The organism is Bacillus sp. ISL-77 (genome assembly GCF_018613105.1).
In genome coordinates this window covers 1-46,420 of record NZ_JAGGQY010000008.1, presented here as the reverse complement: position 1 = coordinate 46,420, position 46,420 = coordinate 1, and the positions used below count along the sequence as shown (strand labels likewise).

Annotated in this window: 47 protein-coding genes and 1 other RNA gene; 15 read left to right on the top strand and 33 right to left on the bottom strand. The window is 37.4% G+C overall.

Annotation, left to right across the window (positions count from 1 at the left end; all coding sequences use genetic code 11):
- Positions 1-527: 527 nt before the first annotated feature.
- The 3 genes from J7E77_RS02605 to J7E77_RS02595 are packed head-to-tail and all read left to right on the top strand — an operon-like array spanning position 528 to position 2,839.
- Positions 528-677: a cytochrome c oxidase subunit 2A gene (locus J7E77_RS02605; protein ID WP_168244867.1), complete on the top strand. Its 150-nt coding sequence runs from the start codon at positions 528-530 to the stop codon at positions 675-677.
- Between the two features lie 21 nt (positions 678-698).
- Entirely contained in the window at positions 699-1,175 is a 477-nt protein-coding gene (locus J7E77_RS02600) for a cytochrome c oxidase subunit II (protein WP_214712127.1), read from the top strand.
- Entirely contained in the window at positions 1,175-2,839 is a 1,665-nt protein-coding gene (locus tag J7E77_RS02595; RefSeq protein WP_214712125.1) for a b(o/a)3-type cytochrome-c oxidase subunit 1, read from the top strand. Before J7E77_RS02600 ends, J7E77_RS02595 begins: the two co-directional genes overlap by 1 nt.
- Before the next feature lie 92 nt (positions 2,840-2,931).
- Here the strand turns inward: J7E77_RS02595 and J7E77_RS02590 are convergent, their stop codons facing one another.
- The gene (locus J7E77_RS02590) at positions 2,932-4,410 is read right to left on the bottom strand and encodes a carboxypeptidase M32 (RefSeq protein WP_214712131.1); all 1,479 of its coding nucleotides are present in this window, start codon (positions 4,408-4,410) and stop codon (positions 2,932-2,934) included.
- A 467-nt stretch (positions 4,411-4,877) separates the two neighbouring features.
- Between J7E77_RS02590 and J7E77_RS02585 the strand changes: the two genes are divergently transcribed.
- On the top strand, positions 4,878-5,030 hold the full coding sequence (locus tag J7E77_RS02585) for a hypothetical protein (protein ID WP_214712123.1): 153 nt from the start codon (positions 4,878-4,880) through the stop codon (positions 5,028-5,030).
- 18 nt (positions 5,031-5,048) lie between these two features.
- Here J7E77_RS02585 and J7E77_RS02580 read toward each other — a convergent pair whose 3' ends face one another.
- Positions 5,049-7,412, bottom strand: coding sequence for a nitric-oxide reductase large subunit (locus J7E77_RS02580; RefSeq protein ID WP_214712122.1), 2,364 nt, complete (start codon positions 7,410-7,412; stop codon positions 5,049-5,051).
- Positions 7,413-7,637: 225 nt separating this feature from the next.
- On the opposite strand from J7E77_RS02580, the gene J7E77_RS02575 reads away from it, so the two are divergent.
- The 5 genes from J7E77_RS02575 to J7E77_RS02555 are packed head-to-tail and all read left to right on the top strand — an operon-like array spanning position 7,638 to position 10,410.
- On the top strand, positions 7,638-8,330 hold the full coding sequence (locus J7E77_RS02575) for a Crp/Fnr family transcriptional regulator (protein ID WP_098931685.1): 693 nt from the start codon (positions 7,638-7,640) through the stop codon (positions 8,328-8,330).
- Positions 8,331-8,376: 46 nt separating this feature from the next.
- Entirely contained in the window at positions 8,377-8,610 is a 234-nt protein-coding gene (locus J7E77_RS02570) for a DUF2249 domain-containing protein (RefSeq protein WP_066257048.1), read from the top strand.
- A gap of 21 nt (positions 8,611-8,631) precedes the next feature.
- Positions 8,632-8,838 carry a DUF2249 domain-containing protein gene (locus J7E77_RS02565; RefSeq protein ID WP_214712120.1) on the top strand — a complete coding sequence of 69 codons (207 nt, stop codon included), beginning with the start codon at positions 8,632-8,634 and terminating at the stop codon, positions 8,836-8,838.
- A 14-nt stretch (positions 8,839-8,852) separates the two neighbouring features.
- Complete coding sequence (locus tag J7E77_RS02560; RefSeq protein WP_214712119.1) at positions 8,853-10,097, top strand: hypothetical protein; 1,245 nt, start codon at positions 8,853-8,855, stop codon at positions 10,095-10,097.
- A gap of 13 nt (positions 10,098-10,110) precedes the next feature.
- A complete protein-coding gene (locus J7E77_RS02555) occupies positions 10,111-10,410 on the top strand; it encodes a metal-sulfur cluster assembly factor (protein ID WP_214712130.1) in 300 nt (99 codons plus the stop codon).
- A gap of 59 nt (positions 10,411-10,469) precedes the next feature.
- Here J7E77_RS02555 and J7E77_RS02550 read toward each other — a convergent pair whose 3' ends face one another.
- The 8 genes from J7E77_RS02550 to J7E77_RS02515 all read right to left on the bottom strand — a co-directional run bounded on the left by J7E77_RS02550 (position 10,470) and on the right by J7E77_RS02515 (position 19,873).
- On the bottom strand, positions 10,470-12,392 hold the full coding sequence (locus J7E77_RS02550; RefSeq protein WP_214712118.1) for an ATP-dependent DNA helicase: 1,923 nt from the start codon (positions 12,390-12,392) through the stop codon (positions 10,470-10,472).
- A gap of 60 nt (positions 12,393-12,452) precedes the next feature.
- Positions 12,453-13,607, bottom strand: coding sequence for a THUMP domain-containing class I SAM-dependent RNA methyltransferase (locus J7E77_RS02545; protein ID WP_214712117.1), 1,155 nt, complete (start codon positions 13,605-13,607; stop codon positions 12,453-12,455).
- Between the two features lie 172 nt (positions 13,608-13,779).
- Positions 13,780-14,185: RNase P RNA component class B (gene rnpB / locus J7E77_RS02540), an RNA gene on the bottom strand.
- A 79-nt stretch (positions 14,186-14,264) separates the two neighbouring features.
- A complete protein-coding gene (gpsB, locus tag J7E77_RS02535) occupies positions 14,265-14,567 on the bottom strand; it encodes a cell division regulator GpsB (protein ID WP_066257064.1) in 303 nt (100 codons plus the stop codon).
- 146 nt (positions 14,568-14,713) lie between these two features.
- On the bottom strand, positions 14,714-15,271 hold the full coding sequence (locus J7E77_RS02530) for an SLOG family protein (protein ID WP_214712116.1): 558 nt from the start codon (positions 15,269-15,271) through the stop codon (positions 14,714-14,716).
- Between the two features lie 130 nt (positions 15,272-15,401).
- Positions 15,402-15,875 carry a CotD family spore coat protein gene (locus J7E77_RS02525; RefSeq protein WP_214712114.1) on the bottom strand — a complete coding sequence of 158 codons (474 nt, stop codon included), beginning with the start codon at positions 15,873-15,875 and terminating at the stop codon, positions 15,402-15,404.
- Positions 15,876-16,322: 447 nt separating this feature from the next.
- The gene (locus J7E77_RS02520; RefSeq protein WP_214712112.1) at positions 16,323-17,579 is read right to left on the bottom strand and encodes a ribonuclease H-like domain-containing protein; all 1,257 of its coding nucleotides are present in this window, start codon (positions 17,577-17,579) and stop codon (positions 16,323-16,325) included.
- A 17-nt stretch (positions 17,580-17,596) separates the two neighbouring features.
- Positions 17,597-19,873 carry a DEAD/DEAH box helicase gene (locus tag J7E77_RS02515; RefSeq protein ID WP_168244882.1) on the bottom strand — a complete coding sequence of 759 codons (2,277 nt, stop codon included), beginning with the start codon at positions 19,871-19,873 and terminating at the stop codon, positions 17,597-17,599.
- Between the two features lie 211 nt (positions 19,874-20,084).
- On the opposite strand from J7E77_RS02515, the gene J7E77_RS02510 reads away from it, so the two are divergent.
- Positions 20,085-20,783: a Crp/Fnr family transcriptional regulator gene (locus J7E77_RS02510; RefSeq protein ID WP_168244883.1), complete on the top strand. Its 699-nt coding sequence runs from the start codon at positions 20,085-20,087 to the stop codon at positions 20,781-20,783.
- A 44-nt stretch (positions 20,784-20,827) separates the two neighbouring features.
- Here J7E77_RS02510 and hcp read toward each other — a convergent pair whose 3' ends face one another.
- Positions 20,828-22,126: a hydroxylamine reductase gene (gene hcp / locus J7E77_RS02505; RefSeq protein WP_214712111.1), complete on the bottom strand. Its 1,299-nt coding sequence runs from the start codon at positions 22,124-22,126 to the stop codon at positions 20,828-20,830.
- Positions 22,127-22,317: 191 nt separating this feature from the next.
- On the opposite strand from hcp, the gene J7E77_RS02500 reads away from it, so the two are divergent.
- The gene (locus J7E77_RS02500; protein WP_088088761.1) at positions 22,318-22,800 is read left to right on the top strand and encodes an Hsp20/alpha crystallin family protein; all 483 of its coding nucleotides are present in this window, start codon (positions 22,318-22,320) and stop codon (positions 22,798-22,800) included.
- Between the two features lie 199 nt (positions 22,801-22,999).
- On the opposite strand, the gene J7E77_RS02495 is transcribed toward J7E77_RS02500, so the two are convergent.
- On the bottom strand, positions 23,000-23,563 hold the full coding sequence (locus J7E77_RS02495; protein ID WP_214712109.1) for a YppG family protein: 564 nt from the start codon (positions 23,561-23,563) through the stop codon (positions 23,000-23,002).
- Positions 23,564-23,754: 191 nt separating this feature from the next.
- On the opposite strand from J7E77_RS02495, the gene yppF reads away from it, so the two are divergent.
- A complete protein-coding gene (yppF, locus tag J7E77_RS02490; protein ID WP_098931669.1) occupies positions 23,755-23,964 on the top strand; it encodes a YppF family protein in 210 nt (69 codons plus the stop codon).
- Between the two features lie 33 nt (positions 23,965-23,997).
- On the opposite strand, the gene J7E77_RS02485 is transcribed toward yppF, so the two are convergent.
- The 3 genes from J7E77_RS02485 to J7E77_RS02475 all read right to left on the bottom strand — a co-directional run bounded on the left by J7E77_RS02485 (position 23,998) and on the right by J7E77_RS02475 (position 26,044).
- Positions 23,998-24,354, bottom strand: a complete 357-nt coding sequence (locus tag J7E77_RS02485) for a DUF1798 family protein (protein ID WP_168244887.1) — start codon at positions 24,352-24,354, stop codon at positions 23,998-24,000.
- A gap of 85 nt (positions 24,355-24,439) precedes the next feature.
- Positions 24,440-24,715 carry a hypothetical protein gene (locus tag J7E77_RS02480; RefSeq protein WP_214712108.1) on the bottom strand — a complete coding sequence of 92 codons (276 nt, stop codon included), beginning with the start codon at positions 24,713-24,715 and terminating at the stop codon, positions 24,440-24,442.
- Positions 24,716-25,066: 351 nt separating this feature from the next.
- Positions 25,067-26,044, bottom strand: a complete 978-nt coding sequence (locus J7E77_RS02475; protein ID WP_214712106.1) for a DUF2515 domain-containing protein — start codon at positions 26,042-26,044, stop codon at positions 25,067-25,069.
- A 196-nt stretch (positions 26,045-26,240) separates the two neighbouring features.
- Here J7E77_RS02475 and recU point away from each other — a divergent pair, with 196 nt between their 5' ends.
- Positions 26,241-26,849, top strand: coding sequence for a Holliday junction resolvase RecU (recU, locus tag J7E77_RS02470; RefSeq protein WP_214712104.1), 609 nt, complete (start codon positions 26,241-26,243; stop codon positions 26,847-26,849).
- A gap of 29 nt (positions 26,850-26,878) precedes the next feature.
- Positions 26,879-29,563, top strand: a complete 2,685-nt coding sequence (locus J7E77_RS02465; RefSeq protein ID WP_214712102.1) for a transglycosylase domain-containing protein — start codon at positions 26,879-26,881, stop codon at positions 29,561-29,563.
- Between the two features lie 24 nt (positions 29,564-29,587).
- Here J7E77_RS02465 and J7E77_RS02460 read toward each other — a convergent pair whose 3' ends face one another.
- From J7E77_RS02460 to J7E77_RS02375, 18 genes are all read right to left on the bottom strand, one after another.
- Positions 29,588-29,950 carry a YpoC family protein gene (locus J7E77_RS02460; RefSeq protein ID WP_214712100.1) on the bottom strand — a complete coding sequence of 121 codons (363 nt, stop codon included), beginning with the start codon at positions 29,948-29,950 and terminating at the stop codon, positions 29,588-29,590.
- Positions 29,943-30,605, bottom strand: a complete 663-nt coding sequence (gene nth / locus J7E77_RS02455) for an endonuclease III (RefSeq protein WP_168244893.1) — start codon at positions 30,603-30,605, stop codon at positions 29,943-29,945. The genes J7E77_RS02460 and nth overlap by 8 nt, the downstream gene beginning before the upstream one ends.
- Before the next feature lie 61 nt (positions 30,606-30,666).
- Positions 30,667-31,368, bottom strand: a complete 702-nt coding sequence (locus tag J7E77_RS02450) for a DnaD domain-containing protein (protein ID WP_214712099.1) — start codon at positions 31,366-31,368, stop codon at positions 30,667-30,669.
- Positions 31,369-31,484: 116 nt separating this feature from the next.
- Positions 31,485-32,681: a pyridoxal phosphate-dependent aminotransferase gene (locus tag J7E77_RS02445; RefSeq protein WP_214712129.1), complete on the bottom strand. Its 1,197-nt coding sequence runs from the start codon at positions 32,679-32,681 to the stop codon at positions 31,485-31,487.
- A gap of 33 nt (positions 32,682-32,714) precedes the next feature.
- Positions 32,715-33,188, bottom strand: a complete 474-nt coding sequence (locus tag J7E77_RS02440; RefSeq protein ID WP_214712098.1) for a cell wall elongation regulator TseB-like domain-containing protein — start codon at positions 33,186-33,188, stop codon at positions 32,715-32,717.
- A 14-nt stretch (positions 33,189-33,202) separates the two neighbouring features.
- Entirely contained in the window at positions 33,203-33,373 is a 171-nt protein-coding gene (locus J7E77_RS02435; protein ID WP_088088772.1) for a YpmA family protein, read from the bottom strand.
- Between the two features lie 117 nt (positions 33,374-33,490).
- A complete protein-coding gene (locus tag J7E77_RS02430; RefSeq protein WP_214712097.1) occupies positions 33,491-34,345 on the bottom strand; it encodes a ComEC/Rec2 family competence protein in 855 nt (284 codons plus the stop codon).
- Positions 34,346-34,423: 78 nt separating this feature from the next.
- Positions 34,424-37,225: an ATP-dependent DNA helicase DinG gene (dinG, locus tag J7E77_RS02425; RefSeq protein ID WP_214712096.1), complete on the bottom strand. Its 2,802-nt coding sequence runs from the start codon at positions 37,223-37,225 to the stop codon at positions 34,424-34,426.
- 166 nt (positions 37,226-37,391) lie between these two features.
- Complete coding sequence (gene panD, locus J7E77_RS02420) at positions 37,392-37,775, bottom strand: aspartate 1-decarboxylase (RefSeq protein WP_214712095.1); 384 nt, start codon at positions 37,773-37,775, stop codon at positions 37,392-37,394.
- Positions 37,776-37,804: 29 nt separating this feature from the next.
- Positions 37,805-38,653 (bottom strand): pantoate--beta-alanine ligase, encoded by an 849-nt coding sequence (gene panC, locus J7E77_RS02415; protein WP_214712093.1) that lies wholly within the window; start codon positions 38,651-38,653, stop codon positions 37,805-37,807.
- Positions 38,650-39,486 (bottom strand): 3-methyl-2-oxobutanoate hydroxymethyltransferase, encoded by an 837-nt coding sequence (gene panB / locus J7E77_RS02410; protein WP_214712091.1) that lies wholly within the window; start codon positions 39,484-39,486, stop codon positions 38,650-38,652. Before panB ends, panC begins: the two co-directional genes overlap by 4 nt.
- A 241-nt stretch (positions 39,487-39,727) precedes the next feature.
- Complete coding sequence (locus J7E77_RS02405) at positions 39,728-40,705, bottom strand: biotin--[acetyl-CoA-carboxylase] ligase (RefSeq protein WP_214712089.1); 978 nt, start codon at positions 40,703-40,705, stop codon at positions 39,728-39,730.
- Positions 40,690-41,889 (bottom strand): CCA tRNA nucleotidyltransferase, encoded by a 1,200-nt coding sequence (locus J7E77_RS02400; RefSeq protein ID WP_214712087.1) that lies wholly within the window; start codon positions 41,887-41,889, stop codon positions 40,690-40,692. The genes J7E77_RS02405 and J7E77_RS02400 overlap by 16 nt, the downstream gene beginning before the upstream one ends.
- A 10-nt stretch (positions 41,890-41,899) precedes the next feature.
- Positions 41,900-43,027 carry an N-acetyl-alpha-D-glucosaminyl L-malate synthase BshA gene (gene bshA / locus J7E77_RS02395; RefSeq protein WP_214712085.1) on the bottom strand — a complete coding sequence of 376 codons (1,128 nt, stop codon included), beginning with the start codon at positions 43,025-43,027 and terminating at the stop codon, positions 41,900-41,902.
- Between the two features lie 2 nt (positions 43,028-43,029).
- Entirely contained in the window at positions 43,030-43,740 is a 711-nt protein-coding gene (bshB1, locus tag J7E77_RS02390) for a bacillithiol biosynthesis deacetylase BshB1 (protein WP_214712083.1), read from the bottom strand.
- A complete protein-coding gene (gene mgsA / locus J7E77_RS02385; protein WP_168244905.1) occupies positions 43,733-44,149 on the bottom strand; it encodes a methylglyoxal synthase in 417 nt (138 codons plus the stop codon). Before mgsA ends, bshB1 begins: the two co-directional genes overlap by 8 nt.
- 11 nt (positions 44,150-44,160) lie before the next feature.
- Positions 44,161-44,964: a 4-hydroxy-tetrahydrodipicolinate reductase gene (gene dapB, locus J7E77_RS02380; RefSeq protein ID WP_214712082.1), complete on the bottom strand. Its 804-nt coding sequence runs from the start codon at positions 44,962-44,964 to the stop codon at positions 44,161-44,163.
- Positions 44,965-44,969: 5 nt separating this feature from the next.
- The gene (locus J7E77_RS02375; protein WP_098931636.1) at positions 44,970-45,314 is read right to left on the bottom strand and encodes a nucleotide pyrophosphohydrolase; all 345 of its coding nucleotides are present in this window, start codon (positions 45,312-45,314) and stop codon (positions 44,970-44,972) included.
- Between the two features lie 196 nt (positions 45,315-45,510).
- On the opposite strand from J7E77_RS02375, the gene J7E77_RS02370 reads away from it, so the two are divergent.
- Positions 45,511-46,383, top strand: a complete 873-nt coding sequence (locus J7E77_RS02370) for a YitT family protein (protein WP_214712080.1) — start codon at positions 45,511-45,513, stop codon at positions 46,381-46,383.
- Positions 46,384-46,420 lie beyond the last annotated feature (37 nt).

The following is a 46,420-nucleotide window of genomic DNA, read 5'->3' as shown; positions in this document are numbered from 1 at the left end:
GGATTTGTCGACAGTCTGAAGCAAGTAAATTGCTTATAAAATGTTTTTGCGACTTATTTTTTATCGGGTTGTTTTTGAACTTCAATTTTAATTTTATTTTTCACTAATGTTCCGCAGATTTTACAGATTTCTACCTGGTCATACAAAAGGCGGCAACGATCACAATAATATTTTTCCACAAAAACACACTCTTTTCTGAAGGAAAATATGAATTTCTTAATATCATATTTATAGGTATCCAAAGTGTGACATTCATTCCAAAAAGTTGTTTATATTCATGTATGGAGGATTATTCAATTACTTTTATCACAAGTAAAGTGTGATAGTTCACATTTTAGTCACAAATACCCCCTGATGATTGTGATATAAATCACTGTTACATCAATTTTATAATATTAACATAGTAGATATCTAAGGAATGAACATTTTGTGAACTGCTAATTTTGATATTTTTTCTTCACAATTGTTTTGTATTATGAAAGAGAACTAATCATTTATTTTAACTACTCTGAAGGGAGTGCAGGGGGATGGCGAAGGCGGAACTTAAAACAAACCAAAAAACAGAAATAGAAGACAGCTCTTCTCTTAAAGGGACATTAGCGTCCGTTTTCTTTTTGGGAGCTTTTATTGTTGTCACTTGGGTAAGTGTCTATTACCTATTTGTTGAACGCTTTTAATAATTGAAGGGGGAAAGAATTATGCATATGCATAAGTTCGAGAAGATTTGGCTAACTTTCGGAATTAGTGCACTGGTAGTATTTTTGACAGTTGTGGGTGTAAGCGCATTCTATCTTGGTAACAAGCCGCCAAGTTGTTTAACTACGATTAATGTGGATAAGGTCGATCAAACAAAACCATTTGATAAACCAGGATTACATAAGGTTGAAGGTAAAGATTGGGACTATGAATTAGTATATGTAGCTGCAGCTTTCTCCTATAATCCAGTGAAAGTAGAGTTACCGGTTGGGGCAAAGGTAAAAGTTATTGCTACAACCAAAGATGTTGTCCACGGGTTTGAAGTAGCTGGAACAAATATTAACATGATGCTTGAACCTGGTTATGTCAGCGAATATACAACCACGTTTGATAAAGCTGGTGAATATTTAATTGTTTGTAATGAATATTGTGGTGCTGGTCACCATTTAATGAGTTCGATGATTGAGGTGGTAAAATAATGGCTAACTCGACAGCAGCAAAAGTAAAAGTTGATCCTCGTGATGCAAAGCTTTCAATGGCCCACTTTTTTGTTGCCTTCTCTGCACTTGCACTTGGTGGTTTAATGGGGCTATTACAAACCCTTGTCCGTTCCGGTAAATGGGAACTTCCATGGGGTATTGATTACTACCAAATCTTAACCGTCCATGGTGTTTTAATGGGATTGGTTTTAACGACATTTTTTATTATGGGATTTCAGTATGCTGCCGTAAGCAGAACCACTGGCGGTCATTCAAATGCTGCTCGCCGCACTGGCTGGATCGGTTTTTGGATCATGTTAGTCGGTACCTTAATGGCAGCTACCATGGTTTTACTTAAGGAAGCATCCGTACTTTACACTTTTTATGCACCACTTAAAGCCCATTGGATATTTTACTTAGGCTTAACCTTCGTCGTTATAGGAAGCTGGATTGATGGTGCCTCACAAATCATGACCTATGCAAAATGGAGGAAGAATCATCCTGGACAGCCAAGTCCGTTATTAAGCTTTATGGCTGTTATAAATACAGTCATGTGGATTATCGCTACTCTTGGAGTTGCAGCAGCCGTATTATTCCAATTACTTCCTTGGTCGCTTGGATTAGTTGATACTGTTGATGTGTTAGTAAGTCGGACTTTATTCTGGTATTTTGGGCATCCACTTGTTTATTTCTGGTTATTGCCTGCATATATGTGTTGGTATGCGATTATCCCGAAAATTATTGGTGGGAAAATTTTCTCTGATTCATTAGCACGTTTGTCATTTATTTTGTTCCTGCTATTCTCGATTCCGGTTGGTTTTCACCATCAATTAACAGAGCCAGGTATTGACCCTGCCTGGAAGTTCTTACAGGTTATCTTAACATTCATGGTTATTATTCCATCGTTAATGACTGCCTTCTCTCTTTTTGCAACCTTCGAGAGATATGGTCGCTCAAAAGGAGCAAAAGGCCTGTTTGGCTGGTTTAAGGTTCTGCCATGGGGAGATGCTCGTTTCACAGTTCCATTTATTGGTATGGCATCATTTATTCCTGCTGGAGCTGGTGGTATTATCAATGCATCCAACCAAATGGACCAGGTAGTTCATAATACTATTTGGGTGACAGGTCACTTCCATTTAACTGCTGCAACATCGGTTGTATTAACGTTCTTTGGGATCTCCTATTGGTTGGTACCACATTTAACTGGACGTAAATTGACAAAAGCAATGAATAAATTAGGAATAATCCAAGCATGGGTTTGGTTTATTGGAATGGCATTCATGTCAGGTGCAATGCACTTCCAAGGTCTCCTTGGCGGTCCAAGACGTTCCGCTTTCTCAACCTACGGCGGGGCAAAGCAAGCAGCAGAATGGATTCCTTATCAAATCGCTCAAGCAGTCGGTGGGACCATTTTATTCCTAGGAATTATTCTGGTTATTATCATATTTATCAATCTTGCCTTCTTTGCTCCAAAAGGGGAAGAGGAATTCCCTGTTGCTGTTGCAGAAAATCTTGAAGAAAAAGCACCAATGGTATTTGAAAACTGGAAATTGTGGCTTGGAATTGCAGCAGCCCTTATTCTTTTTGCTTACACGATTCCGTTTATCGATATTATTCAAAATGCCCCTCCAGGTTCAAAAGGATTTCAGACTTGGAGTAAATAGTAATAAGAAAAGTCCATACGCCGCTGGGCGCTGAAAAAGGCTTCAATCTCATCGATTGAAGCCTTTTTTGTTTCATTGTTACATTGCTTTAATCACAATGAGCCTTTTTCATTTAACAAATAAATCTTTCTATATTTCTCATAAAGATAATAAATTAAATATTTAGGATTTAGGCCTTCTCCTGTAACATCCTGTAAGATTTCAAGCGGTTTTTTCATTTTTCCATATTGGTGGATATTTTCGGTCAGCCATTCTTTTATCGGCAGAATGGTACCGTCTTCGACTAATTGATCAAAATTTGGAAGATCATCCATCATTTTATGCTTAAATTGTGCTGCATACATGTAGCCTAAGGCATAAGATGGGAAATAACCAAAGCTGCCTCCTGCCCAATGGACATCTTGAAGAACTCCCTGTGCATCATTTTCAGGACGAATTCCTAAGTATTCTTCGTACTTGTCATTCCAAATAGTCGGTAAATCCTTCACATCGATCTCATCATTGAATAAGCCTTTTTCAATTTCATAGCGGATTATAACATGGAGCGGGTATGTTAATTCATCTGCTTCAATTCTAATGAATGACGGTTTAGATTCGTTTATAGCCCGATAGAATTCTTCAATTTCTACTTGGTTAAATTGACCATTTGCATATTCTTTTAGAAGATCGTAGTTATTTTTCCAAAATGGTAAACTTCGTCCAAGGATGTTCTCATAAAAAAGAGACTGAGATTCGTGAATTCCAGTTGATGTTCCTGAACAAAGAGGAGTCCCAATCAAGTCTTTAGAAACATTCTGTTCATATAAAGCATGACCGCCTTCATGAATCGTACCAAAAACTGCTGTCCGAAAGTCGTTTTCATCATATTTGGTGGTAACGCGGACATCGCCAGGATTTAACCCAATTGCAAAAGGATGAACGGTTTCATCCATTCTTCCTGCTTGAAAGTTATAACCTATTTTGTCAAGGATCTTCAAACTAAATTCACGTTGTTTTTCCTTTGGAAATTTTTCAAATAGAAAATCCGTTTTTGGTTTATGTGGAGATTTTGAAATTTGTTTAACCAAAGGAACTATTTTATCTCTTAATTCACCAAATACTTGATCTAAAACGTTCATTGTGATGCCAGGTTCGTACATATCTAATAACACATCATATTTATTATCTTCATGACCCCAATAAGTGATAAACTTTTTTGTCATCGCGACAAGCTTTTCTAAGTAAGGACTAAATAAGGCAAAATTTGAATTTCCCTTCGCTTCCTCCCACACACTCTCTGCCTTTGACTGGAGAATCACAAATTCCTTGTATTCTTCAGCTGGGATTTTTTTATTTCTTTCATATTCTTTTTTACATTCTTCGAGGATTTTGCGTGTCTTTTCTGACAGTGATTGTTTTGATAAATTAGCTATGTATGCTGCCATCTCTTCAGAAGTAGACATTTTAAATACTTCGGACGATAACATCCCAATTACCTCGGACCGTTGTTCCACCCCTTGCTTCGGGGCCCCAGTTCTTAGATCCCAATAAACTAATCCAAGTGCTTCGTTGTAGGCAGACATCTTTTTCATATAATCTAGAAATTCTTTTTCTAATAGTTCATATTTCAATGCAATCCCCCCCTTTTATTTCCCATTAAATTTTAACACATTATTCTGAAAAGTATGCAAAATACTGTTCACAAGTGAATAAAAAAACAACAGAATGAATTTCTGTTGTAAAATAAATTTATAGGGAAAAGAGGATGTTAGATGGAAAATAACTAAATAAAGCACTACGAAATGGTTAAACAACTGGGATTGTTAAGAAGTCACTTTTTTCAACGATTACTTCTTAGCAATGGCTACTCTCCATGTTTCAGGACCTTCCTCAAGGTACTCCCAAGATCTGGTACATTAATGACTTTTGCGTAAGTTTGCATTATTATCACTCCCATTAGTTTGTTAACTTCTTTTTTATTATAAGGAAACTTGGTCTAAAACTTAGTGAGTGGTATCACACCAATAAGATGATTTTGTTAATACAGGGGGTATGACCAATGAAGGAACTAATTGGAAATTGTAAGTGCTGCAGTAAAGAAATTTATTGCTTAGATGGCTTTTTTAACGGTATCCATACCGAGGAGAAAGAGATTTATTGTTTTGAATGCCACGAAATATTGATTTTGAACAAAGAAAATCCGCAAAGCTGACCTTTGCGGATTTTTCTATTAATCCTCGTCAATTGAAAGATCTTTAACAGGAAGTTTTTCTCCTTCTTTGTGGGTTGGCTTCCGTAAATTAAAGATTGCTTTAATACAGAATAACAATAATACTACCACACCGATTAAGAAAATGGTGTCAGGCACCGCACGCCATGTTAATAATGTTTCAACAATATCCTTTTGTAGGAATGATGCTGAACGAGAAGCAGCATAACCATGATTAAAGGCTTCTTTGATTTGGATGAAACCAACAGGAAGCAAGGATAGGAAAACCATTCCTGCAAGTCCAACGTTTAACATGATACAGCTAAATTTAATCCACTTATCATTCCATGCCTCTGGTTTTACAATGTTTCTCAATGAGTAAAGTAATACTGCACATGCAAACATTCCGTACACACCCATCATGGATCCATGACCGTGAGCAGGTGTTAAGAATTGTCCGTGTTCAAAATAGCTGACTGCTGGTAAGTTAATTAAGAATCCAAGCACACCTGCGCCAACTAAGTTCCAAATAGCAAAAGAGATTAAGAACCAGAACGTTCCTTTGTAAGGAAAATCTACCCCACCCTCACGCATCATCTTATATTGCTCATATGCTTCAAGGATCAACAATGTTAACGGAATTACTTCTAATGCTGAGAATACTGCTCCAAGAGCCAGCCAAACTTCTGCTGAACCATTATAGTAGTAGTGGTGACCAATTCCAATTACCCCACTGCCTAAGAGCAGGATCAATTGGAAATAAAGTTGTCTTACTGTAGATTTTTTCGTTACAAGACCGAGTTGAACCAATAAGAAACCAATAACAACAACCGCAAAAACCTCAAAAATACCTTCTACCCATAAGTGAATAATCCACCAGCGCCAGTAATCTGCAAATGTGAAGCTTGTACCTGGGTTGATAAACAAGGCAAAGATATAGAATGCTGGCACCGCGATTGCTGAGTAGAATAATAGGTGAATTAGTCCGCCTTTATCATTCTCTCTCTTCAGACCAGCCCTGACACCTCTATAAACGATAAACAGCCAAATTAGCATACCTACAATCAAAATAAGCTGCCAGATACGTCCAAGCTCAATGTACTCCCAGCCAGTATGACCAAATAAGAACCAGTTGTTTCCTAAGTAGCCATTTGCACCTAGCCATTCTCCGACCATACTTCCGACAACAAGGACAACCAGTGCCCAGAATAAAATATCTACTAATAAACCTTGTTTCTTAGGCTCATAACCTCCAACTAGCGGCGCTACATATATTCCCATTCCAAGCCATGCCGTTGCGATCCAGAAGATAGCAAGCTGTAGGTGGTAACCTTTTGTAATATTAAATGGAAGAATATCGTGAATCCACTTCATACCAAAGAAACTATCAGGTTCGATATAATAGTGAGCTAGTAACGCCCCAAACATACACTGGACAAAGAATAATGCTGCCACAATGACGAAGTATTTTCCTGTTTTCACCTGAGAGCTCGTCACCGGCACTTTCCGTAAATCAATTCGTGGGAAATTACCTTCTTTATAGGCTTCCTGCATACCAAATTGATAACGGTAGAAAACAAATAGGATAACTCCAACCATTAATACAAATAATGTTATGCTAGCACCGCTCCACCAAATAGCAGAAAAGGATAATTGGTTTCCTGCGTCTTCATAGTAAGGCCAATTATTAGTATACGTGATTTTATCTCCTTCACGGACTGTACTTGAAAGCCATGCAGTCCAGAAAAAGAAATCAGATATTTGGGTGATTTGATCCCCTTTTGCAACATAAGCTCGATCGTCTTTAGGCATGTCCCCTTCTTTAATAAGGTTTGCCTTTAACCCCCAACCGTCGCCTTTAGTAAATATCTTTTTATAGTACTCTCTTACTTTTTCAAGTCCAAACGCTTGAGCATTTGTTAGTTTCATTGTATCGCTATTGCTATCATAACGATTTTTACGCATTTCTTTTATTACTTTATTTTTTATAACAGATTTTTGATCTTCATTTAATGAAGCATAATCTTTACCGAATTCATCATTTGCTTTAAAATCTTGCATTCCTTCAGTATAGAGCTTTAAAGCTTCCGCTGTATAATCGGGACCCATATAAGAACCGTGACCTAAAATGGTACCATAATCCATTAAACCGTACTTTTGAAAAACGGCCTGTCCCCCCATAATTGTATCTTTTGTAAATAAAACGTCACCCTTTTCATTGGTAACCTCTACAGGTCTTGGTGCCTGCTCCTTAAAGATCCAATAGCCACCTACTAGTAATACCGTGAAGCTCAGTAAAATGGTTATAACTAATATTGATTTAAGCATTGCATTTTTATTTGTCTTCACCACTTTTTTTGTTGGTGTTCCCCGTTGTATTTCCATTCCAAATTCACCCTTTCATATTTTGTCACAAATCGTATTGTAACTTTCACAAGACCGTCACACAGTGAAGCAACTCATCGTACTCCTGTGATATTTCCCACAACACAGATCCGACTGAGAATTATTTTCATGAAAACGAGTTATCTATGACGGAGGTCACATAATTACAGTGAAAACACTGCTACAATTTAGTCAAACAGAATTACTAATACGAAGGTGATGTTAATGAAGCAAGAGGACATAGTAAAAAGATTATCTGAGGTCCCAATCTTCAAAGAATTATCGGCAGAAGAATTAGAACCCATCGTGAAGATTGCACAAACTCGTTTTTATAAACATAAGATGTATATTTTTATGCAGGACGATCCACTTGACCGAGTTTTCTTTATTCATAGTGGAAAAATAAAGATCTGCAAAACAGACCAATCAGGGAAAGAACAACTAATATCCGTGCTTGAACCTGGTGAAATGTTTCCACATGCAGGATTTTTCAGAAAAGGAAATTTCCCAGCTCATGCGGAAGTGATGGAAGATACAAATCTGATTGTTATTCCCATAGATAAGTTTGAAGAAATACTTATTTCCTATCCAGAGCTTTGCATCAAGTTATTCAAAGTATTAGGAGAAAAAATAGTAGATTTGCAGGGAAGATTAGAAGCACAAGTTCTCCATAACACTTTTGAACAAATAATTTTACTACTTATTAGGCTCTGTAAATCAAATGGCGAGATGGTTGGCGAGCGCTATAAGCTAACAACGCAGTTCACCAATCGCGAATTAGCCAATATGATTGGCACTTCAAGAGAAACTGTCAGTAGGACGATCAATCATGTGAAAAAGAAAGACTATGTTGCCTTGGATGAGGATGGTTTTTACCTAATTGACAGGGAAGCACTTCAGCGGGAATTATTCTATTAATTTAGCAGGCTTTGATTTATAAAATATAAGAGGAGTTGTAACTACGATGGAACAACGAATTATCGAACTTGATGTACGCGAGGATTTAAAGAATAAAATTGAACCCTTTCAAAAAATAATGGAGGCGATTAAGGAAGTAAAGGATAATGATATATTTATCCTTCATGCCCCCTTTAAACCAGTACCACTATTCGCGGTTTTAAAAGCAAAAGGCTTTACTCATGAAGAAGAAGAAATTGAGAGTAAACATTGGAAAGTAACTTTCACAAAGAAAGCTTAATGGAAGAAGGGGTTAATAAACATGATTTTGGATAATCGAGGTTTAGAACCGCCACAGCCAATGATGAGAACCTTAGCCGCCTTGGAACCCCTTGGGGAAAATGAGGTTTTAACAATAATTAATGACCGCAGGCCGATGTTCCTTTATGAGCAATTAGAAGAATTAGGCTATCAGCAGCGTACAGAACAACAAAATGACGGAAGTTTTAAAATTGAAATCTTCCGGTAAGAGGGTGAAATGTCATGCTTCCTCAAAATATGGGAAGTGAAACGAATATTAAGCTTCCATTTTCATTTATCTTGTTTAGTTTAATTGCCTTGGTGTTATCGCAAATTCTTCTTTTAGTAAATGGTCAATTGATGGCGGATGGGAGCTTTAGAATCCCAGTAATTTGGTCTTCAGTTCATTTATTAATTCTAGGCTGGGCATTAATGGCAGCAATGGGAGCGATGTATCAGCTTGTACCTGTTGCATTCCTAACTAAAATATGGAATGAAAGATTTGGTTTTATACAATTTTTTCTTACTGCGATCGGTATAAAATCATTTTCAACGATGTTATATTGGTCACCTCAAAATGCAATGATTCCTGGTGTTCTTACTTTACTCGGCATCTTAATGTTTTTATTCCAAATGTTTATGACACTAAAAAAACAAGCAAAACCAACTATTCTTACAGCTTTCGTCGGTTCGTCCCTTGTTTGTTTATTTATTACGATTTCTTTAGGGATTACATTGATTTATTGCTTAAAAACAGGATTTGCCGGTGAATATTATCAATCGATTTTTAAAGCCCATTTATTAATGGGAGTTACTGGTTGGTTTACATTGTTAATTTTTGGATTTTCATATAAGATGGTGCCAATGTTTTCTCTATCTCATGGTTTTCCGATGATTCAAGCTAAATATGTTTATGTTTTTTACCTTTCTGGTCTTGTCGTATCGCTGGTTTCCTTCTTTACTAATAACAATACCCTTTTGAAAATTGGTTTCTTGCTGCTTTTAATAGGATTTTCCATTTTCAGCTGGCATATTAGAATAATCATCAAAAAAAGATTGAAGAAAACATTAGATAAACCTTTTACGTTTGCACTAGTGGCTATTGGATTTGGAAATGTAATTCATTTTGCAGCTTTTATTATGCTTTGGAATCATGATGTTAACACTTTTACTGGCCCACTTATCTATGCCTATTTATTACTTTGGATTGTCTTAAGTATTGTTAGTTATTTATATAAAATAGTTCCATTCCTTTGGTGGACTTACAAATACAGTAAGGAAATCGGGAAAAATAAGGTCCCTTCATTAAAAGAGATGATGAATGAAAAAATGGTTATGCCGTTATTTTCTTTATTTATCGTCGCTATACTGATAGTTTTCTGCGCTCTAGCTTTTCATATTGCTATTCTCTTTAATGTTGGACAGTCCGTACTTTCGATTGTTTTTATTATCATTGCAATTAATATCCTAAGCGTTTTAAAAAAATAGTGAGGTGTTTATGATGAATATAAAAGAAAAGATCCTAACTGAGTTAAAGAGTGTTTACGACCCTGAATTAAATATAAATGTCGTTGACCTAGGCTTAATTTATAATGTAGAGGTAACAGAAACCGCTGATGTTACTATTACCATGACGTTAACAACACCCGGCTGCCCACTCCATGACAGCATAACCAGCGGGGTACGTTATTGTGTGGAAGGAATGGAAGAAACTAAAAAAGTTGAAGTAAATCTTGTCTGGGAGCCAGCCTGGTCACCAGAAAACATGACAGCTGAAGGCCTACGATTATTAGGTAGATAAAACACAAAGCGGAAGAACCCTCAATAGGTCCTTCCGCTTTTGTTTATTCTTCATGATTATCAATCTTTAGCCTCTGTTGGCAATACTTCTTTAATTTTCTGTAAGACAATTGTGTCGATATCTTCATCAATTAAAATATGAACCGTTCCTTGATCCTTTTCACTCCTGATCAAGCGGCCAACGCCTTGACGTAAGCGGAGAAGCATATACGGCAAGTCAACTTCCGTAAATGGGTTATCTACACCGGCCTTTTTTGCGGTAAAGACAGGATCATTAGGTGGAAAAGGAAGTGAAAATATCAAGACATTTTCAAGTGATCTTCCCGGAATATCAAGACCTTCCCATAGATGAAGTGAACAAAGTATCGCATGTTCTTCATTCTGAAATTTAGAAACAAGTGTGCTTATTTCTTCATCGCCTTCAAAATAAACTGGATACGGGACTGCTCCTGATAGCTTTTTCTTTAGTTGAGCCAATTCCTCTTTATTATTTAATAGAACTAATGCACGTCCCTCTGATTTGCGAATTCCCTCTAAAATATATTCTAATTTCCCTTCAATATCAGCATCTTTAAATTTTGGAAGGTAAAGCTCCATCCTATCATCATAATCAAAAGGAGATGTCACTGAAAAAGATAAGTAGTCATCAACCCCAATACTAGAAGCAATATAGTCGAACGACTTTTGATTTGCTAGCGTCGCAGATGAGAAAATAAACGGCTTTTTCTGAGTGAAAACTTCTTCCCGCATTACTTCCTCGACCATTTTGGGCATAATAACCAGTGTGCGTTCTCCCCCTTTTTCCTCGAACCAAGTGATTCCGTTTAATTCCTGAAGAAAAAGTGATAACGAATAGGTGATTTGCTCCAAATATTCCTCGACAATTTTCAGATCGTACTCATTAATGACATATAACTCACTTTCAAACACTAATTCCTCCTCTAATTCTTGAAGGGTTGAAAGTAACTTTCTGCATGTTTTTAATACTAATGGATGCTTCGTAATCATTTGTTTTTCAGAACCTTGTGAAAGTGAGGAGAATTGTGAAATCGCATCAAAAAATGCCTCGTTATCTAATAAAGCCTCATCAATCGTATACAAGGTCTTCTCACGTACTTCATTTTCCATTAACCTCGTGAGCAGGGTTTCTAATGTATAATCAGTAAACCGGTAGCTCAATGCTTTTTGCGCTGCATATTCAAGCAGGTGTCCTTCATCAAAAACAACGGAAGAATGCTCAGGTAAAAGCGGAAGCTGCCCTTCTCGCTTTCTTGATTCCTTTGTCCAGATATGCTCCATATAAAAATCATGGGAACAGATAATTAAATCCTCTGAATGTCGATAATAATCACGGTGCAAAGTCAGCCCACAGCGATGACGCTTTTCACAAGAAAAACAATCTTGGACAGCATCCCAATTAAGTTCACTCCATTTTTCATCTGATAAAGCTGGATAATCTCTTCTGTCACCATATCTTTCAAATGTTTGCATGGAGCCAACAGAATGAACAAAATCAGGCAGTTTTTCATAAATATCTGAAATTTCATCTGAAAAATCAGTATTCCTGGTCAGATCTAGCTTTTTTAAACACAGGTATTGATCTCGCGATTTTGCCAAGCGGACATCGATATCTAGTCCAAGAATTTTCTCCAGCTTTGCGATATCTCCCTCTTTTTTAACCAACTGCTCAATTAAAGTCTCATCCGCACAAGCAATAACAGCCGGACGATTAGTATAACGTGCATACATAATCGCATAAAGCAAATATACAATGGTTTTCCCTGTTCCAACCCCTGCTTCTGCAAACATTACTTTTTTATCCTTGTAGGCATTTTCAAGTTGAAAAGCCATAAATATCTGTTCATCTCTCAGTTCGAATCCGGCTTCAGGCAAAATATCATAAAATAAGTCACCAATCCATTCACCTAATTTATCATAAAAGGATTCAGTTTTTGCAATCTCAAATGGCATGCGTTTTTGCATAGTACCCTCCCCAAAAAACTTTCATGTGTTACCACAAACATAAGTATATTAATCGATTGATTATTCTAGATTCAATTCATTTTGACGAGGAGGTTTCTTTCCCCAATATTGATAAAGGTCAGTACGAATAAAGCCATTAAATAGCTTTCTCTTCCTAGTCGCTGACTTTCCATAAAATTGTTCGAACTGTTCATTAGAAGTCAGGATATAAATTGACCATGTATCAAGCGCATTGAATGCTTCACCCATTTCTTTATACATGTGTTCGACCGCTTTTTTATCCCCTAGTCTTTCACCATAAGGTGGATTTCCGACTATGACACCGTACTGTTTATTGGTAGAAATATCTTTAACCTGCATTTGCTTGAAATGAATTAAGTCAGCGAATCCAGCTTCAAAGGCGTTTTCTTGGGCAATTTTCACCATTCTATGGTCAATATCAGTGCCTAATATGTCTAATGGTTGATCATAATTTGCAAGGTCCTCTGCTTCATTTCTAGCGTCCTCCCAAACCTTTGCAGAAAACCAATTCCAACGCTCAGAAACAAATTCTCTGTTAAAACCTGGAGCGATATTTTGCCCTATCATTGCCGCTTCAATGGGAATTGTCCCCGAGCCGCAGAAAGGATCCATAAAAGGACGGTCTGCCTTCCAATTGGTGAGTAAGACAAGTGCAGCAGCAAGTGTTTCCTTTAGGGGTGCCTCCCCCTGATCGAGACGATAGCCGCGTTTATGAAGCCCTTGACCACTAGTGTCAATGGTGATCGTAGCAACATCTTTTAATAGTGCCACTTCGATGCGAAAATAAGCACCGGTTTCCTCAAACCAGGTACTTCGTTTATAATGTTGTTTCATTCGTTCTACCACTGCTTTTTTAACAATTGCCTGGCAATCAGAAACACTAAAGAGCTTTGACTTTACAGATTTACCTATCACAGGAAATTCCGCGTCTTCAGGTAAGAATTTTTCCCACGGGAGTGCCTTGGTTTTCTCGAATAATTCATCAAAGGTATATGCCTTAAATTCTCCGACCTTGATCTTAATTCTGTCCGCTGTTCGGAGCCATAAATTACTGCGGGCTATCGCATATTCATCACCAGTGTAGGTAACTTTGCCATTTTCAACTTCACAGTCATATCCTAATGATCGTACTTCTTTGGCAACTAAAGCTTCAAGTCCCATTGCCGCTGTAGCTATTAATTGATAATTTCCCATTTTTTCACCCTTAATTCATTTGTATGTATGTTTATGTTTAATAAAAATAATCTTAATTCGCTTTCATTATTGACAAAAAGTCGACAACGAATGCAATATGTCTAGTAATAATAAAAAGCTCTCCTTATCAGGAGAGCCATTTAATATCCAGCATACTTTCCCATTAATAACGTTCTGTAAGCCATGTTCTGTACCAGTGTACTACAAACGACACGGGTGTGTCTCGTACTTAGGTGGTAATCATCTATCTACAGGCTCAGATTTGAACCTGTCCTTCTCCTTGTTCAATTCCTCAGAGAAAGTGCCCCTACCATTATTTGGGTTTCTCGCTCGTGGGGTTTACCCGTTCCACCCTTTCCATTTCTGGAAAGGCTACGTCACTGTGGCACTTTTATAGGTATTCATACCATATCCCCAAAAGGACTTAGGTATTTTCCCGGCCGTCAACTGGATGCTAGCCCCAGCTGCCCTAGCTTATGAATTCACTAGGCACGAACACTACGAGCATCTCAGCTCGTGCGAGCATGGACTTTCCTCTGCAAGAATGCAAATGCTTCTTACAGCGATTACCCGAACGTTATTAATGAATACAATTTATTATATGTATTTCACGCTGGTAATTCAATGGTTATTATTAGGAAATTTTAATACATTCTGTTAATCGTAGAGCTTGTTACCAAAAACATGTTTTTCAAGATTGGATAATCGCTTCAAGATATCAAAATTTGTTGTACCTGCAGGTTGTGCCGCCGGCTGTCTTTTTGAAGTTTCTTCAAGCTGTTTCCGAAGTCGAAGATTTTCCTGTTGAAGATCTTCAACCTCCTGATGAAATGTTCCATAATCTTTAATGATTAAATCCAAAAACTTATCAACATCTTCTTGTTTATAGCCTCGTACACCAGTCTTAAACTCTTTTTCTAAAATATCCTTAGCTGTTAATTTCACTTTATCTGACAGCATTCTATTCACCTCAGTATTCGCCAATCACTACCTATTATTTTTTCAAAAATATGTAGTTTTGTCAATTTTCATTTGTTTTGCTAAATTTTTGATTTGATAAATCATTTCAATATATGAATTTGTACTTAAAAAAATGACTAATAAGGTTAAAAGTCAGCGAGTTTCATTTGTTCTTCCTCGACAATCATCTGCAAATCATAAAATGTAATCAGCTCAATCGGATATAGATGTTTTTTTTGGTACTCAAGAGCCATTTCATATAGATATTTTGGGCTCCCATCCCTTTCCTGATCGTAAAGGAGGAGGAGTCCCTCACTTTTTTCTACAAAAAATTGATTTTTCAGCCTAAATTGCCATGGCTTTTCATATCCCTTTTTTGTAACAGAATCAATGAAATCAGCTTGTGCAAGGACTGACTCATACCATTCCTGATTATTTTCCTTCCAAGACGCTTGCTGATCTAAAAAAGGCGTTATTACTGCTAGTTTTAGATCTGGAAATTCCAATTGTAGTTCAAATACAACCTCAGCAGCCCACAGTTCCACACCTAATTGTCCACTTATCAGCACCCACTCTAATCCTTCGTCTATCATTGGAATAAGTGATTTTTTAATAGCAGCCTTGAGAAATAATACCGATGGATGGTCATTTTTAAAAATTCCTAATTCATAGGGTTTATAACCTGAAATGGCCAGAACTTTCATAATGAATGTTCTCCTCACCAAGAATTTTTTTTAAAATGGACAAACATTTGAATGAAACAAGCATATCATATTAGTAAATAAAAATTAAAAAACAAGGGCTAAAAAGCCCCTGCAAAAGACATTACTTCAGTTAACGTCTAGGACCCATGAATGGTCCTGGTGCAAAGCCTGGGCCCCCTGGTCCAAAACCTGGGCCCCCTGGTCCAAAGCCTGGGCCTCCTGGTCCAAAGCCTGGGCCCCCTGGTCCAAAGCCTGGGCCTCCTGGTCCAAAGCCTGGGCCTCCTGGTCCAAAGCCTGGGCCTCCTGGTCCAAAGCCTGGACCACCCATTCCTGGCATAGCATTTGGTAAAGCATTTGCAGCAGGCATAGCTGCTGGCATTGCAGCAGGTGCACATGGGTTACAGCAGTTAATTTGCTGATTGCATACCTCTTCAGCGCAAGAAGCAGTTTGCGGACAGTAATGTTTATGTTGATACAAATGGTGATTTACCGTGGTTGTGTGGACAGGGTGAATATGGGGAACCACTGTCGTTGAAAACGTATGGTTCACAATTTGTTTAGTCGGATGAATGACTGGCGGCATAAAATTAGTTCCAAGATACATATAATAGTCTCCCTTCAATTATTTGTTTACATTACAGCCTATGTTGAAGGGATTACTCTTGTACTAATGAAAATACCTATTTTTTTGGTTTAATACGTTCATTGCTATGTTTTCAATATTTATATATGTTCAGATATGCCTAGTTTTGCTCAAAAAAGGGCTGCCCACCCTAGACATATGTTTCATCTATAAAAAAGAATAAAAGCTATCTTTTAAACTCGTAAAAATAACTGCAGTCAAACAAACGACAATAAAAAATAAGAATAAAATCGCTTTATACATGTTACCAGCTCCAAATTTTTTGTTAGTCGTTTTTTTCTCAATCTAATTTCAAATTTTACCTCTTTCAACTATGATAAACAATATGGAAATGCTGGTTTTTTAAATTAATTTTCACTGATTTTGTGGCAATTAGATGAACTTTACAAAAAACAATAGTCAGACAGGTTATTTTGCATTTTTTCGCTCTAACCGGCTTAAACGAAATTTAAGTTTTTCTAAGCTTTTTTGATCTGTAATTTTAGGTGGTTTTTCAAATTGTGATACGATCATAATCGCCTTTTGACAATAATCCAACGCAAGTTGATAATCTTTTAGCCTATGTTCATGGATCTTGGTTAGCTCCAGGCATGCATCTAACATCATTGGTTTATCACCCGAATCAACAACATCCGAAAACAATTTCCGTGCTCTTTCCCAGTCGCGTTCTTTTTTGTGTTGTATAGCTAAAGCATGCTTTGCTTGATAGGAAGTAAAATCACTTCCATTTGCAAGCTTGGTCAAAACTTTTTCTGCTTCATTTTGTTCTCCTAATGAAGCAAACCAGCGCCCTACCTCAAAGGACTCGGGTCTGGTTTGAGAAGTATCTGTTCCACATAGTTGAAAGGTTATATGTGTATACAAGGTAACAAGCGATAAAATATCAATTTCATTATGTTTTAGAATACCAAGCATTCCATCAGGCTGTTTACTATCAATAAACTCAAAGTAAATCATCGGGGCCAAAAAGCCAGGAATATCATCTACCCTTTCTACCCCAAGGACCTCTTTCTCCACAACAGCTAACTTTAAACGGTCTAATTTATGCTTCCATAGCCTTCTAGCCGCATGAAATAAATCGAAATGCCCAAACTGCGGCAGCTTTGGCACATGTTCTCTTACGAGCGTATGCCTTGTTTTTACCTGCGGCCAATCAAATGACTTCCCATTATAGGTAACCAGCGTTTTATAATTCACATTTTCTAGAAAGCTTTGATATAAAGGGACCTCTGCCCCCGGATTCGGTAAAATATGTTGTCTTAAGATAAGGGAATCACCAGAAATGCTCGCATAGCCGAGTAAAAAAATCGTGTTTCCGACCCCACCGCCAAGTCCAGTCGTTTCAGTATCAAAAAAGAATAATTCTTCCGATTGATGCCCTTCTGCTGATAAAGGATGATTTATGGGCTGTTTGTTCCATATATCTACTGCGGTTAGAAAATCACGAAAACAGTAATGACCATGCTGATATGAGAGTGGATATTTCACTTCTCTGATTAAACAGTAATTTTGATCCATAAAATACGGAAAAACGTTTTCCTGCTCCCATTGTTCCTTGAAAGGAACCTCAATGTTAACCGCTAAAGGAGGAATACTAATTTTTTCAGATTGAACGCCAACAGAAAGATGTGGTTTTAAACGATTTAATTTATTTTTTAACGACATCGCTAATCTTCCTTCTCCTATATTGAGGGTTTTAAAAAGGCTTCAATAATTTTTAAGGTATCATTTTTTGCTGTATCACTAACGGTGTCTGTACCAATACATGACGGGCAGCCGGATCCGCATTGACAGCGAGTAATCATTTTCTTTGTTTCCTCAAATACTTCCGACATACCTGTGTGTATTTTCTCGCTTAATCCTATCCCACCTGGGTAGCGATCATAAAAGAAAATGGTTGGCTTTTCGTTATGGTCTGCCTTTACTTGCGGAATGACATGAATATCCTGAGGGTCGGCCATTACGAATAAGGGAGCTATATGGTTTAGTGCATGCGCAGTCCCGACAAGTCCCTGTTCGAGTCGCTCATGGCCCATTTCTGATATCGGATGGTTTAAGGAAATCCAGGCCGCATTTGTATGAAGCTCCTCTTCCGGTAAATGAATCGGTCCAGACCCTATATTTTCATGGGTTTCGAATTTAATTTTCTTAAAAATTGTGGCCATCGCCCTTACACTAACATCCCCATAACCGAATTCAGCATCATCTATTGATTCAAGTTTGTCTACTTCCAGTACTTTTAATTGAACCGCTAAATTGGCATCAGTAAAATAGTCTACATCGACTTCCCTAACGAACGCCTTTTTCTCTTCCCAATCAAGCTTTTCTACCTGGAATTGAGTCCCTTGATGTAAATAAATTGCTTCATCATGGAGAAGTGTCATCGCTGAAAAACGATCCATTTCTCCAATTACTTTTACATTCGCAACATCTGACTGATCAACGATAATCACGTTCTCTTGTGATGCAGACCTTAAACTAATGTTATGTGCTGGAAAAGAATCATTCATCCAATACCATTTCCCGCCATTATGATAAAGGACACGTTCTTCTGTTAAATATTCTAGTAGTTCCTCTGTTTCTACACTTCCAAAATGCTCACCCGCTTTAAAAGGGAGTTCATAGGCAGCACATTTCATATGATCGATTAAAATAATTAAATTATCAGGATTAATCCTTGCTGTTTCAGGGCTTTTGTTAAAAAAGTAATCCGGATTCTGGATGATGTATTGATCTAGGGGACTGGAGCTTGCAACCATAATGACTAGGGCTTCTCCATGCCTTCTTCCCGCTCTTCCAGCCTGCTGCCATGCGCTGGATATCGTACCAGGGTAGCCTGTCATGATACACACTTGCAACTGCCCAATATCCACTCCTAGTTCAAGTGCATTCGTACTGACCACACCGTATATATCACCTGAACGAAGCCCTTTTTCAATCTTCCTTCGTTCGGTTGGGAGATACCCGCCCCGATAGCCCATTATGGATTTTGCTCCCAACTGATTCTTTACTAATTCCTGCAAATAGGTCAAAATGATTTCGACTCTAACTCTGCTTCTCGCAAAAACGATGGTTTGAATTTTATTTTTTAAAAGTTCACCCGCAATTTTCCGAACCTCAAGTGTGGCACTTCTTCTAATGTTTAATGGTTTGTTTACAATAGGTGGATTATAGAATAGAAAATGCTTTGTACCACTAGGGGCCCCATTATTATCAATCAGGTTCATCTTTTCTTCTGTTAGGGTTTCTGCGAGTTCAAGTGGATTAGCAATGGTTGCTGACGTGCAAATAAATACAGGGTTACTCCCATAATACTTACAAATACGCTTCAACCTTCTGATCACATTGGCCACATGACTGCCAAAAACACCTCGATAGGTATGAAGTTCATCGATGACAACAAATTTAAGGTTCTCAAACAAAGAAACCCATTTTGTATGATGTGGCAGTATGGCTGAGTGGAGCATATCTGGGTTAGTAATAACCACATGCCCTGCCTGTCTTACTCGTTGACGAATATTAGCTGGTGTATCCCCGTCGTACGTATAGCTGTTAATCTCTACGCCAGCCGCTTGAATAATTTCATTGATTTCACTCTTTTGATCCTGAGCAAGTGCTTTTGTAGGAAACATATAAAGAGCTCGTGTACTTGGATTTGCTAGAATCGATTGTAAAACTGGAAGGTTATAGCAAAGGGTTTTTCCTGAAGCTGTAGGGGTAACAGCAACAATACTTTTTCCCTCAATAATTTTTTCATAGGCTGATTTTTGATGTGTATAAAGTTGTTCAATTCCCTTGCTCTTTAGAGCAGACTTTAAAACCGGATGAAGGTCTCTTGGCATCGGGACTGTTTGGGCCGGCTTTTCCTCGATGGTGTGCCATGTAACGATATTTTCCTTAAATTGATCATTTATTTTTAAGTCTGACAAAATTTCTTGCAGGCTTTTTCTTAACTTCATGCTTCCTCACCTCATTACTTCTATTTTAACGAATGAACGTTCGCAACAAAAGAAAAAACGACTTTTTTATTTCTTATATGCCTAGTACTTTTTTCCAAGCGTAAGAATAACTTTAAATTCTACTTAACCAATAAATATCAATAACATTAAACTATTGCTAGAATTTTTGTTACAATAGATAGTAACGGAATCTATATTTGAAGGTGATTGGATGAAAATTGAAGAAATTAAAAGGGTGCTCGCTGATTTTACCCTTTTTCGTGAATTAAATGATTTTGAAATAACAAAAATCTCTGACATCGCTATAGCTAGGGAATGGAAAAAACATAGTCATGTGTTTCTCCAAGGTGACCCGCTTGAAAATGTCTATTTTATTTATGACGGAAAAATTAAAATTTATAAAAGTGACATTAATGGCAAAGAACAAATCGTCGCCATTGCTAAAAAAGGTGAGATGTTTCCCCATGTAGGTTTTTTCAGAAAAGGCGATTACCCAGCCTATGCAGAAGTACTTGAGTCCTCAACTCTTATTGCTGTTCCAATTTCAAAATTTGAAACTGTACTGATTGAAAACCCTGAACTATGTATTAAAGTTTTTAAAGTATTAGGAGAAAAAATCGTTGATTTGCAAAATCGTTTAGAAGAACAGATTCTCAATAACACATACGAACAAATTATTAAACTACTGATTCGGCTCGCCCAGAAGCATGGTAAAGAACAAGAAGATGGTACGATCCTTTTAAAGTCCGAATTCACGAATAAGGATCTTGCCAATATGATCGGCACGACAAGAGAAACCATAAGCAGGACGCTAACAAAAATGAAAAAAGATGAATTAATAGAAGTAGATGAAGAAGGCAACATGATCGTAGATGTTGAAATTCTAATGGAAGAAATTAATCTAATCTAAAACATTAAAAACCGCAGCAAATCTATGCTGCGGTTTTATTATATTTATTTAATTGAGAGCTGTAGCATGTCTTCCATGTCTTCTTTAGCTGTTCCAATCAATTTTAGATTAAAGGGGTCCTGAAGGACCTGTAATACCCCTTCAGAGATAAATTCAGGCGGCTTCGGGCCAATGCGGATATCCTGGATCCCTAAGCTAAATAAACCAAGCAAAATAGCAACTGCTTTTTGTTCAAACCAAGATAACACGATGCTGACCGGCAGTTCATTCACTTCACATCCAAATGCATCTGCAAGTGCTAAAGCAATCTTAACAGTTGATCCAGAGTTATTGCATTGACCTAAATCTATATACCGTGGAATATTGGTTCCCGGCACCACACCATAATCCACGTCATTAAAGCGGAATTTTCCACAAGAGGTTGTTAATATAACAGTCTCTGGCGGTAGTGAAGTGGCAAGTTCACGATAATAATTTCCGCCAGGTCCCGGTGCATCACAGCCTGCGATAACAAAGAAACGCTTGATTTTACCAGCTTTGACTGCATCAATTAATTCAGGTGCTAAGCCTAGAACCGTTTCATGATGGAACCCTGTTAACAATGTTTCTTCGGAATCAATTGCAGCTTCATGAAGCTCTAAAGCTCGGTTAATTAATGGTGTAAAATCATCATTAATAATTTTCTCTACATTTTCAAGACCTGCTACTTCATATGTATACATCCTGTCTGCATATGACCCTTTAATTGGCATTACACAGTTGGTCGTTGCTAGAATCGCTCCAGGGAAATTTTCAAAAAGTCGTCGCTGGTCGTACCAAGCTTTTCCGATATTCCCTTTTAGATGAGTATATTTCTTCAATGCTGGATAGCCGTGCGCCGGTAGCATTTCAGAGTGCGTATAGATATTGATACCCTTTCCCTCTGTTTGCTTTAATAGTTCCTCTAAAGCAAATAAGTTGTGACCTGTAACAATAATACATTTTCCTTCAATTTTGTTTTGGCTGACCCGGATTGGCTCAGGGATGCCTAAACGCTTTGTATGAGCTTCATCTAGCATTTCCATTACGCGGACTGCTGATTGGCCAACTTTCATCGCCATGTCGATATGTTCTTGAACATTAAAATTTGAATTCGTTAAAGTCAAATAAAGGGCTTCATGGGTGGTGGCATCGACAAAAGGATCTGTATATCCTAATTGATTAGCATGGGTTCGATAGGCCGCAATTCCTTTTAATGCAAAAATAATCGTGTCTTGTAAGCTAGCAATGGTTTCATCTTTACCACACACACCGATGACATTACAGCCGCCAGATGGAGTTTGTTCACATTGATAACAGAACATTTTAGTTCCTCACTTTCGATTTTATTTCTGCTTTACTATACTAATCGACCTAAATATTTAATGTGATATACATCATATTTAAAGCAACTGTAATAAATCGTTCATAAAATTATTGCCATACGATGACGGCACCTACCCAGTTTAGCCAGCATATAATAGCGAGTGAAATACTGGAAAGCGAGGGGAACTTAATGTCATCTAAGGTACCGAGTGATAAGAATGACCCTAAAAAGCCGAAAACAGAAGCTTTTGGTGAGTTAATGAAATCGATGAACGACTTTTTCAATGAAAAACCAATCAAAGGCTTTCTACAATCAATCGATGATTTTTTTAAAAGTCCATTTCCATCTGGATCGAGCTTTCATGTTGACACGATTGAAACAGGTGGAGAATACATCATCTCTGCAGAACTGCCAGGGATAAAAAGAGAGCAAATTCATTTAAACATTTCTGGAAATTATTTAACTATTTCTGTGGAAAATAACGAACTTGAAACCGAGGAAGACGAAATCAATCATTTATATCGACGTAAATACTTACGCCAAAAATCATCAAGAACGGTTTCACTTCCGCATACGATTAATGAAGAGAAAGTGAAAGCATCCTATCGTGATGGTTTATTAAAAATCCGCATTCCACAGGAAAAGGGGAAAATTATAGATATCGAAGACTAAATTCCATTTCCCTTCCATATGAAAAGACGGCTAGTAAAAAGGCCGTCTTTTTGCTGTTAAAACTTAGCTGTTGATTTCCACTCCAGGCGCTTGCGGTTCGCGGGCGGTCCGGGGAGCCTCCTCGGCGCTAAGCGCCTGTGGGTTCTCCCCTGCCCCGTCCTCCCGCAGGAGTCTTCGCGCCTTCCGCTCCAATCAACTATTAAGCCTTAAATATTCCACCAAATCCCTTTACAAGTGATGATACTTGACTTACAGCATTCATCATTTGACCTGCTGTATTCACCATTTTATTTATATCCACTGATCCATCTTGGGACTTGAAGGAATTCATAAACGTTTGGACTCCTCCTGGCTGTTTTGGGGTTGCACTTTGCTTAGGATAAGGGTTCATCACTGGATAACCATTCATGGGCATATACTGTGGTTTTTGAACTATTTCTTCCTGTGGCTGTAAAGGGTTCTGGAATAGGAATTGCGAATCTTTTTGCGAAAATGGCTGGCTATTGTATGGCGTATTTTGAGGAACGTAGCCATGTTGATAGTTTTGCTCATATTGCTGGTACACTGGCGGGTAATAAGGAATTTGTTGATTGGGTTGTTGATAAGCGGTCCAATCATAGTTTTGGGGCTGAGCTTGGTAATGGAAGGGTTGATTACTATTAAAAATCTGCTGATTCCTGATCTGACCAACTGGACCTTGCTGCATCATTTGCCCCGAGTATTCATAATTGAGGTAATTAGCTGGCCTTTTTTTGCCAAACATGGGCAAACATCTCCTCCGCTTTTTTATCTACTACACATTATGAAGGAGAGAGAGGAAAGGTGATTCTTTTGAAAAAGAATAATAATGTCAAAATGACGAGAATTTTGTCTGAAGTTTAAATATTTTAAAAACTAGGAATCCTTTATTTTCATGATACGATAGAAAAAAGGATGAAGGAGGAGCTAATAGATATGGACATTCGCGAATTAAAAAGCAAATTTATTCAAAGTCGGGATTATACACCAGATGATGTTAATACATTAATGGATTTTGCTAAGAAAGCGTATATTCAAAACGATATTAACATTAAAGAATATCGTCTTCTTGTCCGTGAACTTGAAAAACAAGGCGCGGTAATACCTGAAACGGATAATGAAAACTCCCTCATCGAACATTCTTAATAATAATTAAAGAGATGCAGCTGCATCTCTTTTCTATTTTTTAACCTCTTTTAATATTTCCAAAAGGAAAAATTCAACCGTACGATTTGCATTTAAAAATCTCGTTTTGCTAGTTTCCGGGAAAAAGGATTGAATTGACAACTGGTCAATATGTTCAGATGTCGTGTCGATTTGCTTTAAATGAAGATGTTTATGGTCCGTTTCAGACAGCCATTTCTTCATGGCATGTTTCCATTGGTCATTTATTTCCTTAACTTCATTTGCAAATGGCTTAATCACTTCATGAAAATCATGCTTGAGCCCTGACTCCCTTCCCTCTAGATAGTACTTCATGAATAAACTATTATAAGCTAAAAGTTTTTCCGTTAATTGGATAATTTCTTCAGACATCTTTTTAATAAACCCTTTCTCTAAAAAATAAAAAGTAGCAAAGATCTTTATGCTACTTTAATCGTTACTATTATTTTATAGGCAATTAATAGCCCAATTCAAGTTGTAGGGCTCTAGACACATGATTTGGATTGGCACAGGCAATCTCTAAATTAGAAATGGAGTTAACTTTATCAATACTCCGTTCAAGTCCCATTAGTTTTTGTTTTGATACGATTAACTTAGCCTGCTCTTTCTTGTCTAAACTTTTGCGCAGGTCTGAGAAGGATGCTTCAAGCACCACTTCCAATTCTTCTAATTGATCGTATATTACTGACAGCATTGAAATCAACTTTTCCTTATCGGACAATGGCTTATTCATCTATTAAACCCTCCCAGCATTTTCTATTAAGTATAATTATTCTCTTTCTTTTTTCGGCTTCCTTCTACCCTGACAAAACTAGAAGCTATTCGTCAAAGGTAGTGGTAAAATGGCATTTTCCCCCATGTAATTCGACATCAATTAAATCCTGCATGAAAAAATAAAAAAGCGCACAAGCTATTGTTGGAGGTGTTTTTTAATGTCAAAAAATAATAAACAAAACAAAAAGCAGCAAACAGTTCAATCAGATGCAGCAACAAAAACAGGCTACGGTGATAAAAAGCTTGTGGGAGAAAATCGACCTGCCGAATAACAACCAACCAAAAAGCAAGGGACACTTCCCCTGCTTTTTTATTTCCATTTTTTTAGCTGCAAGGTCTTTTGGAGGGCCAACATTAATTGAAGTTGGTTTGATTTAGCAAAGTACCAATCAGTAAGGTGAATAGGGTGACGATGTCGTGCGGGAAGATACAACCAGAAGGGGGATACCCTGCGTTGCGAACTCCAATCCTCATATTTATGTTGATTATGCTTTATAACTGGGAAACTCACTCGCAAAATCGGGGTTTTCAGGCCAGTTTTTATTTTAAAATATTGTTCATAATCATTTCTTGAACCAGTATGCGGCGTTTTTTCAGCGAATTCATAAAAATAAGGAAATAGCCGTGGATGAAAAAGTATGCTGGCTAGTCTTTTACCCAAGTTGATTCTTTTTGAAAGTGATTTGAAACCATTTGCACTTGCCCCATATACTTCTCCCCCACAGGTTGGAAATAGTACACAACTGAAATGAAACCAATCTTGAAAAGAAAAAAGCTTCGAATGGAAAACCTTTTTCTTATATAGAGGGTGATCAATAACCGGTGTTTGAATGACATTTTGTTCATTTATGATTAAGGAAGTGGTTAGTCTGTTCTTATCATTTTCTTTCCAATATCGAAACCATTCTTTTTGGATAAACGTAGAAACATGAAAATAAGGGAGTAAATGAAACATTTTTCGATTTAATTTCGTCGAATATTGGTAGACCAATAACTGGGGATAGACATCATGGAAAATCAACCAATTTGCCCGCTCATAGGTAAGGAAAAGCTGCTTTCTCGTCATGTCCGTTAATAATTGAGGAAATATTGACCCTTGGAGGTCACACATATTCCACCCCCCATTCCTAGATACCATGCTTGCTAAGAAAGACCAAATGATATCTGGATGTTTTTTAAAAAAAGAAAAGTATGCTTCAGTCCTTGAGATATTATCGACATTTTTTTTATTGGTTTCCTCTTGAATTTGACGAATGATTGTTCGTTCCTGTATTGTAAGATGATTCATATTCATCTTCCCTTAAGTTTTTTTAATAGATTATTAGTACTATGATTGAGTTTAAATCCTTTTATGAGAAATGCATCATGTATAAATTTAGCAATCACAGTACAATTGTTATTAGAGTGTGTATGCAAATGTATTTTATACACCCCATTCTCGTCAAGATTTGATATGATAAGGAAGAGTTTGAGAGGTGTAAAACGTGAACTTTAACTATCCAAACGGAAAAAGGTACGTACCAAGAGAACAGAACACAGAAAATATCAATAAAAAAAAGACAAATGGCTCTTATAGTAACAGAGGAATGACACTTGAGGAAGACTTAAATGAGACAAATGAATATTACCGTGCCAGAAAAGTAGCTGTTATTCATAAAAAACCAACGCCGGTCCAAATTGTCCAGGTTGATTATCCAAACCGCAGTGCTGCTGTAATTAAAGAGGCATATTTCAAACTAGCCTCCACCACGGATTATAATGGTGTTTATAAAGGAAAGTATATTGATTTCGAAGCTAAAGAAACACAGAACCCTACCTCTTTTCCATTAAAGAATTTCCATCAACACCAGATACAGCATATGGAAGAAGTACTGGATCAAGGAGGTATTTGTTTTGTTATCCTTCGTTTTACAAGATATGAGCAGGTTTTTTTACTCGAAGCAAAACACTTGTTAACATTTTGGAAACGAATGAATAATGGCGGCAGAAAATCGATAACCAAAGAGGAAGTGGAACAACAAGGACATCAGATCCCACTTGGTTTTCAACCGCGAATTGACTATATTAAAATTATAGATAAGCTTCATAATTGAGAAAAGGCTTGAAAGGAAGGAATATTACCATGTCAGAACAGTACCAATCAAGAGAGGAGCGCCGAAAGAAACTCCAAACCAAAGGTAAACCAAAAACCAAGAAAAAATCGGGTGGATTAATAAAGAAAATTTTTCTAACCTTAGTGGCCCTTGGTATTATTGGAATACTTTCGGGAGTGGGGACTTTCGCCTACTTAGTAAAGGATGCTCCCGTACTTGACCCAAAATTATTAAAAGATCCAATCCCTTCGAAGATTTTAGATAAAGATGACAAGTTGATTACTGAAGTAGGTGCAGTTAATCGGGAATATGTAAATTATAAAGACATACCACAAGTAGTTGAAAATGCCATTTTGGCAACCGAGGATTACCGTTTCTACAAACACCATGGTATTGACCCGATTAGATTAGGCGGTGCTGTGTTAGCAAATATCCAACATGGATTTGGTTCTGAAGGTGCCAGCACCATCACACAACAAGTGGTTAAAAACTCATTTTTAACTCCTGAAAAAACCTTAAAGCGAAAAGTCGAAGAAGCCTGGCTCTCTTATCAGCTTGAACAGCAATATACTAAACACCAGATTTTCGAGATGTATGTAAATAAGGTTTATGTTTCTGAAAATAGCCATGGTATTGCAACTGCCGCAAAAATTTATTATGGAAAAGAATTAAAAGATTTAACATTATCAGAGGCTGCCCAAATTGCTGGGATGCCGCAAAGTCCTAATAATTATAACCCATTCGATCATCCTGATTTAGCTGAGGAGAGACGAAATATTGTCCTGACGTTAATGCACCAGCATGGTTTTATTTCTAAGCAAGAGATGGAAGATGCGAAAAAGGTTTCAGTTAAGTCGACCGTTCTAAATGAACAACAACGTAAAGTTAATGAAAAACCCTTTGATTCATTTGTGGATGCAGTTATTGATGAAGTGAAAGAAACATCTGATTTTGATATCTTTACAGATGGTTTAACAATCCATACGACTCTAGATCCAGATGCGCAATCATATGTAGAAGACATTCTTAATAAATCAGACATTATTGATTATCCAGATGATGAATTTCAAGCTGGGGTTGCTCTCCTTGATACAAAAACTGGAGAAATTCGGGCAATTGGAGGCGGAAGGAACCAAAAAATAAAACGTGGGTTTAACTATGCCATCGATACACAACGTCAACCAGGTTCAACAATCAAGCCTGTGCTTGATTATGGTCCCGCGATTGAATATTTAAATTGGGGAACCTTTGAAATGATTGAGGATAAACCAATAACCTATTCATCCGGGAAAAAGTTTGGGAACTGGGACCAAAGCTATAAAGGACCGATGACAATTAGAACCGCACTGCAATTATCACGAAACTCACCAGCCGTTCAGGCTCTACAGCAAGTTGGTCTTGATAAAGCGAAAGACTTTGCAGTTGGTTTAGGTATTCCTTTAAAAGAAATTTTTGAATCCTACGCAATTGGCGGTTTTAAAACGGGGGTTTCCCCACTTGAAATGGCTGGTGCCTATAGCGCCTTTGGCAATAATGGCATTTATACAAAACCACATGCTATTAGAAAAATCAAGTTGCGTGATGGAACCTTTATTAGCACAGAACCTGAACCAAAAGTGGTGATGAAAGATTCGACCGCTTTTATGATTACCGATATGTTAAAAAGTGTCCTCGTATCTCCTGGGACAGGAACAAGGGCGAAAGTTCCCGGACTTCCAATCGCCGGCAAGACCGGTACAACGAATTATACAGATGAGGAAATACAAAAATGGGGTATTCCGAGCAGCAGGTCCGTTCCTGATGCCTGGTTTACTGGATATACAACTAATTACACTGCGTCTATTTGGACAGGATACAAAAACCGAAGTACACCTATCAACGCGGTCGGAAATAATCAACGTTTAGCCCAATTAATTTTTAAAAACTTAATGGAACATGTATCAAAGGATATCGATACACCTGACTTTACTATGCCAAACAGCGTTCAAGAAGTAAGTATTGAAAGAGGTTCGATGCCGCCGGTATTGGCAAGTAAATATACCCCTGGAAGTCAAGTTATTACTGAGTATGCTGTGAAAGGTCATGCACCTAAACGTGTCTCCCAAAGGTATGACAAACTGAATGCTCCGAAAAAACTAAATGCCAAATATGATGAAGTAAATAAAAATATTACCTTAACATGGGATTACAATAATTCCAAAGAGGCAAATGTTACTTTCTCCGTAACGGTAAATAGCGGGACCGGTCAAAAGCAATATAATCAAGCAGAAACAGCTTTAAGCATACCTGCAGTACCTGGTACTAAATATTCTTTCACGATTGTGGCAATCAGTGGTGATCGAACTAGTAATCCAGCAACTGCTGCAATTGACATACCACTACCTATTCAAGAAGAAAACCCAGGTAATACTAATCCAGGTAATGGTACTAATCCAGGTAATGGTACTAATCCAGGTAATGGTACTAATCCAGGTAATGGTACTAATCCAGGTAATGGAAATGGAAATGGGAATGGTAATGGCAACGGTACTGGTACTGGTACTGGTACTGGTACTGGTACTGGTACTGGTACTGGTACTAGCGATGGTAACGGTACTGGTAATGGCACAGGTACTGACAACCAAGATGACGGCGTTACTACTCCACCAGATACCCCAGTCGACAATGGGACAGTTAATGGAGCAAATTCAGGTACAACTACAACATTACCCTAACTAAAATGAATAGTAAAAAAGCGTCTAACCTTTAGGTTTAGACGCTTTTTTTAGTATACTTCTTTTCGAATACAGCTTTTCTTGCTCAACCATTAACTCTGATAACTGGCGATATGAATGATATAGATTTGGTCTAGACATGATAAAACCTAACCGTTCTTCCACATTGACAGGTTTAAACTCAAATTGTTTAGAGTTAAAAGGTTCATCCAGAGTTGCAGGCAATTCATTTGACCAAGACATGAACTGAATAAACATTAAAATTCCCTTTTCCATCAGCACTTTTGCGTTTTCATAGTCTCGTTCACGAAATAATGCTTCGAGTTGGACCTTACTATTTTCCCATTCCTTCAGTAGGCTGGAAATGTTCTCAACCTTTTTATCCATTGATAGATACCTGACCTTTCATCCGCTTTTTACCCTCCCTGCATAGCCCTACTAGTGGGCAGCTTGGACATTGTGGATTTTGGGCTTTACAATGATAGCGGCCGAAAAATATCAAGCGATGATGTGTAACTGACCATTCGTCTTTTGGAATCTTCCTCATTAATGTTTTTTCCACTTCGAGTACAGAATCCTTCCAACGGCAAATCCCTAGACGCTTACTCACTCTTTCAACGTGAGTATCTACTGCTATAGCAGGTACATTAAAAGCAACGGACACAACTACATTTGCTGTTTTCCTGCCCACACCAGGCAGCTTTGTTAACTCATCACGATCCATTGGGATTTCACCTTTATACTCTTCTAATACCATTCGGGAAAGGCTTTGAATGTTTTTAGCTTTATTTCGGTAAAGGCCAATCGAACGTATGTCGTTTTGTAATTCTTCTAGTGAAACCTCAAGATAATCCTCAGGTGTTTTGTATTTTTCAAATAACGATTTAGTCACTTTATTTACGAGCACATCGGTACATTGTGCCGATAAGGCCACAGCAATGACTAGTTCGAATGGATTTGAATGATTTAATTCACAGTGTGCCTCTGGAAACATCGCACCCATTTGATCAAGGCAATAACGGATTTGGGTATTATTCAACATATCTATCACCTACTACTATTAAAATGAATAAAACGAGAGATAACTCCCTCGTTAATCAAGACTATTGTTCTAACCAATTGTAAAAGGGCACAGTTGGTTGATGTGTTTCACCCTTCACAGTTCCTTTAGGTGTTTGCTTTTGACGAAATTTAAGTCCATGGGTTTTCGCTTGCTCTATCGTTTTTATCCCATTTTTCTTCCACTCAAAAAGAATTCTATCAATATACCGGAAGTTTAATTTTCCAGACATTACCGCTTCCCGTAAAGCTGCTTTGATAATGATTGGGTCGTGATGATCATCATCCATCCACATGGCTAGGGATTCACATTCAAATGGAGATAACGGTCGGCCAAATTCCTTCTCAAAACAAGTATAAAGATCGGTTTCGTCTGCTTTCTTATCTGATTCCTTATTACTTTTAATATTTGTCAAGAAATGTTCAACAAGTCTTTCCCATAAAGGGATGACAGAATACTTTTCATATCGGATACCTTCATTCGTATATTCATCGGTAATTTCGATAAAACCTCTTTGAATCAACCTTCTAAGCATTTCATTACATTCCGAAATGGAAATCGTCATTCGTGCCGATAACTCATCTGGTGTAGGGAATTCATGCCCCTTTTCTAAAAAGGTTAGTATATTTAATAAAAGAACAAGTTCATATTCATTTAAATTTAGATTACGGTATTCAGAAAATAATAATGTTGGAACGGTGATATTACCTTCTTGAATCCATGCTAAAAAGTTTGTTTTCATCATTAGGACACCTCCAGTTAAGTATACCACGAACAAATTATCCGAGTAAGAGTTTTAGGCATCCATCTTTGGTAACTAAAAGCAAAAAGCCTGCAGACCTTAGCAGACTTTTTACGTTTTTAATTATTGACAATGCTTGATTTGGATGTAACAAATTGGTGGATTCTCACCACTGCTTTTTCCAATAATTCTAAAGAAGTTGCATAGGAGAGTCGAATATTGTCAGGAGTTCCAAAGCCTGAACCTGGGATAACAGCGACTTTAGCATCGACCAGCAAGGCTTCAACAAAAGCATCAACATTTTGATATCCTGTCAATTCAGCAGCTTTCCTTACATTTGGATAAAGGTAAAATGCTCCTTGCGGTTTCACACATGTTACACCGGGAATCGCTACTAGTTTATCAAAAATAATTGATAATCTTTTTTCAAATGCCTGGCGCATATCTTCTACTGGCTGTTGAGAGCCATTGTAAGCAGCGATTGCTGCATACTGGGCTGTTGTTGTCGGATTAGATGTACTATGACTTGCGAGGTTTGTCATCGCATCAATAATTACTTTATTTCCAGCCGCGTACCCGATTCTCCAACCTGTCATCGAATGTGATTTAGAAACGCCATTAATTACAATGGTTTGGTCTTTATGTTCAGGAGAAAGTTGTGCGATCGAAACATGTTTATTTTCCCCATAAACTAGCTTTTCATAAATTTCATCTGAAACAATGAGAATATTTTCCTCAAGACAAACTTTGCCTAACTCATAAAGTTCTTCTGCTGTATACAACACACCCGTTGGATTGCTAGGTGAATTTATTATAACAGCTTTCGTATTTTTCGTAATGGCGCTCTTTAATTGCTCTGGGGTTACTTTAAATTGATTTTGCTCTAATCCTTCGATATACACAGGAACGCCGCCTGCTAATTTGACTTGCTCTGGATAGCTGACCCAATATGGAGTAGGGATTATAACCTCATCACCATCATTTAATAGGACTTGAAATAATGTATAAAGAACGTGTTTAGCTCCATTTCCTACAATGATTTCATTCAGTTTATATGTTAACCCTTGGTCCGCTTCAAATTTCTTAATAATTGCTTTTTTTAATGCAGGTAAGCCTGCTGATGGGGTATACTTCGTATGCCCTTCATTCATGGATTGTGACGCAGCATCTAAAATATATTGTGGAGTATTAAAGTCAGGTTCACCTGCTCCCAAACCGATAACGTCTTCACCTTGTTCCTTTAATTCCTTTGCTTTTGCAGTAATTGCTAATGTTGTTGAAGGTGTAAGTGCCTTCACTCGATTTGCTAATTCCACTACCATAAATATTTCCTCCATTCTCCATTACATCTATAGGTTTTCGATTTTCTTTAGCCATTCACCTGTGTCAAAGTGAACATAGTAATAATTTATTAAATTATTATTAGAACGATAATATATTTCCCACAAAGGGATATTTTTTTCCATGCCAAGTCTCACTGAAATAACCTTTTTAGGACTTTTTTCTTGTAAAAGTTTCTGAATGGCTTCTTCTTTCGATAAACCATCCTTTGCTTTTTCCACGTAAACTTTTTTACTTTTTTCAGGAATCCAAACAATAATTTTTTCACCTTTATTACTTTTTCCCTCAATGACATTTACAGTTTCTATGCCATTATATATATGAAAATCCTCAACTTCTTTTATAGATATTTCCTTGTTGGCTAGTGCAACCGCTTTTTTCTCTGCAGATTTAACAGGTTCCACAGATGTGAAATACACTTTTATTAATAAACCAAAAATCACTACTATAAATATTACTATAAATATAATCCACTTTTTCATAAGCACTCACTTCTTTATGTACGATAAATGGTAAAAATCGCTGTATTTTTATCTTCTTGATCAAGTGCCAATCCAAACATAAGATCTTTTTGCTTCAAGGTTCGATTAAGAGCATCAACAATTTTATACAAATCCGGACTGTGCTGGATTTTTACTGTTGATAACACTTCAATTTTACTTTCCATCCGTTTTCCTCCAATATTTGCCTATTTCTCTACAATAATTGATAAATCTCAACCATTATTATAACAGGTGGAAGCAAAAAGTGGGTCTGTGATTATATGAATTTTTCTAATTTTTTCTTAGTTATCCTCTTCGACAGGGATCGTTATAACTTCATAGTTTGAATCGGTGAATTTTATCGTGACGGTACCATGTTTTTTGGTAGTATAGATTTCTGACCAAGTTTCATGGAGATCGACAAGAATATCTGGGTCATGCTCCTCTTCTTCTGGTGCAAATAGAATCGAAATTTGCGGATTTAAATACTGGATTAATTTTTCAGATAAAGAGTCCTCCATTGCACAATTAGGAATCTTAAAAACATTAATATTTTCCAAATTCTTCTTCATCAAGGTTTCCTCCGCATGTGGTGTAAACGAAGTCATCAGGAAAATGCGGTGATTAAAAAAATCCAGTGTCAAATCCATGCCCTCATTGGGTTCATTTCCAACAAATTGGACCACTGCAGTCAACTCCGGAAGAATGGTTTTTTTTGTGCCCTCACCCCAGGTGACGACTGCAGGTTTATTTAGTAAGCTTAGTTTGTTTGTTATTTGGGCAGATAACTCCGGTGTTGTGATAATTTCTTTTATACTATACTTCGTTATTAGCCTATTGATTTGTTTTTCTGAAAGCTCTAGTTCGTTCTTTGTAAGAATTAGCTTCGAAATTTTCTTCACATCATAAAGATAAAGCCATCCTTCCAATTCTGCATCCGTCTCTTTCCCGCCGGCATTTACCAAGATATTTTCACCATTTGAGCCTTGAATAAGGGTTGAATCACCTTCAGACAGGCCTAAAAAAGTAACAGCAACTTCATGATCCTTAATATTTAAGTCAATGTTTTCAATATTATTTAAAGTAGTCGTCTTTGATGCCTCAACCATGAGTGTCGTTTGAATGAATATGGACAGTAATAATAGTAAGGTTCTCATGACACACCTCCCATAATATAGGATGTGTTTTTTACCAAATATTATCCAGTATATTAAACAATTGGTCTGACTGATTTATTATAACCAAGAGTCAATAATTTCAGCTAAATCATCCATCTTACCCTTTTTTATGGGAACATTGGGAATTGATTTCAAAAAGGCCTTACCATACTTGGTCGTTACAATTCTTTTATCAAAAACCACAATAATTCCACGGTCATTTTCCGTACGAATTAACCGACCAAATCCTTGTTTAAATCTAAGGACCGCTTCTGGTAGAGAGTATTCAGAAAAAGCATTTCCCCCGCGTTTTTCGATTAACTGACATTTTGCCTCTGTTAAAGGTTCATCAGGGGGGCTAAATGGTAGCCTAACAATTACAAGGCACGATAAGTCCTCACCAGGTATATCTACCCCTTCCCAGAAACTGCTTGTCCCTAGCAATAATGCCTTATCATATCTCTGGAAATTTCTAGTTAGCCTAGTTCGGCTGCCACTGGTTATCCCTTGGGCAATCATTGCATAGTCATGCAAAAAACCACTTTCTTTAATTAGTTCATAGGTTTTCTTTAGCATGTCATAGGCGGTAAATAGAATCAGCATTCTTCCTTTTGTTGCCTCTGCAATTGTGATGATATGCTCAGTAATTGAAATGACATAATCTTCTAACGATACCGTGTTTATTTCTGGTAGGTCTTCTGGTATTAAGAGTTGAACCTGTTGATTATATTCAAATGGCGAAGGAATGTTCAACTGTATCGTTGAAACGGGATCAAGTCCAATTTCCTTCATGATATAGTCAAATGATTTATTCACAGTCAAAGTAGCAGAAGTGATTACTACCGCTTTTTTAGGTTGAAAAAATTGTGCTTTTAGTTGGTCGGCCACAGATGCTGGCTGAGCTATAAAGGTTGTAACATTTTGCGGTGAACGAATATCTATTTCAATCCATTTTACATCATTCGTTTTTTTAATAAAGGAATGAATAACCGTGTCTCTTAATTCCGATAGATCATTTAGAAAGGTTTGGATTTCTTCCATTTTATTTTCTTGGGAACGTGTTAACGAATTACTTTCCCTTTTGATCCATTCGAGTCGTTCAATAATGACTGAATGAAGATCCTTAAGTAAAAAGGCAAACCTTTCTGCACTGTGTACAAGTGCCTTTTTTTCTTTTACCTCGTCTTGAAGAGAAAAGCGCACCTTGGCACGGTTAATTCCTCTTTTATTTGTAAGCTTGGCTTTTGCAAAAATAGCAATCAATTGAAAAAATTCGTCTGTTTCAAAAGCAAGGTCAACATTTATTTGATTTAACTTAGTTGCAGGTGCCATCATCTCAGGTTTCCTTGGTACAGAAGCAATTAGCTTCTCCAATTCATAAAAGAGCTGTTTTTGTTCTAAAACACCAAATTGACCCAATAAGAGCCGGGTGGATAAGTAATCTAATGTATGACCAAAAAACTGACTTGCTACTTTTTCAAAATGATGTCCTTCATCAATGATAGCGAAAGAAAAATCGGGCAAAATTGTGCCTTCTCCTTTAATATCACTTAATAGCAAAGAGTGATTGGTAATAATTATATCGGCAGTTTGCGCATTTCTTTTGGCCTTCAAATAAAAATCTCTTTCTTGCCAAGCTTGGTTCTGCATAAACATAGCGGGTTCGTTCTTAATTTTATTCCAGAATATTTGCCCGCCGCTTGATAGGTTTAACTCATCCCGATCACCTGTTTCAGTTTCAATCAGCCAAACAAGAATTTGCATTTTGGTTAACCCTGTATCGTAATTATCATTATCATCTACAAGTGTCTGATTAAACTTTTCTAAACTAATATAATGATTCCTCCCCTTTAGGAGAACAGAGTTAAGCTTAAAGGGCAAAATTTTATCTAAGATCGGGATTTCATTTTTTAGAATTTGTTCTTGTAAATGAATGGTATGCGTGCTTACAACAATAGGAAGCTCCTTTTGCTTTGAAAAGTAGGCAATCGGCAGCAGGTACCCAAGTGATTTTCCGACACCGGTTCCAGCTTCAATCAATGTATGATTTTCATTTTGAAAGGATTGATACACAGTATCCATCATGGTAAATTGGCCTGTCCTCTTCTCAAAGGCTGCAAAGGCTTGTTTTACCAACTCGGTTTTTTCATCCTCACTTGCAGGATATTGATATTCTTTACCTTCATCCATCGTTCCTGACTGCTCAGGAAGCCTTTTTAAGGCTATCCCCTTAAAAATCTCGAACGACTCCGAAAATTGTTCAATCGTGTCATCTTTGTTTACGAGTATTTCATCAAGAAACTGCTGTAGATCACTTTTGAGACCGCCAGAAAGATGTGCAAGCTGTTTTAGCGTTACTCTAGGTAAGGATGTCAAACGATCTAAAAGAATTAAGAAAAGCTCAGCAGTTACCTGGGCATCACTATCAGCTTGGTGGGGGCGATCATGATTAAGATTTTCTTTCTCTGCTAAATCAGATAACTTATAACCATCAGCTGTCGGATAAAGTATTCTTGCCATTTCCACCGTATCAAGAACAGGGCCAAAGAACCCTTCCTGACCCGATTGGATTAATTCTTCCTGAAGAAAAGACAAGTCAAATAACACATTATGTGCAACAAAATAAGCCCCATCCAGTAAAGTCATGACCTTTTCTGCTATTTCCGAAAATAGGGGAGCATCCTTCACCATGTCATCATTTAAGCCGGTCAATTCTTCAATAAATATTGGAATGGATTTTTTCGGATTTATTAATGACGAAAATTTTTCTGTGATTTTTCCATTTTCAATGACCACAGCAGCAAATTGGATGATTTTGTCACCCTTTTTTGGAATGTTTCCCGTTGTTTCCAAATCAATTACGACGAATTTATTTATCATTTCATTAACACCCCAAACCTTCGTTCATTAAAACGGTATCACATTATCTTCAAAAGAAAAAGTAAACACTACTAGGATGCTTCCCATTCTACCATTATCTTTACGATCTTTTTTATATTTATTATATAAAACAGTCGTAAAAAAAAAAAATCCCCGAAATTGGGGATTACATGATGGTTAGGGCTGGTTCTGCATTGATCAGTTCTTTAATCCGATTGTCTTCATCCATGATCGCTACTTTAGGTTTATGTGTTGCTACCTTTTCTTCAGCAATAAGGGCGTAGGAAATGATAATAACGATATCACCTTTTTGAACCAAGCGGGCAGCTGCACCATTTAAACAAATGACACCACTACCTCTCTCGCCAGGAATAATATAGGTCTCTAGACGCGCACCATTGTTATTGTTAACAATTTGCACCTTTTCATTTGCAATCATTCCAACTGCATCTAATAAGTCTTCATCAATCGTGATACTGCCTACATAATTTAGATTAGCCTCTGTAACAGTTGCTCGATGGATTTTTCCGTTCATCATGTTGCGAAACATTATATTCCTCCCCCGTTCTCTTTTTTCTATCAATCTATATTCGTAATGTAATTGTCTATTAATCGTACCTTCGTAAATTTTACAGCCAGTGCAATAATAATTGTACCCTCTAATTTTTCCAGTTGCTTTAATTGTGGATAGGAGTAGATTTGGACATAATCAATTGTACCCGTTGATTCATTGGTAATCATTTCACTAATCATACTAATTAATTTCGCTGAATTCCGCTCACCTTCATTAATTGCTGCCACTGCAGCTTGAAGGCTATGATACAGAACAGGAGCTTCTTGTCTTTCCTTTGGCAGAAGATTAACATTCCGAGAACTCTTAGCAAGTCCGTCATTTTCACGAACGATATCGACTGCAATAAGTTCCACAGGAATATTAAAATCAGAAACTAACCCCTCAAGAACTGCCACCTGCTGGGCATCTTTTTTTCCAAAATAAGCTCTTGTTGGCATGATAATGTTAAAGAGTTTTGTTATTACTGTAGCGACGCCATCAAAATGGCCTGGGCGTGATTTCCCACATAAAACATCCGTGCGATCACGGACGTTAACTTTTACCGAAGGTTCGTTTGGATACATTTCCTCAACGGATGGATGGAAAAGAAAATCGACCATTTCACTTTCAGCCAAGGCGCGATCACGATCAAGATCACGCGGGTATTCAGCATAATCCTCTTTTGGTCCAAATTGTAATGGGTTAACAAAAATGCTTAGGACAACGATATCATTATCTTGTCTTGCTCTATTTAAAAGTGTTAAATGACCTTCATGCAGAAATCCCATTGTTGGTACAAAGCCAATCGATTTTTCTTGGAGCTTATGTTTATTTATTATTGCCTGCATTTCCATAATGGTTGTGATTACCTTCATTTCGTACCTCCATAAAGCCCTTTCAGTTCCTGTTCCTTCATTGTGAAAGAATGTTTTTCTTCAGGAAACCGTTCATTTTTAACGTCAGCTGCATAGGCTTGAATTGATTCAATCATAAATGGATTGACAGCATGATATTGTTTGACGAACTTCGGTACGCGATTAACGCCATAGCCTAGAATATCATGATAAACGAGAACTTGACCATCGACAGCAACTCCGGCCCCAATACCAATAACTGGAATAGAAATCATATGGGCAACTTCCTCGGCCAGTTGTTTTGGTACACATTCAAGAACGATAGCAAAGGCACCGGCTTCTTCACATTTCTTTGCATCTTGGAGCAATTTCCTTGCTGCTTGGGCATCTTTCCCTTGCACTCTATATCCACCTAATACACCTACAGATTGAGGGGTTAACCCCAAATGGGCACAGACAGGAATACCGGCTCTAGTTAAAGCAGTAATTTTTTCAATAACATCATCTGCACCTTCTAGTTTAACCGCATGTGCACCCGTTTCTTGTATTAGTCTGGCAGCATTTAATAATGTATCCCGAACGGATAAATGATAAGTTAGAAACGGCATATCAGCGAGAATAAAGGTATCTTTTGCTCCACGTTTTACAGCTTTTGTATGATGTATCATGTCGTCAAGCGTTACTGGTATGGTTGAGTCATAACCAAGGACTACCATCCCAAGAGAGTCTCCCACCAATATAACGTCAACTCCGCCCTCTTCAGCTTGCTTAGCCGAAGGGTAATCATACGCGGTTAACATAACGATTTTTTCATTATTTTCCTTCATTTTCAAGAAATCTGATGTTTGCTTCATCAATTTTCCCTCCTTTTATATGGGAGAGGGGATAAAAAGATTTTAAAAGAGCAAATAAAAAGATCCTTCTGAAGGCAGAGGATCCCAGTTACACTTTTAACATGCTTCATCCCTCTGTCCCGGTCCGCTATACGGATCTAGGCAGAAACCTTATTAATTGTTAGTTTCGTAAAGGTGCAGTTCTCAGTGGATACTGCCCATTGGATAGAATTATAACAAATTCTACGAAAAGTTCAAGCTTTTAAAACTCAATATCCGCAGAATAGATATGATGAATCGTACCGGTCAAATCCTCTAACTGCAGCACTCCATCATTGGTTATTCCTAGTGCTTTTCCTTCAATCGTATTCGTAAGTGTTCTAGCTTTTATGTATTTACCGATATTGCCGGCATAACCCTCCCATAAAAGCTTTATTGGAAGAAATCCTTGTTCTAGATACAGCGTATATAATTTTTCAAAGTGTTTGAAAATAGATCTAATTAACTCTGCTCTCGAGACAGTTTCTCTATCCTCGATAAATAGGGAAGTAGCTATTTCTTGAAGTTCTAACGGGAAATCTTCTTTCTTCTGATTCACATTTATACCAATTCCTATGATAATTGAATGAATAAGGTCGGCCTCCGCTTGTAATTCCGTTAATATTCCCGTTACTTTCTTTCCGTTAATAAGAATATCATTCGGCCATTTTATTTCCGGAATAAGGTCTGTCATTTCTTCAATGGCTTGAACAATCGCAACTGCTGCGAGCAATGTCAATTGTGGCGCATTGCTTAGGGGTATATTTGGACGTATAATCATACTCATCCATATACCTGTATATTTTGGCGAATGCCATTTTCGGGCCATTCTACCCCTGCCAGACAACTGCTCTTCAGCGATGATGACCGTGCCTTCCGGGGCATCTTCTGAAGCAAAGTGATGGGCAAGCTTTTGGGTAGACTCCACACTTTCTACATAATGGATATTTCTCCCTATAAAGTTTGTGGTTAAGCCAAACCTTACCTCATCTGCAGTCACTTTTTCAGGAGTTTTTAGAATCCGGTAACCTTTGTTTCTAACGGCTTCTAATTCAAATCCTTCCTTCCTTAATTCCTCAATATGCTTCCATACTGCCGTCCTTGAGCAGCCAATGAGTTCTGCTAGATGCTGCCCTGATAAAAAGGTGTCACCTGCAGTTGTAAAGGCATCAAGTAATTCTTTTCTTATTTCTGATTGCACTTCATTAGCCACTCCTTGATCTTTTCTTTGTCGTTATCTAGATTTCCGGCTAGGATATTTTCTTCAATGGTTAAAAGCGTCTCCTTAAGCCATGGTCCACCTCTTTTATTGAACCAATCCATTACGTCATTTCCAGTCACATTCATTTCTGAACGGTCTTTTATCGGCAGGGTTTCATACAGTTTAATCCAATGTTCAATCGATTCAACTTCGTTGGTCCCATTAATAACATGGTAGAGCTTTTCCGTTGATAGGATATGATCACGACCAGCAGAATATAGGTCATATATGGTCCAATCTTGTTCAAGTCTTTTTGTAAGGAAATGAACAACTTGTTGAATCTCTCTTATTTCCTTAAGTGCAAGCCGCCACTCTTTTAAAAATAACTCTATCTCTTTTTCTTTTAAATTTATACAGAAAATTAAGAGTGACCACATTTCATTTTTATTAAGATTCCCACTGTTAAAACTACGGAACTCCTCTAATTGCTGCCTCTTTCCTTTCAAACCTGGTAAATAAGAATAAATATTTGCTTCAAGGAGAATATTCAACGCTTTAGTCTTATTTTTACCAATTAAGAGTTTCTCAAACTCCGCTCTTTTTCTCTCTACAGCAATGTTATCAAGCAAGTGAACAAGCTTTGCTAATGCTTGAACCGTACCGCTTTCGATTTGAAAAGAGAGTTGGCTTACAAACCTAACTGCTCTCATCATTCTTAAGGCGTCTTCTTGGAATCGGTCATTCGGACTTCCAACTGTTTGAATTATTCTATCTTGAATGGCTATAAATCCATTAAATGGGTCAATTAATTTTCTATTTCTGTCCATCGCGATAGCATTCATTGTAAAATCTCTGCGCTGTAAATCCTCGTTTAAGTTGCGGATAAAGGTAACCTCTTTGGGTCTTCGATAATCTTGATAGTCTGATTCGGTCCTAAAGGTGGTAATTTCATATCCTCCATCATTTACAAGAACGAGAACTGTTCCATGTTCGATTCCAATATCCACTGTTTTCGGAAAAATCCTTTTCACTTCATCGGGGGTTGCGCTTGTTGCAATATCAACGTCATTAATCTCTCGTTTTAACAAAAAATCTCTAACGGAGCCACCAACAAAATAGGCTTCAAAGCCAGCATCCTCCAGTTTTTTTAATACAGGACTTGCTGCTAAAAATGGGTCAATCATTTACTTCACCTTAATTCAGTAAATTAAAATATATTTGTTCATATTGTTCAACAATTTGGTCAGCCTTAAATTTAGTTTTTGCTGTCTCCACAGATTGTTTGGAAAATTGCTGATAAAGGTCCTGATCAACTAAAATGGCTAATGACTTATTAGAGATATCGTCGATGTCGCCTACTTCACAAATAAATCCATTCATTCCATGATTAATAACTTCTGGTACACCACCAACATTCGTACCGACACAAGGAACTCCACATGCCATCGCCTCTAATGCAACAAGTCCAAAGCTTTCCTTTTCCGATAATAACAGCATTAAATCACTGATGGAGTACAATTCCTCCAGGCTCTCTTGTTTACCTAAGAAAATGACTTGATCTTCTAGTCCAAACTCTCTGACAAGTTTACAGATGATGGTCATTTCAGGGCCATCACCGACCAATAGTAGCTTGGCTGGCATTACAGATGCAATCTTTGCAAAGGACTTTACCACATCTTGTACCCGTTTTACCGGACGGAAATTGGAAACGTGAATAATTACCTTTTCATCTTCTTTTATCTCAAATTCTGACTTTAAAGCACGTGCATCACTTTTTTTATAAATGCGGTCATCAATAAAGTTATACACTGTTTCAATTTGTTTATCTGGATTGATTAACTCATACGTCTGGTCCACTAGAGCCTTGGAAACTGCTGTTACAACATCTGATTTTTCAATTCCAAATTTAATCGCATCTGTCAAAGATGGATCATAACCCAAAACCGTTATATCGGTACCATGTAATGTCGTGACAATTTTAATATCTCGATGGCTCATTTGCTTTGCTAGTATTGCACATACAGCGTGAGGAATAGCATAGTGGACGTGGAGCAGATCTAATTTTTCCCGATTAGCCACTTCCGCCATTTTACTTGCTAAGGCAATATCGTAAGGTGGGTACTGAAATACGGAATATTGATTCACTTCAACCTGATGATAATAGATATTATGGTACATTTTATTTAATCTAAATGGGATACTTGATGAGATGAAATGAATTTCATGTCCCTTTTCAGCAAGCATTTTCCCTAATTCAGTCGCTACTACACCTGAACCACCTACTGTCGGATAGCAAGTAATACCAATTTTAAGTTTCCTCATGTTTATTCTCCTATCAAATCACGATTCAAAAGGATTGGAACTTTCGTTTTGAACCCTTCAGCAAATGTAACACCAACCAACTTACCAAACATTCTTTCCCTTGACTCAACAGTTTCAATATACCCATTTACAAGCGGAGTACTATAGCTTTCTTCTGTTTGCTCGAATTGGCTTTTGTACTCCCTCAATGCTTGGAGTTTTTTATCCATATATTGAGTAATATCAATGGTGAAATCTGGTTTATGAAAACCATTAATCATATAAAAATAAACTCTTTCCACCCGATGTGCAGGTTCATTACCTTCTGTTACATATTTTCTTATGGCAGATGAAAAAACAGCTTCCTCCACTAAACTAGCACAATGACCATGGTCAGGATGGCGGTCTTCAAAATAAGGTGCAAACACAATCTGAGGCTTGTATGTTCTAATAATCCTTGCAATCTCTCTTATGTACTCGTCTTTAAGAAATAATCCTCTATCTGGAAAACCCAGTGATGTACGCATAGAGACGTTTAATATCCCTGCAGCCTTTGCCGCCTCCTCTTTTCTTAGGGGTACATTCCCATTTGAAGAAAGGTCGGCATCTGTTAAGTCACAGATACCAACTTGTTTCCCTTGGGAGGTCAATTTAGCAATCGTTCCAGCCATGCCAATCTCGACATCGTCCGCATGTGCGCCAAATGCAAGGACATGAAGGTGCTGATTAATCATTGATTGCACCATTCTCTTTATTTAGATTTCTCCACTCAATAAGCCCCAGTTCTAGGCCTCTTATTAATAATTCTGCAGTTCCCATATTAGTAGCAAGTGGAATCGAGTATACATCACATAGTCTAACCAATGCTGTTACATCTGGTTCATGTGGCTGTGATGTTAATGGGTCACGGAAGAAGAAAACAGCATCCATTTTATTTTGGGCAATCATTGCTCCGATTTGCTGGTCACCACCAAGGGGTCCAGATTGAAAACGAGTTATACTTAGACCCGTTGCCTCACTAATTCGCTGTCCAGTTGTACCAGTCGCGAATAATGTATGCTTCGAAAATATATTTTGATAAGCAGTCGCGAACTGAACCAAATCATTTTTCTTTTTATCATGAGCTATTAAGGCGATATTCATATATTTACTCCCTATTCTAAAATATTTTCTAGTCCATAAACAAAAGTATTATGTGTCATTACAGTTTCTACTGCCACTTTTACACCCGACATAAAAGAGCCGCGATGGTATGAATCATGCCTTATTGTTAGAGTCTGACCATCAGAACCAAATAACACCTGTTGGTGGGCAACAAGTCCAGGCAAGCGTACCGAGTGAATATGCATTCCATCGAACGTTGCACCCCGCGCACCTTGAATCGTTTCTTTTTCATTTGGGTGCCCCTGATTTTTTTCCTCACGAACTGCAGAAATCATTTCTGCTGTTTTTACAGCTGTTCCTGAAGGAGCATCCAGTTTTTGATCGTGATGCAATTCAATAATTTCTATATCGTTAAAATATTTTGCAGCCATTTGTGAGAATTTCATCATTAACACAGCACCAATGGCAAAATTCGGAGCAATAATACATCCCAGTTTTTTCTCATGACAAATTTGTTCTAATTCCTCTAAATCTCTTGCAGTAAAACCTGTTGTTCCAACCACCGGTCGAACATTGTTTGTGAGTGCAGTTTTTGCGTGATGCATGCCCACCTCAGGTGTGGTTAGATCAATCAAGACATCTGCATGGACATTTTCCAGGCATGTTTCGATATTTGTATAAACGGGTACGTTATGTATTGAATGAAAGCCTTCCAAGTCGCTAAGCATCATTCCATCATATTTATGATCCACAACAGCTAAAAGTTCAAAATGATCAATATTCGTTACTAACTTCACTGCTTCACTGCCCATTCGGCCGCGGGGACCAGCGATGATAATTTTAATTTGTTCCATAAAGTTCACTCCATTTTTTCTTCATTAATTCTTGTCCACCGATTTTGGTCTCTTGTCTTAAATTTTTCCATTACATAATTATGTGCATCTTCTAAGCTGATATTTAAAGAGTTAGCAAAACAAATTAATACAAATAAAAGATCACCAAGTTCTTCTTCGATGGCTTTTTCAGTTTCACTTGTTTTTTTGGGTTTCTCACCATAATAATGGTTTACTTCTCTAGCAAATTCCCCTAGTTCTTCTGTAAGTCTTGCTAGCATCGCAAGCGGACTGAAATACCCCTCTTTAAATTGACTAATGTACAAATCTACTTCTTGCTGAAGGTCTTTCATCGTCTTTTCTTTGGCCATGTATATCACCTCATCAATAAGACTGCTAATTATGTTCATATCCCTATTCTATTGTTTATGTTAGCTAAATTAACGCCGATTTACAAATGTTTTCATTTATATTACCCTCTTTTTCTCTACTCATTGCTCTAACATTTTTTATTCGATATAATAAAAACCGCCATATAAGAGAATTTATGGTAGAGGGGGGTTATTAATGTTACATGGTCTTAAAGTAAAAAACATATTATTTATCCTATTGGGAGCAGCGATAATGTCGTTTGGCCTTGTCAATTTTAATATGCAAAACAAACTGGCAGAAGGCGGCTTCACAGGCATCGCACTTCTATTTTATTTCTTGTTTAAATGGGATCCATCCTATTCAAATCTATTCTTAAATATTCCACTTTTTTTTATTGGGTGGAAATTGTTAGGACGTAATACATTTTTATATACGATATTAGGGACAGTCGGGGTGTCCATTTTTTTATGGATATTTCAACGCTATTCCATTGATATGCCACTTCAAAGTGATTTAACATTAGCTGCATTATTTGCAGGAGTTTTTACAGGCATTGGTTTAGGCGTGATCTTCCGTTATGGAGGAACTACAGGAGGAGTCGATATTATTGCTAGGCTTGTCCAAAAATATGCAGGCTGGAATATGGGAAAAACAATGTTCTTGTTTGATGCATGTGTTATCGCTTTATCTTTGGTAACATACTTAAATTATAAACAAGCAATGTACACACTCGTAGCTGTGTTTATTGGCGCTAGAGTAATTGATTTCATGTTAGAAGGTGCTTATTCAGCGCGAGGAGCTATGATTATTTCGGAAAAGAACGAGCAAATTGCCTCTAAGATTATGGAAGAAATGGACCGAGGAGTAACAGTCCTAAAGGGATACGGCTCTTACACTAAAAGTGAGCGTGAAGTCTTATATTGTGTTGTCGCAAAAAATGAAATAGTCCGTTTGAAAAATGTAATTACTTCCGTTGATCCCCATGCATTTGTCTCCATCACAATTGTCCATGATGTCCATGGAGAAGGTTTCACACTCGATGAAAATAAAATGCCTTTAGTAGACTAAAAAAGCAATGTCCACTTTAAACTGGCACCCATGTCAA

Bases quoted from the DNA above. Each gene is read 5' to 3' on its own strand.
- J7E77_RS02520 (WP_214712112.1), bottom strand. From the start codon at position 17,579: ATGTCGTTAAAAAATAAATTAAATCGTTTAAAACCACATCTTTCTGTT.
- panD (WP_214712095.1), bottom strand. From the start codon at position 37,775: ATGTTTCGCAACATGATGAACGGAAAAATCCATCGAGCAACTGTTACA.
- J7E77_RS02400 (WP_214712087.1), bottom strand. From the start codon at position 41,889: ATGATTGACCCATTTTTAGCAGCAAGTCCTGTATTAAAAAAACTGGAG.
- J7E77_RS02590 (WP_214712131.1), bottom strand. From the start codon at position 4,410: ATGAAAAAGATGTCTGCCTACAACGAAGCACTTGGATTAGTTTATTGG.
- J7E77_RS02515 (WP_168244882.1), bottom strand. From the start codon at position 19,873: ATGAAGTTAAGAAAAAGCCTGCAAGAAATTTTGTCAGACTTAAAAATA.
- J7E77_RS02370 (WP_214712080.1), top strand. From the start codon at position 45,511: ATGTTACATGGTCTTAAAGTAAAAAACATATTATTTATCCTATTGGGA.
- dinG (WP_214712096.1), bottom strand. From the start codon at position 37,225: ATGATAAATAAATTCGTCGTAATTGATTTGGAAACAACGGGAAACATT.
- mgsA (WP_168244905.1), bottom strand. From the start codon at position 44,149: ATGAATATCGCCTTAATAGCTCATGATAAAAAGAAAAATGATTTGGTT.
- J7E77_RS02530 (WP_214712116.1), bottom strand. From the start codon at position 15,271: ATGAAAGTTCTGGCCATTTCAGGTTATAAACCCTATGAATTAGGAATT.
- hcp (WP_214712111.1), bottom strand. From the start codon at position 22,126: ATGTTCTGTTATCAATGTGAACAAACTCCATCTGGCGGCTGTAATGTC.
- J7E77_RS02430 (WP_214712097.1), bottom strand. From the start codon at position 34,345: ATGAGAACCTTACTATTATTACTGTCCATATTCATTCAAACGACACTC.
- bshA (WP_214712085.1), bottom strand. From the start codon at position 43,027: ATGAGGAAACTTAAAATTGGTATTACTTGCTATCCGACAGTAGGTGGT.
- J7E77_RS02560 (WP_214712119.1), top strand. From the start codon at position 8,853: ATGCTTCCTCAAAATATGGGAAGTGAAACGAATATTAAGCTTCCATTT.
- J7E77_RS02460 (WP_214712100.1), bottom strand. From the start codon at position 29,950: ATGGATAAAAAGGTTGAGAACATTTCCAGCCTACTGAAGGAATGGGAA.
- J7E77_RS02585 (WP_214712123.1), top strand. From the start codon at position 4,878: ATGAAGGAACTAATTGGAAATTGTAAGTGCTGCAGTAAAGAAATTTAT.
- nth (WP_168244893.1), bottom strand. From the start codon at position 30,605: ATGTTGAATAATACCCAAATCCGTTATTGCCTTGATCAAATGGGTGCG.
- J7E77_RS02550 (WP_214712118.1), bottom strand. From the start codon at position 12,392: ATGCAAAAACGCATGCCATTTGAGATTGCAAAAACTGAATCCTTTTAT.
- J7E77_RS02500 (WP_088088761.1), top strand. From the start codon at position 22,318: ATGTCATCTAAGGTACCGAGTGATAAGAATGACCCTAAAAAGCCGAAA.
- J7E77_RS02575 (WP_098931685.1), top strand. From the start codon at position 7,638: ATGAAGCAAGAGGACATAGTAAAAAGATTATCTGAGGTCCCAATCTTC.
- J7E77_RS02595 (WP_214712125.1), top strand. From the start codon at position 1,175: ATGGCTAACTCGACAGCAGCAAAAGTAAAAGTTGATCCTCGTGATGCA.
- panB (WP_214712091.1), bottom strand. From the start codon at position 39,486: ATGAAGCAAACATCAGATTTCTTGAAAATGAAGGAAAATAATGAAAAA.
- J7E77_RS02375 (WP_098931636.1), bottom strand. From the start codon at position 45,314: ATGGCCAAAGAAAAGACGATGAAAGACCTTCAGCAAGAAGTAGATTTG.
- J7E77_RS02435 (WP_088088772.1), bottom strand. From the start codon at position 33,373: ATGGAAAGTAAAATTGAAGTGTTATCAACAGTAAAAATCCAGCACAGT.
- J7E77_RS02580 (WP_214712122.1), bottom strand. From the start codon at position 7,412: ATGGAAATACAACGGGGAACACCAACAAAAAAAGTGGTGAAGACAAAT.
- J7E77_RS02525 (WP_214712114.1), bottom strand. From the start codon at position 15,875: ATGTATCTTGGAACTAATTTTATGCCGCCAGTCATTCATCCGACTAAA.
- J7E77_RS02480 (WP_214712108.1), bottom strand. From the start codon at position 24,715: ATGAATAAGCCATTGTCCGATAAGGAAAAGTTGATTTCAATGCTGTCA.
- J7E77_RS02605 (WP_168244867.1), top strand. From the start codon at position 528: ATGGCGAAGGCGGAACTTAAAACAAACCAAAAAACAGAAATAGAAGAC.
- gpsB (WP_066257064.1), bottom strand. From the start codon at position 14,567: ATGCTGTCAGATAAAGTGAAATTAACAGCTAAGGATATTTTAGAAAAA.
- J7E77_RS02495 (WP_214712109.1), bottom strand. From the start codon at position 23,563: ATGTTTGGCAAAAAAAGGCCAGCTAATTACCTCAATTATGAATACTCG.
- J7E77_RS02600 (WP_214712127.1), top strand. From the start codon at position 699: ATGCATATGCATAAGTTCGAGAAGATTTGGCTAACTTTCGGAATTAGT.
- J7E77_RS02475 (WP_214712106.1), bottom strand. From the start codon at position 26,044: ATGAATCATCTTACAATACAGGAACGAACAATCATTCGTCAAATTCAA.
- panC (WP_214712093.1), bottom strand. From the start codon at position 38,653: ATGAAGGTAATCACAACCATTATGGAAATGCAGGCAATAATAAATAAA.
- J7E77_RS02555 (WP_214712130.1), top strand. From the start codon at position 10,111: ATGAATATAAAAGAAAAGATCCTAACTGAGTTAAAGAGTGTTTACGAC.
- J7E77_RS02440 (WP_214712098.1), bottom strand. From the start codon at position 33,188: ATGAAAAAGTGGATTATATTTATAGTAATATTTATAGTAGTGATTTTT.
- J7E77_RS02510 (WP_168244883.1), top strand. From the start codon at position 20,085: ATGAAAATTGAAGAAATTAAAAGGGTGCTCGCTGATTTTACCCTTTTT.
- J7E77_RS02485 (WP_168244887.1), bottom strand. From the start codon at position 24,354: ATGTCTGAAGAAATTATCCAATTAACGGAAAAACTTTTAGCTTATAAT.
- yppF (WP_098931669.1), top strand. From the start codon at position 23,755: ATGGACATTCGCGAATTAAAAAGCAAATTTATTCAAAGTCGGGATTAT.
- J7E77_RS02570 (WP_066257048.1), top strand. From the start codon at position 8,377: ATGGAACAACGAATTATCGAACTTGATGTACGCGAGGATTTAAAGAAT.
- J7E77_RS02450 (WP_214712099.1), bottom strand. From the start codon at position 31,368: ATGATGAAAACAAACTTTTTAGCATGGATTCAAGAAGGTAATATCACC.
- dapB (WP_214712082.1), bottom strand. From the start codon at position 44,964: ATGGAACAAATTAAAATTATCATCGCTGGTCCCCGCGGCCGAATGGGC.
- J7E77_RS02545 (WP_214712117.1), bottom strand. From the start codon at position 13,607: ATGGGAAATTATCAATTAATAGCTACAGCGGCAATGGGACTTGAAGCT.
- J7E77_RS02565 (WP_214712120.1), top strand. From the start codon at position 8,632: ATGATTTTGGATAATCGAGGTTTAGAACCGCCACAGCCAATGATGAGA.
- J7E77_RS02465 (WP_214712102.1), top strand. From the start codon at position 26,879: ATGTCAGAACAGTACCAATCAAGAGAGGAGCGCCGAAAGAAACTCCAA.
- bshB1 (WP_214712083.1), bottom strand. From the start codon at position 43,740: ATGATTAATCAGCACCTTCATGTCCTTGCATTTGGCGCACATGCGGAC.